The following is a 56,028-nucleotide window of genomic DNA, read 5'->3' on the forward strand; positions in this document are numbered from 1 at the left end:
CCTCGATATCGTCGTCAACAATGCCGGAATACTGCGCGACCGGATGCTGGTGAACATGTCCCCGGACGAATGGGACGCGGTGATCGCCGTTCACCTGCGCGGTACCTTCAACGTCACCCGGCATGCCGCCGAGTACTGGCGCGACCAGCACAAAGCCGGTGCATCGGTCGACGGCCGCATCATCAACACCAGCTCGCCCTCCGGCCTGTACGGCAATATCGGGCAGGCCAACTACGGCGCCGCCAAGGCGGGGATCGCGGCGTTCACCACGATCGTCGCCGAGGAGTTGTACCGCTACAACGTCACCGCCAATGCCATCGCCCCGGCAGCACTGACACGGATGACCGAGAACCTGGTCAGCGTCGACGCGGAAATCGCCGCCCAGCTCGACCCCCGCTGGATCGCGCCCCTGGTCACCTGGCTCGCCTCGCCCGAATCCCGCAACGTCACCGGCCGGGTATTCGACGTATCCGGCCAGGCGCTGTCGATCTCCGAAGGCTGGCATCGGGGGCCGACCACCGGCGCGGTCGGCGAAGCCGAGGATATCGGGCAGGCGGTCGCCGACCTGATGGCCAAGGCTCGGCCGAACGCCGACATGACCGGGACCGACGCCGAAGGACCAGGTCGGCCGACACATTCGCCGTAACCGACGAACGCCGGGCGGAGAATCCGGGGCGTCAGTGGGGCAAACTGTAACCGGCAGTCCGTTCTTCTACACTCGGAAGACGAACCGGACTGCCGACCCAGGGGAGCGCGACCATGACCAACACGACGGAGATCTTCCAGGTTCCGCCCCGGCCACTGGCACGCATCCCGCACTTCTCTACCCGGCAGGAGGAGATCCTCGACGGACTGCAACGCGCCATTCTCGCCGACGGCTTCCGCTCCCTGCGCCTCACCAACGTCACCAAGGACCTGAGCACGTCCTACGCCACCCTGTACCAACTCGCACCGAGCAAGGACGAGCTCGTCGCCTTGGTGATCGAACGCTGGTATCAGCGCGCGATAGACGCCGCCGTTCAGCGCCTGCATTCGGCGCACGACCCGATTGCCCGGATGCAGGTGTGGACCGATTTCGGTGTCGAGGGTGTGGGACGGACCTCGCGCGTGTTCTGGCTCGATGTCAACGCGCACAACGCCATTCGCGGCCTCGTCGCGAGCTACTCGCATTACTACGTCGAGGTTCTGCGCACCATTCTCGATCACGGTATCGAACTCGGAATCTTCCGCCCGATCAACACCGAACTGCTCGCCGCGGTCTGGGAAACAGCGGCCACCAAACTGGCCGACCCCGAACTACAGCGCGACGAATCTCGCGACCTGCGCCAACTCTCGGCCGACTGGGTCGACCTCGTACTCAACGGAATACTCAGGACTTGAATTGCCTCTCAACGCTTCCGCCGTCGGACTGACCCTGAAACCGTGGACCACCACGATCGATGCCCGACGGCTGATGGCCTATGCCGCCGGCCTCGGCCACACCGACGACCTCTACTTCGACACCACCCGCCCCACCGGCATCATCAACCACCCCCTGTTCCCGCTGTCACCGGAATGGGACCTGCTCACCGACCCCGACTCCGGAATGGCAGCCCTCGGGCTCACCCGCGCCGAAACCCACCGCGGCGTGCACGCCGGCCACGACCTGCATCTCCACCGCACCATTCCCGCCGATGCCACGGTGACGGTCTGCGCTGAAGTCACCGGTATCCGGCGCACCTCCGCCGGCGCGCTGATCGCCATGCGATTGGAGGGCGCCGACGGCGACGGCCCCCTGTGGACAACCTGGATGGACTCCCTCTACCGGGATGTCGACGTCGACGGAGCCGATCAAGTGGCCGACGCTGCACCTGAACGTCCCGGACCGCCGCCGCAATCCACGCAATCCCGCAGCGGAGCGGTCCGGATCGAAACCTGGGCCCCGCACGTCTACGGCGAATGTGGCCGCCTCTGGAACCCCATCCACACCGATCTTGCCGTCGCCCGCGCTGCGGGGCTGCCCAGCGTGATCCTGCACGGCTCGGCCACCCTGGCACACGGAGTCGATTGGGTGTTGGCCGCCCTCGGCCGCAGCCCGGAGCAGGTACGCCGGGTCGGGGCCTCCTTCCGCGCGGTCGTTCCAGTTCCATCCACCATCCAGCCCACGCTCCACACCGTGGACACCCAACCCGACGGCACCAGCACAGCGCATTTCAGCGTCTTGAACGGAGCCGGCAACCAGGCAGTCCGCGACGCTTACGTGGTGTTGAACCCATAGGCCGGTCGCAGTCCATGTCGTCCCCGTGCCGAGTTCGGCACGGGGACGGTTCACCGGTGCGACCCTTCACAGTCGTCTACGCACAGAACACGCCGAGCTGACAATTCTCCACCCGACCGCCCGTTCCCGAGTGTTGCTGTTGCACCCCAACAGATTTACGCGCGTCGTCACGGACTCCGTCGACGTCGCACGCGGCCTTGTTCAGCAGCGCTGCATCCCGTTCGGCGTCAAATCGCCCGCGGCTTAGGCCAAGGTCCCACCGTTTTCCCCGCCAACAGCACGAAACCCTATGCTACCCAACAGCATCGCTAAGAAATGCTGGAGTATTACGGGCTACACCTCGGTGGAGTGAACCCCTCAGGCCAATCCGTGACTTGATCGCAGTGGACAATCGCATCGGCGATTGTGTACGGCTTGTCCAGCGCCAAAATGAAATGTTCTAGCGTTAGTCCGTCGATTCTCGAAAGGTCGGCACCTGATATGTCGACGTCCAAGAACTCGGCGCCTGTCACGTCAGTTGACACGAAAACGGCAGAAGTGGCGTTTGCTCCTCCCCAGAAGGTGTAAGACAGGTTGGATCGGTTAAAGTTTCCCAGCTGAAAATTCGCATCCCGAAATAGTGATCCTGAGAGATTGGTTTCCACGAAGTTTGCGCGCGCTAGAACGGAGTCGTTGAACAATGTATTGCTGAAATTGCCGCGTTTCATATCGGCGCCAACCAGGCATGCGTACGACAGGTCGACTACGGTGCCACCGTGTGGCATCCTACCTAGCACTGTTATGGCTGCCTGGATATTCGCAGCGAGTCGTATCCCTGGTCCCGCATTCATGGCGGGAACTGTGCACTTGGATGCCGGAGCTTCGTTGCGCACGTACGCGGACAAAAGCTCCACGGTGGTGCCTCGGTCGGTAGGAGAGTCGTTTGCTAAACGTTCAAGAAGGTAAATGCCTGCCAGTTGCGAATTTATTTTCTCGGAGCTCAGTTGCTCGGTAGCTTTTGCGAGCCGGTCGGTGATGGCAGATTCCCGTGTGGTTGAATTCTGGGCATTCGTTGCGCGCAGAGTTTGTCCAGTGAAATACAGTGCCGCGACTGCGGCGACTGCTGTGGTCAACGTTGTGAGTGTGGACCAACCCGACCAGGTGAAGGCTTGATGGATCAGGCGCGCGATCTGCTGTCGCCGAGTGAGCGGGGGTGGCGCGGGGTCTGTCGCTGGGGGAGGGTTCGGATCCGGTGTGGGAAACGGGTCACCTGTGGTCATGAATCCCCCAGTGCATCGGTGTTGTGAGCGAAAACCACTGTATGGCAGCGGATGTCGAACAGTTCGGGATGAGGGCTATCCATCTCACCGGGCTCGGTGTCGGCGGAATTCTGGACTGCACCAACGTGATCGCCAGCGAGTACTCCTCCACGCGCTGGCGCGGGTTGCCCATCGGTCTCTACACCGCGGGCTACGGGCTCGGCGCGACACTCGGCGGCCTGGCCGCGGTGTTCCTGCGCGACGAATACGGCTGGCGGGCGGTGTTCGTGTGCGGCGCCGTGCTCACCGGTCTGGCGCTGATGTTGCTGGCGCTGTTGCTACCGGAATCGGTGGATTACCTGCTCACCGGCGGACGGCGGGACGTACTCGGCCGGGTCAACCGCATCGCCGCGCGCATCGGCCAGGAACCGCTGCCCGAACTTCCCCCGACGCCGGCTTCGGGCGCCCCGCGCGCGGGCAGGGTCCCCGACCTGTGGGCGAGCGCGTCCGGAATCGTCCACGGACCGAGAAGGTCTCGATGCGGCGCGCTCTACACTGACGGCATGGCGATCCAGGGGTCACTCACGCGGGCTGAGTCCCTGGTGTCGCATATCCAAGATCGGATCGCGGCGGGGGAGTTGCGGGCGGGCGACAAGCTGGGCACCCGCCAGCAGCTGCAGGAAGAGTCGGGGATGGCGCGGGGGACCGTCATCGAGGCAGTTCGGCTGCTGCAGGATCGTGGCGTCATCACCGTGCGCCCCGGTCCCGGCGGCGGGTTGTTCGTCGCGGAGCGGTCCTCGATCGTCCGTCTCGGCCGCACCCTGCTGACCGTCGACAACGACCCAGGTGGGGTGGCGGAGGCGATCGCCGTCCGCGAGGAACTCGAGCCATTGGTCGCCGAATTGGCGGCCAGGCACCGCAGTCCCGCCGATCTCGCGGAGCTGCGCCGACTGCTCGACACCGTCCGCGATGCCGCCGGTGACCCGGAGGGATTCATCCGCGCCGTGTGGGGATTGCATCGCCGGATTGTCGCGATCGTCCCGAATCGTGTGCTGCGCGGCACCTATCTGGGGCTCGAGGAGTACATCGAGCAGCACGCCACCAGGGCCAGTCGAGCCCGTGATGGGGGCAATTCCGAGTACTTCGCCCGCCGCACCGCCGTCCACGAGGAACTGGTAGCCGCCATCGAATCCGGCGATCCGGCCCGTGCTCGTGCGGCTGCCGCCGAGCACGCACGGCACTGAATTTCGGGATCCATGTCCCGCTGACCAGCTCTTTCGCTCTCATATTTGGTGTGATGGGCGTCTAATCGAGCCGAATGGTTGACACCACCCCCCGGTTTGTGGCTACCATCACACATAACGGTTATAACCGTTTCTGGAGGTCTGGCCTCCACCATCCTTTGACCAGAGGTACCGCATGACACTCCCAACGACTTCGACCCGGGTGGGTCGCGGCGCTGTGCTCGTTCCGATTCTGTGCTGGGCCGCGCTACTGAGCGACGGCTATGACCTGTTCGTCTACGGCGCGACGCTGCCCGCTCTGATCGGCCACGAACCGTGGCACATCACCGCCGCGGCGGCGGGCTTCGTCGGCAGCGCGGCACTGGTCGGTGTGCTGATCGGCTCGCTGACCGCCGGTACGCTCACCGACCTGCTCGGCAGGCGACGACTTTTCCTGGCCTGCTTGACCCTGTTCTCGGCGGCGACATTTGTGACGGCCTTCTCGCCCACCTTCGAGGTGTTCGCCGCGACCCGGCTGGCCGCAGGACTCGGCATCGGCGGCTTGCTGCCGACGGCGATCGCCATGGCCGCCGAATTCGCCGCACCCGAATACCGGTCCCGAGTGCTCGGCATGGTGCTGACCGGGCCCGCGTTCGGCGGTGTCCTCGCCTCGACGGCGTCGCTGGTGCTGCTCGAGGACTTCGGGTTCCGTCCGGTGTATGCCCTCGGCGCGATTCCGCTGGTCACCTTGCTGCCCATCGCCTTCGCGAAGCTGCCCGAATCACGGGTTTTCGCCGTGGTGAAAGCCGACGACGGCCGGTCGGTGAAGTCCCCGGTGGCCGAGCTCTTCGGCGCGGGGATGACCAGGGCGACGGTGGGTATCTGGTTCGTCGCCGTGTGCAGCATGCTGACGATGTTCGGGGTGACCACGTGGTTGCCGCAGATCATGCGCAACGCCGGCTATCCCATCGGATCGGCGGTCACCTTCCTGCTGATCTACAGCGCCGGCGCCATCGCGGGCACTCTTATCGCCGCGGCGCTGGCCGAGCAATTCGGCCCGAAACCGTTGGTGCTCACCGGTTTCGCGACCGCCGCGGTGGCGCTGGCGCTGCTCGGCACGCATCCGCCGACGGCCGTGCTGATGCTGCTGGTCGCGGTGGCCGGGTTCGGCGGCCTTGGTACCCAGAACATGCTCAACGACCACATCGCCTGCTTCTACCCGGCCCGGATCCGGGCGACCGGCCTCGGCTGGGCGCTGGGTATCGGGCGGGTGGGCGCGATCGCCGGACCGACCTACGGCGCCGCTTTCGTCGCAGGCGGCGGCGCGGTGATCGTCAGTTCGCTCGCGTTCGCCGCGCCCGCCCTGATCGGCGGCGTGCTGATGGCCACCCTCCCGCGCCGGCCACGCACCAGCGAAACCACAACTCCCGTAGACCACGATGCCGCTTCACTGCCGGCCACACCCTGAGGAAAGTGACTCGATGAAACTCATCGGCTACCGCACCAGCGAACAGGACCCGATCTCGGTCGGTGTGCTCGACGGCGAGACCATCCGCCCGCTCGCCCCACTCGACGAATTCTGGAGCGACGCCTTCACCTGGATCGACCGCGCGCAGCAGATCGAAACACCGGGAATCGACGTGGCCCTGGTCAATGTCGTCGCGCCCGTTCCGGCTTCGGCTCGGGTGATCTGCGTCGGGCTCAACTATCGCGCACACGCCGCGGAGGGTGGCTTCATCCCGCCCGAATATCCGACCCTGTTCGGCCGCTGGCCCGCATCGCTCACCGTCGGCGATGTGTCCGCGCCGGTGCCTGCCAACGAAGCGGGCCTGGATTGGGAGGGCGAGGTCGCCGCGTTCATCGGCACCAGGCTCGAAAGTGTGGATCCGGCAACGGGAGTCGCGGGCGTCGCCGGTTACGCCTGCTTCAACGACCTCACCTCGCGCAAGGCGCAGAAACTCACCGCGCAATGGACACTCGGCAAGAACGGCGACCGGTCGGGGCCGCTGGGGCCGCTGGTTCCGGCGCACGAGGTCGGGGACCTGTCCGAGGGGCTGCGCGTGCGCACCAGGGTCAACGGCACCCTCGTTCAGGACGGCAACACCCGCGACTTCATCTTCCCGCTCGGCGACATCATCGCGCTGATCAGCGAAACCTTCACCCTGCATCCCGGTGACATCATCGCCACCGGCACCCCCGAAGGTGTCGGCTACGTGCGCAATCCGCCGTGGCTGCTGGGGCCCGGTGACATCGTCGAGGTCGAGATCGACAAACTCGGTGTACTGCGCACGCCGATCGTCGATGCGAGCGGAAGGAAAGGGGCATGACCGACACCACGGCGGATCCGGTGCTGATCGTCGGCGGTGGACCCTCCGGGCTGGCCGCCGCCCTGGAGCTGGCGCGGCACCGGGTGCGCAGCATCGTCATCGAACCGCGTGTCGAGGTCGACACCACCCGCCCGAGGGCGAAAACGACCAACGCGCGGACCATGACCCATCTGCGCAGGTGGGGGCTCGCCGACGAATTGCGCGCGGCCGCACCGCTTTCCGTGGAATGGGCCCAGGACATCGTGTTCTGTTCGACGCTGCTCGGCTATGAGATCACCCGATTCGCCAACGGCTTCCAGCTCGAGGTCGACCGGCCGGAATGGGCACCGGAACCGGGGCAGCAGGCGCCGCAACCGGTGGTGGAGCTCGTCCTGCGCGGCGCCGTCGAACGCGACCAGTACGTCCAGCTGCGCCTGGGTGCCCGCGTCACAGCGCTCGACGAGTTGCCCGACGGCACCGTCCGCGCGATCGTCGAAGACGAGGCGGGCGCGAGCACCACCATCGACGCGCAGTACGTGCTCGGCTGTGACGGTGGTGGGAGCATCGTGCGCGAGAGCATCGGCGCGCAGTTCGAAGGTTCCTCGGGCGAACGGCCCAACCTCAGCATTCTGTTCCGCGCACCCGGCCTCGCCGAGCGGGTGCGGTTCGCCAATGCCGTCCACTACTGGGTGATGGCGCCTGGCGCGGCCGGGATCGTGGGGCGGCTCGATCGCGCGGACACCTGGTGGGCCATCGTGCAGGGCGTCGACGTGCGGACGGGGATTGTCGATCCGGAGGCGTTGCTGCATGCGCTGATCGGGGATCGGGCGCCGGTGGAGGTGATCGCGACCGATCCGTGGGTGGCGCGAAAACTGCTGTCCGACAAGTACCGCCGGGATCGGATCTTCCTGGTCGGGGACGCCGCGCACCTCAACCCGCCTTGGGGTGGGCACGGGTACAACACCTGCATCGGCGACGCGGTGAACATCGCCTGGAAGATCGCCGCGACCGTGCACGGCTGGGGCGGCCCGGCGCTGCTCGACAGCTACGCGGCCGAACGCCGTCCGGTCGCCGCGCGCACGATCGCCGACGCGGGCGCTCAGGAAACAGCGCTGGCACACCACTTCTCGACGGTCGAGATCGGGGAAGCGGGCCCGCCGGCCGATCTCGCGCGCAGCAGGACCGCGACCGCGCTCGCGGTGAAGAAGAGCGAATTCCATTCGCTCGGACTGGTATTGGGCTATCACTACGGCAACTCGGCCGTCATTGTTTCCGACGGATCCGCGCCACCGCCGCAGGATCCGATCGAGTATGTGCCTTCCGCCTGCCCCGGCGCACTACTGCCGCACGTGTGGCTGCGCGAGGGCCGGTCACTGTATGACGTGCTCGGCCCGGAATTCACCCTGCTCGTGCTCGTCGACGACGCGCCCGCACCCGATATCGCCCCGATTCTGGCGCGGGCCGAGGAGTTGCGCGTTCGAGTGACGGTGCGGTCGCTCTCGGCCGCCGACACTGAGGACGGGCGATCCCCGCACGAGATCTTCGGTGCTCGCCTGCTCCTGGTTCGTCCCGATCAACACGTGGCGTGGCGGGGTAATGATCCGGCTGTCGCGGAGAAGGCCGTCGATGTCGTCGCCGGCTGGTGAGCGCTCGCCCGCCGGGCGCACCGACCGGCTCGCGATCGTGGCAGACCGGGCGCCGGTACTCGCGCTGCTCGCCGGGCTGGTCGATCCGGGCGGGTTCCGGCCCTGGCCGGACCGGCTCGTCGATGTCGGCCCCGATGCCGGGTACGCACGGCAGTTGGGCGCTGCCCGTGCGCGAACCGGGCTCGACGAAGCCGTCGTCGTGGGTGAGGCTCGGCTGGGTGGGCGCCGGATCGCGGTGCTGGCAGGTGAATTCGGGTTTCTCGGCGGGTCGATCGGTGTCGCCGCCGCGCACCGGCTGGTGACTGCCATCGAGCGCGCCACCAGCAAAGGGTTGCCGCTGCTGGCGCTGCCCTGCTCCGGCGGCACCCGCATGCAGGAGGGCACAGTCGCTTTCGTGCAGATGGTCAAGATCGCCGCGGCCGTCGCCGATCACAAGCGGGCCGGGTTGCCATATCTGGTCTATCTGCGCCACCCCACCACCGGCGGGGTCTTCGCGTCCTGGGCCTCGATGGGACACCTCACCCTCGCCGAGCCGGGCGCGCTGGTCGGATTTCTCGGTCCTCGGGTCTACGCGGCGCTCGGTGCACCCCTGCCCGAGGGCGTGCAGCGCAGCGAGAACCTGCTCGCGCACGGACTCGTCGACGCCGTGGTGTCACCGGAGGCGCTTGGGGGGTGGCTGTCGCGGGCGCTGGCGGTACTCGATCGCGTCGGCGAACCGGGCATCGGACACCAGGCAGGCATACCCGATGTCGCCGAAGCCGGGCCCGGCACCCTGGACCTGGGTGGGCAACCGGACGACGGCGCAGCGCACGCCGGTGCGGATCGGGGCGGCGAAACGACCACCGAAGTGTCCGCGCTGCCGCCGCGGGCCATCCCCGGCGCGGGATCACCCACCGACCCGTGGGAATCGGTGCTCCGCACGCGCCTGCCCGATCGCGTCGCCGCAGCGGACCTGCTCGCCCTCTGGCCCGACCACGTGTCGCTGCACGGCAGCGCCGAGGGCGATGCCGCACCCGGCGTGCTGGCCGCGATCGCGCGGATCGGCGGCGCGCCCTGTGTCTTCCTCGGGCACAGCCGACAGCCGGGCCCCGGCGCCGCCGCGACGCTGACCGATGGCGCCCTGCGCACAGCCCGGCGCGCGATTCGGCTCGCCGCCGAACTGTCGCTGCCGGTGGTGACCGTCATCGATACCGGGGGAGCGGAATTGAGCACGGCCGCCGAGGAACAGGGGATCGCCGGTCAGATCGCGCGCTGCCTCGCGGATCTGATCACCCTCGAGACAACGACCGTGTCGATCCTGCTCGGACAGGGCACCGGTGGGGCGGCACTGGCCTGGCTGCCCGCCGACCGGGTCATCGCCACCCAGCACGCGTGGCTGAGCCCGCTCCCACCCGAGGGTGCCAGCGCCGTCGTCCACCACGACGTCGACCACGCCGCGCAGCTGGCCCGCGAGCAGGGCATCCACGCGAATGCCTTGTCACGCAACGGAATAGTCGACGAGATCATCAGCGAACACGGCGATCCGACCCAGGTGTGCCTGCGCGTCGGCGCCGCCGTCGAACATGCCTTGCGCGCACTCGCGACCACGAATCCGGCCGACCGATACACCCGCAGACGCCACCGCTACCGCGAACTCGGGGTGTCCGCATGACGCCCTCCCTCCCCCCGAGCCGAGAACAGGAGCTCAGCATGTCCGCTCTGTACGAAGCGCCACAGACCGCGACCAAACTGGTGGTCACGGCCATGGGCCTGATCGACACTTTCGACCGAGACCAGCGCGCCGAAGCGGTCGTCGCCGACTTCACCGACCCGCGCAGGCTCGACTGGGACATCATCCCGCGCCCGGACCGCACCGGCCTCCCGCTGCACCGCCTCGACCGGCACCAGAAGGTGCTGATGTGGGACCTGATCCGGCTGGCCGTACCCCTGCGCACCTTCACCAAGGTGCTGGCGATACCCCAACTCGAACATGTGCTGCGCGACTACGAATACGACTTCCTCGGCCCCGCGCTGCCCGCGTGGCGTACCTCGGATTCGTACTTCCTGACCTTCTTCGGCCGCCCCGGATTCGAAGACACCTGGACGATGCGGTTCCTCGGTCACCACGTGTGCCTCAACATCACCGTCGTCGAACAGCGGTGGATCGCCGCGACGCCGGTGGCGCTGGGTCAGCAGCCCACCGAATACGACGGCGTGCTGCATCCACTGGCCGACGACGAGGGCCTCGGTTTCGAACTGCTGGCCGGATTGGACGACGACCAGCGTGCCGAGGCTGTGATCCACGATGTCGCGCCCGCTGATTTCGTCACCAGGCAGGTGCCACGCATCGGCGCCTACGAATATCCGGATCACTATGACCTCGGTATGCCCGACTACACGATCACCGATTCCGACCGGGTGGCACTGAAGTTCGTCCGCGACAATCCCGCGGGCATCGCCGGGGACACACTCGACGCGGCCGGGCAGCACCTGCTGTGGCGCCTTGTCGATTGCTACCTGGACAGGTTGCCCGGCGAAGCCGCCGACGCACACCGAAAGGCATTGCGAGCGGCGGGTATCGGGGAAATCCACTTCGCCTGGGCCGGTGCGCCGACCCGGGGAAAGCCACACTATTTCCGGGTGCAGACTCGCCACCACCTCATCGAAGCGGTCAATGCCGTCGGTGGCGGAAATCATCTGCACACCGTGCTGCGCGACTTCGACAACGACTTCGCACACGGACTGCTCGATGCACAAGCCAACCGTGACAGGTCTTGGGGAACAGCACATCTCGGCAGCCGTTCGGTGTCGAGCGCGGAATCCGATCCCGGTCTCGAATGAGACCCTCCTGCCAACTCCTGTGAGGAAACCACGATGCCAGTACCACTGCTGAGCTCCCTGTATCGCGCGACCGACGGGGCCGACCCCCTGGTAACCGTCGACGGCCGGTCCCTGTCGAGGGAGGAACTGCTGGCCGCGGCCGCCGCTGTCGCCGACAAGGTCGCGGGCGCGAGGGCGGTCGCCGTCGACGCGCGACCCGAACTCGAGACGGTCGTCGCCGTCGTCGGCTGCCTGCTTGCCGGGGTGGCGGCGGTTCCGGTGCCCGCCGACGCCGGTGCGGTCGAGCGGCAGCACATCCTCGCCGACTCGGGTGCGCAACTGTGGCTCGGCGAGCCCCGAGCGGATGTCGGGGTGCCGACGATCACGGTGGATCCGGGCGCGCGGTCGTCGTCGAGCTACCCGCAGGTCGACCCCGCGGTGCCGGCCGTCATCATCTATACCTCCGGCACCACCGGAGCCCCGAAGGGCGTGGTGCTGTCGGGCCGGGCGATCGCGGCGAGCGTCGACGGCCTCGCGCAGGCCTGGCAGTGGAGCTCGGAAGATGTTCTGGTACACGGACTTCCGCTGTTCCACATCCACGGTCTCATCCTCGGCGTGCTCGGTGCGCTGCGCATCGGATCACCGTTGATCCACACCGGCCGCCCGACGCCGCAGCGGTACGCGGCGGCCGGGGGGACCCTTTATTTCGGGGTGCCGACCGTGTGGTCGCGGGTGTGCGCCGACCCCTCCTCGGCGCGGGCACTGTCGGCCGCCCGCCTGCTCGTCTCCGGCAGCGCCCCGCTGCCGGTGCCCGTATTCGACGAGCTCACCGCACTGACCGGAGCGGCCCCCGTCGAGCGCTACGGCATGACCGAAACGGCGATCACCGTGAGCACCCGCGCCGACGGTGAGCGGAGACCGGGTTGGGTGGGCTTACCCTTGGCCGGGGTGCGGACCCGCCTGCGCACCGAGTCCGGCGACCTGGCCGCACACGACGGAGAAACACTGGGGCAGTTGGAGATCCACAGCCCCTCCCTCTTCGACGGGTACCTGAACAATCCGGCCAAGACCGCCGAGGCGCTGACCGGCGACGGTTGGTTCCGCACCGGCGATATCGCCGTCATCGATGCGGGCGGCTTCCACCGCATCGTGGGCCGCGCCTCGGTCGACCTGATCAAGTCCGGCGGCTACCGCATCGGGGCGGGCGAGGTGGAGCAGGCCCTGCTGGCCCACCCCGCGGTCGAGGAGGCCGCGGTCATCGGCGTCCCCGACACCGACCTCGGTCAACGGATCGTCGCCTATGTGGTCGGTGCCGTACCCGAGGAGAAATCGCTCATCGACTTCGTCGCGGGCACCTTGTCGATCCACAAACGGCCACGCGAGATCCGCATCGTGGACGCGCTGCCGCGCAACGCGATGGGCAAGGTGCAGAAGAATGTGCTCCTGGACGAACAGCGCCGTTCGCGGCGATGAAGCGGCGCCGCGCGAGCGCGCGCTGATAGAGTATCTACTCAGGCAGAGACCCACGGTGAGGCCTTACAACCGCTGCGGCGGCGACCCAGGCCCAGTCTCTCCGCTCGAAGGAGTTCCTCCCTTGGACACGGCTTCGCCCGTAGTCCGTTCCACCACCGAGTACGCACCTGGTTTGCTGCTCGATATCGTGCGCCCATGGCATTCGACGCGGCGACCTTTGGCTGCGATCGTATGGCTACATGGTGGTGGATGGCGGCTACAAGACAGAACTGCCTGCCCAGATCTGGTGCGGCATTACGCTTCACATGACTTCGTCATGGTCAGTGTGGACTATCGGTTGGCGCCGACGACGACCCATCCCGGCCAGCTTTTCGATATTCGTCGTGCGGTGCGGTGGTTACGCGTCAACGGTGCCGAATACGGCATCGACCCCGACCGGATCGGGGTGTGGGGCTCGTCGGCGGGTGGCCACCTGGCGGCCCTCACCGGAGTGCATTCCGGCGTGCTCCGATTGCCCGGCGAAGAAGAGGTTTCGGTCAGCAGTGCGGTAGCCGCGGTGATGGATGGCTACGGGGCCGCCGACCTGCCCGCCATGGTCGATCTCACGGGACAGCAGGCGCCCCGGGACCACGATTCTCCCGAGGCCGGTCTGCTCGGCGGCGCGATCCGGGACAAACTGGATTCCGCGGTGTCGGCGAGCCCGGCACGGCAGGTGAACGGCGGCACACCACCGTTTCTCATCATGCACGGACTCGCCGACAACTTGGTGCCGCCCAGCCAAAGCGTGGCCATGTACAACGCTCTCGCGGCACACGGGAACGACGCGACCCTCTACCTCATCGAAGGTTTCGGGCACGGATTCCTCAATCCCGGCGATGTGCTCGAGCTCGGCCCGGACCAGCATCTCGACCAGGGCCGTCTCGAACGCGAGCCCACGGCGCGCGCACAGATCCGCACCACCACCGAGGCGGGCGCCGACCTCGCCGAACGACATCCGTGTGCGTCCTTTTCCGCCATCGCGGATTTCTTCGCCCGAACACTGAAAGCAGGTCAGTGCCGATCATGACGGCCTTCGACATTCCGACTATCGACGAGGTCCATTCCCTCGCTCCAGCCATCGACACCCTGCCCGGGCGCTGCGCCCCCTACTACATGGCCGCCGGCGAGGGTGAACGCCACGAAATCGGTGGACAGCTGATCACCGTGATCGCTCGTGCCGAAGACACCGGCGGGCAATTCGGTGCCGCATATATCTACGGCGGCAAGGGTATCGAGACACCGTTCATCTCCCACGAGCACGAGCACCGCTTTCTGTATGTCACCGACGGAGAATTGCAGGTGTGGTTACCGGGCGAAACGCAGGTCCTCGCGCCCGGCGGATCCGTCGCGATTCCACCCGGCGTTCCCTACGCCTACCGGATGCTCTCGCACCGTACGCGGTTCCTGAGCTGGCTCACGATCGGTGACGGCCACCGGTTCGCGCAGGCGAGCGGCTACGAAACCTCGTCACACGTGTTCGATATCGATGCGGAGCAACCGATTTCGCCGATGCGGCAGTCGGAACTGGCGGCGCGGTTCGGCGTCCGGATCCACGACCTGGACAAGCGTGATCTGTCCCCGCGCACCGGTGCCGAGCTGCCGTTGGATCAGACGCCCTATGTCCTCGAGGCCGGCGAGGGTGACCGATGGGCAAGCATGGGTCAACTCAATTCCTACCTGGCGCGTTCCCGCAATACCGGCGGAACCTACTTCGCCATGCACACCATCGGCGGCAAGAGTTCCTATATCCCGCGGCATTTCCACCGGCAGCACACCGAGAACTTCCTCTGCCTGGAAGGGCGAATCCTGCTGCACGCGAACGGAAAAGAAATCCTGCTGACCAAGGGTGATTTCCTCCACGCCCCGGCAGGCACCATTCACAGTTTCGCGTTCGACAGTCACAACACCCAGATGCTCGGACTGCTGACCACCGACGTGTTCGAGAAATTCTTCGAATACATGAACACACCCACCCAGGCCCACGTGCACATCGAGGGTGGCGATGAGACCTTTCCGGTCGAGGGTTTCGCCCGTGCCCGCGCCGAACTCGACCTCGAGGTCGTCGGCCCGCCGCCGCAACGGGGTGCGGGCGGGTAATGCGGGGCAGGCTTCTTCAGTGGGCGGACTGCGCGGGTTCGCTGCGGTAGCGCGAGCGAGGTCCGTCGATGCGGCAGATCCCAGACGATGTCCCTGGTGGCCGCAGCGCTGATCACGAGTCTCCGGTATTCGGTTCGTCTTATCGGCCGAGAATCAGACGCCTGGGCGCCGACGGCTGGACGCCGTCGGCGCAGGCACCTCCCAGCTCTCAGGACGTCAGGTCGAGCCCTGTCCTGTCGGCCAATGCCTCGAGCGAGATCCCGTAGGTCGAACGCACCCGTACCTGTTCGGTGCCGAGCTCGAAAATCGCGTAGTCGCTGTAGATCCGGCTGACGCAGCGACGACCGGTCAAGGGGTAGGTGCACTCCCGCACCAGCTTGGACACGCCGTCGCGGGTGAACAGCGACATCATGACGAAGACCTGTTTGGCGCCGATGGCCAGGTCCATCGCGCCGCCGACCGCGGGGATGGCGTCGGGGCCGCCGGTGTGCCAGTTGGCGAGGTCGCCGGAGGTGGAGACTTGAAAGGCGCCGAGCACGCACACGTCGAGGTGGCCGCCGCGCATCATGGCGAAGGAATCGGCGTGGTGGAAATAGGAGGCGCCGGGGGTTTCGACGACGGGGATCTTGCCGGCGTTGATCAGGTCCGGGTCGATCTCGTCGTCGATCGCGGCGCGACCCATGCCGAGCATGCCGTTCTCGGTGTGCAAGACGACATTCTGCTCCGGTGTGAGGTGGTCGGCTACCGTTGTCGGCTGGCCGATGCCGAGGTTGAGGTACGCGCCCGCGGGGATGTCGGCGGCGATCAGCGCGGCGATCTCGTGTTTGCCGAGCGGCGCGCGGTCGGGGTATTCGACGGTTGTCGGCGTGCGGTTCATCCCGGCACTCCTTCTCGAGTCGGTTCGGCCACGTGTACCACCCGGTCCACGAAGATGGCGGGCGTGATGATGTTCTCCGGATCCAGCGCACCGGTCTCCACGACCTCGCCGACCTCGACGATGGTGGTGCTCGCGGCGGTGGCCATCACGGGACCGAAGTTGCGAGCTGTTTTGCGGTACAACAGGTTTCCCATGCGATCGGCCTTGGATGCCTTGATGAGCGCGAAGTCGCCGCGGATGGGGTATTCGAGGACGTAGTCGCGGCCGTTGATGGTGCGCTGTTCCTTGCCTTCGGCCAGGGTGGTGCCGACGCCGGTCGGGCTGAAGAACGCGCCGATACCGGCGCCCGCGGCGCGCAGCCGCTCGGCGAGGTTGCCTTGCGGTACCACCTCGAGTTCGATGCGGCCGCTGCGGTAGAGGTTGTCGAAGATCCACGAATCGTGTTGGCGGGGAAAGGAACAGATGATCTTTTGGACATTGCCGGTGGCCAGCAGTGCCGCCAGTCCTTGGTCGCCGTTGCCTGCGTTGTTGTTGACCACGGTGAGGTCTTTCGCGCCGAGTCGGCGCAGGGCATCGATGAGTTCCATCGGTTGTCCGGCGGTGCCGAAACCGCCGATCAATACTGTTGCTCCGTCGGGGATGTCGGCCACAGCGGCGTCCGGGTCAGTGCCGTGGGTGATGCTCACGCTGTCTCCTCGTTCTCCAGTACGGCAGCCAGTCCCTGGCCGACGCCGATGCAGATGGCGGCCACACCCCAGCGGATACCGGCCCGCACCAGGGCCTTCTCGGCGGCCTCGACCGGTGCGTAGCCGAAGCGGTGCGGTTCGACCGCGTGCGCGCCGCGGCTGGCGATGCGCGTCAAAGGGGTGCGGCCGAGACGGTCTGCGGCAGCGGCCGAACCGGGCAGCACTGCGGAAGCGCCGTCGCTCAGTGGTGAGGCGTTGCCCGCGGTGATCGTGCCGGGCTCGCGGAACGATGTCCGCAGTTCGGCCAGGGTGCCTGTCATCGAGCGGTGCTTCCTTCGGGTTGGGTGGTCAGCGTTTCCTGCGCGATGCGGAATGCGGTGTTGGCGTCCGGTACACCGCAATAGATCGCGGACTGCAGGATGACCTCTTTGATCTCGTCGTCGGTGAGGCCGTTGGTGCGGGCCGCGCGCAGGTGCATCGCCAGTTCCTCGTGATGGCCACGGGCGATGAGGGCGGTGAGCACGATCATCGACCGGCTGCGACGGTCCAGGCCCGACCTTGTCCAGATACCGCCCCAGGCGTAGTCGGTGATCAATTCTTGGAACTCGCGGGTCAGGTCGGTGGTGTTGGCGATGGCCCGGTCGACGTGGGAGTCGCCGAGAACGGCGCGGCGTACAGCCATTCCGGCAGCCCGCCGATCGGTCAGCGTCACTTCCCTTGGCGCTGCGTCGTCGGTCGAGAGCGGTGATGCGGTGGCCGGTCCGGATCCGGTCGGTGAACCGGTGCCCCCGGCTGGTGGCGAGCTGTATCCGGCGCTCGCGAGGCCTTCCTTCGTGGCTGGCGGGCCGACCCTGCCCGGGAGGCAGGGATCGGCCTCGGCAGTGAGGGCGTCGGCGAATCCCGCTGCCTGGGTGATGATCTGGGCGACATCGGCGGGTGCTTCGGCGGGGGCGAGGTGTGCGACTCGATCGAGGACGAGGAGCCGACCGTGGCCGACCTCGTGTGCTAACTCGGCCATGGCGGCGACTGTGGTGACCGGATCATAGGCGCCCGCGAGAGCGACGATCGGTGTGTCGATGCGCGAGAGATCGCCACGAACATCGAAGCTCGCCAGTGCGTCGCAGACTGCCGCGTATCCGGCAACGTCGGTGTCGGAAAGTGAATGCAATAGTGCCGCAGTGACTTCGGGCTGTTGGTCGACGAAACCGGGTGCGAACCAGCGTCGGGCTGATCCCTCGACCAAGACCGAGGTTCCACCCGACCGGACCAGCTCGGCCCGGTCCCGCCACAGCTGTTCGTCGCCGATGCGCGCCGCTGTACAAGCGAGGACGGCGGTGGTGATCCGGCCCGGCCAGTCGAGCAGTAGTTGCAAGCCGACCGCGCCGCCGACCGAGACACCCGCGTAGACGAAGTTGCCACCGGTCTCGCCGCGCTCGGTCAGCACGCCGTCGACGAAAGTCTGGACACCGGTAGCGAGTTCGGCGATTGTGAAGCCCTCCGCTACTGCGGCGCGATTGTGCCCGTGGCCGGGCAGATCCCAGGCCACGACGTGGAATCGCTTGCCCAGCAGACCGGCGGCGGCTGACCAGAGCGCGACCGCGGACGTGCCGAGGGATGGGCCGCAGACCAGCAGTGGCAGGGCAGGGGAGCCGCCCAGTTGCACGCCGGTCACGGTTGGGATCGTCATCGTCGACCTCCGGTGGGGGTGGGTTCCTGCGTTCGGGCGCGGTCGAGAACGCTGTCGATCAGCGCGTCGGCACTGCCCAGGTAGTGGCTCGGGTCGAAGTCCGTGTCGGCGGCATCGTCGACGAGATGGGCGAGGTTGTGCTGTTCGGCGAGGAGCCCGGAGCCCGCGGACCGCACGAGCCGAGCCATCCGGCCGGTGTCGACGTGCAGACCCGCGAGCAGTTCCGCGGTTTGATCGGCGGCGGTGAGTGCGTGCCGGGCGAGCTCGACCAGTGGCGTCCACTCGGTGTGCCATGCCCCGTCGGGGCGCTCGTCGACCGTGGTCGCGGCGGCGAGGTGGAGTTGGGCAGCGAGGCCGGGAGCGGTCAGGGCGGCACGGCGAATCAGCACCGACAGAATCGGATTGGCTTTGTGGGGCATGGTCGAGGAGCCGCCACGACCGGGTGCGGCGGGTTCGGCGAGTTCGGCGATCTCGGGGCGGGCACGGACCAGCACGTCGCCCGCGATGTGGCCCCACGCGTCCAGCGCCCGGGTGAGGGCGTCGGCGAGGCGCGTGAGCGGTGCCCGGACGGTGTGCCAGGGCGGTGACCAGGGCAGACCGAGCCGGGTGGCCGCGCTGTGGGCGAGGGTGATCGCGTCGCCCTGCCCGCCGGTCAGCCGCAGAAGTTCAGCCGGCGCGGCGAGAGTGCCTGCCGCACTGCCGATCTGGACCGGGAGTCGGTCGCGCGCGTCGCGCAGGTCGTCACGGGCTTCGAGGACACCGTGGAGCCAGTGGGCCGCGGTGAGCCCGAAGGTGACCGGGACCGCGTGCTGGGTGAGGGTGCGCCCGGCCATCGGGTCGGCGCGGTGCCGGTCGGCGAGGGTGGCCAGCGTGTGGATCTGGGTTTCGATCCGCGCCAGAACGGCGTCGGCAGTGTCGCGTAGGCCGAGGACGAGCGCGGTGTCGAGAATGTCCTGGCTGGTCAGGCCGCGGTGCACCCAGCGCGCGGCCTGCGGGTGGGAATCGGCCAGACGCGCGCGCAGCAGGGTGACGAGCGGGATCACCGGGTTGCCGCCCGCTTCGGCCGCCAGCGCCACGGCGTCCGGATCGATCGTGCCGACCGAATCGGCGAGGTCGATCGCCGCCTCGGCAGGAGCGATGCCCGCCTCGACCAGTGTTGCCAGCCATGCGGTTTCGACCTGGACCATTGCGCGGATCACCGCCGAGTCGGACAGGTGCTCGCCCGCACGATCGTCGCCCGGCCAGAGGAGCGCGGGCATCAGCGCGCTCCGTATTCGATGAAGACGGTCTCGCCGGAACCCTGCAGGGTGATATCGAAAACGAAGCCGTGTTCGTCGGGCCGGGCGATGAGCGTGGCGCGCCGCTCCTCGGGCACCGTCGACAGCAGCGGATCGTTGGCGGCGGCGTCGTGGTCGAGCGGGAGGTAGGCCCGAGTGAACAGGCGGTGCATCAACCCGCGCGCGAAGACGGTGATCGCGAAGAACGGCGCGCGGTGCGGCTCGGCCGGGCCGGGCCGCAGGGTGGTGAAGCTGTAGTGGCCGGTGTCGTCGACGGGAGTGCGACCGAAGCCGGTGAAGGTCCAGCCGTCGCGAGCCAACGAGCCCTCGACCTGCGGCACCGACCCGTTCGCGTCGGCCTGCCACAATTCGATGATGGCGTCGGGGACCGGGATCCCGGCCCCGTCGAATACGGTGCCGTGCAGCCGAATTGCCCCGGGACAGCCGACGGGGACCAGTTCGGCGCCGCCGTCGAACGGCAGGGCATAGCCGAAGAACGGGCCGACGGTCTGGCCCGGAGTGGGCGCGAGAGTGGTCATTTGTCAGTCCTCCGTCGGGGTGCGGTGGCTGCCGGTGAGCACGATGTCCCAGCGGTAGCCGGTGGCCCACTCGTGGCGGGTTACGTCGTGGTCATAGGTGGCGACCAGGCGGGCGCGCGCGGCCGGATCCACGATCGATTGGAAGATCGGGTCGAGCGAGAACAGCGGGTCGCCGGGGAAGTACATCTGGGTGATGAGGCGCTGGGTGAAATCGGTGCCGAACAGCGAGAAATGGATGTGGGCGGGACGCCAGGCGTTGTGGTGGTTCTTCCAGGGGTAGGGGCCGGGCTTGATGGTGGTGAAGGTGTAGTTGCCCTGGTCGTCGGTGAGGGTGCGGCCGACGCCGGTGAAGTTCGGGTCCAGCGGTGCCGGATGCTGGTCGCGTTGGTGGATGTAGCGGCCTGCGGCGTTGGCCTGCCAGATCTCCACGAGCTGGTTGCGCACTGGACGGCCATCGCCGTCGAGCACCCGGCCGGTCACCACGATCCGTTCGCCGAGGGGTTCGCCGCCGTCCTGGATGGTCAGATCCGACTCCAGCCGGGCGACATCGCGGTGGCCGAACACCGGGGCGAACAGCTCGATGAGTTCCGGGTCGACGTGGTGGGGGTCTTTCGTCGGGTGCCGCAGCAGGCTGCTGCGGTAGGGCGAATAGTCCAGTCGTGGCTGGGTTTCGATGGCCCCGGTGTAGTTCGCGCTGATCGAGGCCATCTCGGCACTGATCTCGGCTTGGCTCGCCGACGCCGAATCCGGGCCGGTCAGCGGCGCGAGGGGCGGCTGCTGGGTCTGGGTCACGGCCGAACCATATGTTCGGACCTCGGGTCTTGACTTGCGTCTACTTCCGCTGAGCGGAAGGCTGTTCGGATGGCAGGTAATACCAACCGGCCGGGCCTTTCGGTGACCAGCCGCGCGCTGGCGATCCTGGCCGCGTTCGACGAGCGACATCGGCGCCTCACGCTCACCGAGCTCGCGGCTCGTGCCGAGTTGCCGTTGCCGACCGCGCACCGGCTGGTCGGGGAGCTGGTCACGTGGGGTGCGTTGAGCCGAACCGAGTCCGGGAACTACGTGATCGGGCGCAGGCTGTGGGATATCGGGTTGCTCGCCCCGGTGCAGTCGGGGCTACGCCATATCGCCTCGCCCTATCTGCACGATCTGTACGGTGCGACGCTGGCGACGGTGCACCTCGCGGTACGCGACGGTGTGCAGGTGCTCTATATCGATCGGCTGTCGGGCCATGCCTCGGTCCCGGTGGTCAGCACCATCGGCTCCCGCCTGCCGCTGCATGCGACTGCGGTCGGCAAGGTGCTGTTGGCGCACGCTCCGTCGGAGATCCAGTCTGCGGTGTTCGGTGATCTGTCCAGGATCACCCGGTACACGGTGAATCAGCCGGGGGCACTGCGCCGCCAGCTCGAACGGGTGCGAGAGAACGACTTCGCCACCACCGTCGAAGAGATGAGCCTCGGCGCCTGCTCGGTGGCCGTTCCGATCCGTGCGGGAGGCGAGGTGGTGGCAGCGCTGGGTGTCGTCGTGCCGAGTCTCGAGCGCGACCAGGCACGACTGGTCAGCGCATTACAGGTCGCGGCACGCGGCATCGGTCGGAGTGTGCCGGGGCCGATCATCGACTGACCACGCTTTCACTGAGCGGAAGCCGGGCATAGCTGCGATAGTGGTGCGGACCCAGAATCTCGGCCATGTCCTCACGCACCCAGAGTCGGACCCAGATCGCCATCGTCGGCGCGGGCCCTGCCGGTCTCCTGCTTTCGCACCTGCTCGCCCATGCCGGGATCGACTCGGTCGCAGTGGATGTGCGCGGCCGCCGTGAGATCGAACAGACCCACCGGGCAGGCATTCTCGAACAGGACTCGGTGGACCTGCTCGTCGACAGCGGCGTCTCCGGCCGGGTGCACCGCGACGGTTATCGCCACGACGGGATCGAGCTTGCCTTCGGGGGTGGCAGTCACCGGATCGATTTCCACGGTCTGGTCGGCGCGTCGACCCAGCTCTACCCGCAGACCGACGTCTTCATCGACCTCGCCGACGCCAGGCAGCGCGACGGGGGAGATGTCCGGTTCGGCGTCACCGACGTCGCGGTCGGCGATCTGACCACCGATTCCCCGGTCCTGCGGTTCACCGACGCTGACGGCACCGCTCATGAGGTCCGCGCCGATTTTCTCGTCGGCGCGGACGGCTCCCGCAGCCTGTGCCGCCGTGAGGTGCCCGCCGACCGGCGCAGCCAGTATTTCCGCGAGTATCCCTTCGCGTGGTTCGGGATTCTCGCCGAAGCTCCACCGAGCGCGCCGGAGCTCATCTACAACCACTCCCCGCGCGGTTTCGCGCTGATCAGCCAGCGCACAGAAACGTTGCAGCGCATGTACTTCCAGTGTGACCCGACGGAGAACGTCGAGGACTGGTCCGACGACCGGATCTGGACCGAACTGCAAGCCCGCGTCGGCGCCAACGGCTACACCCTCGCCCAAGGCCCGATCACCGCCAAGTCCGTACTGCCGTTCCGCAGTTTCGTGCAGGAGCCCATGCACTACGGCAGGTTGGTCCTCGCCGGCGACGCCGCGCATACTGTCCCGCCTACGGGCGCGAAAGGACTCAATCTGGCGATGGCCGATGTGCGGGTGCTCGCCGAGGAATTGGAACGCGCGCTCGCGGCGGGCAGCCTCGCACCCTTGGCGACCTACAGCGAGCGGGCGCTGCGCCGAGTCTGGAAGGCTCAGCACTTCTCCTACTGGATGACCACGATGCTGCACACGCTGCCCGACGTCACCCCGTTCGACCTGCGCAGGCAGGAAGGGGAATTGGCGTCGGTGACCGGCTCGACGGCCGGCTCCACCTTCCTCGCCGAGGCCTACACCGGCTGGCCCGAACACCGGTAACGACCACAGCGGCCGCATCCACCGGGGATGCGGCCGCTGCAGTCGGGTGGGTGGGTCAGAGCCTTTGAGCAGAACGCACAGTCCGATCGCCGGCCATTGATAAGAAGACATGGGGCCCGCGTCGATGCGGTCACGCAGTGGAGTATTCATGGGCAGAGCATGGGTGTCCCGGCGCGACGACGACAAGTACGCGCTCATTCAATGAGCAGCGCGACGATTACGGTGTCACGCAGCTGCTTTGTGCCGCTTCCAGGATCAGATGGCGCAGGAAGCGGTGCTCTGGATCGTCGGTGAACACCGGGTGCCACCACATTGCCTGGGTCAGCTCGCCGAGGTCGACCGGGCACGGATAGGCCGTGAGACCCTCGCTCATCCCGGGGACCGCGAGCAAACGGCGCGGGACGAGTGCGATGCGGTCGCTGCCGGTGATCAGGCACGGGACGGTCATGAAGTTCTCGGTGACGATCTGGCGGGTCGGTTCGATGCCTAGCATGCGCAACCGGCGCGCGGCCGGGGTGGACGCGGTCTGCGAGTGATAGACGAGAACCCAGGGACGCCGCTGCAGGTCCTCGGCGGTCAGTTCGCCGCTGGCCGGTTCGTGGTCCCGATCCGTCACGACCATCCAATCATCATGGAAGACCGTCTCATTGGGTAGATCGGTGACGAAACCGTGCGGCACGAGCATGACGTCGTAGGTGGTGAGGGTGTGCTCGGCTCGGGCGACGAGTTCAGGTGAGGAGGGGAGAATACGCAGGCGTGCGTGGGGTGCGGCCGCCGTGAGCAGTTCGGCCAGACGTTGGCCGAGCAATGCTGTGGTGTAGTCGCTGGTCACCACCGAGTATTCGCGGCTGGTGTCGGTGGCGTCGAAGGTGCCGCGCGCGGAGAACACCCGCTCGACGCCCGTCAGCGCGGCCCTGGTGCGCTGACGCAGTCCTACGCCGAAGGGCGTCAACCGGTACCTGTTGCCGACCCGCTCGAGGATGTCGTCGTCGAAATGGCGGCGCAGCCGAGCCAAGGCCGCCGAGACGGCCGGTTGGGTGACGCCGAGATGCTCGGCGGCCCTGGTCACACTCTCGTTCTGCACCACGGCCTCCAGCGTGACGAGCAGATTGAGGTCGAGATTGGCCAACGGGCGAGCAGGCTGCTGCATAACTCCCATTTATACAGAACATCAGAAAACACGCCTTCCCTGATGGTGATGCGGGTCTCAAAGTGGAGTGAGTCACCACAACGTGCTCTGTCCCAGGGAAGTGATTCGATGCACCCTCACACCGCCCGCACCGTCCTCGTACTCGGCGGCGGTCTCGCCGGGTCGGCGGCCGCGGTCTTTCTCGCCCGCGCCGGTCTCGACGTCGAACTGGTCGAGGCGCGCGGCCGCGGCCACGCCGTCGGTTCCGGTATCACCCTGCAGGGCAACGCGTTACGCGTGCTGCGTGATCTCGGCCTGTGGACGGCCATCAGTCGCGAGAGCTGGGGTTTCGACACCCTCGGCATCCGCGCGACCGATGCCGCCGGCACCCTGCTCGCTGAGATCCCCGATGTCAAGACCGGCGGCCCCGACCTCCCGGCCGCGGTCGGGATGGAGCGGCCGGTGCTGGCGGCGATGCTGCACGACGCCGCCGAGAAGGCCGGTGCGCGACTGCGTTTCGGCGTGCGGGCCACCGGATTCGACGCCGACGACACCGGTGTCGATGTCGTGTTCGACGACGGCGGTGGCCGCCGATACGACGTGGTGATCGGGGCCGACGGCGTCCGTTCACCGACGCGTCGCGCGCTCGGCATCGAGTCCGAGCCGCAGCCCACCGGCATGGGCATCTGGCGGTTGGTGTGTTCGCGTCCGGCATCGATCACCCGCACCGACCTCTACTACGGCGGTGCCGCGCACATCGCCGGATACTGCCCGACCGGACCGGACTCGATGTACGCCTACATCGTCGAGGACACCAGGGATCATTCGGCGCTGTCGAAAGCCGAGCAGCTCGAGGTGATGCGCGCACTGGCCGCCGAGTACCACGGCCCGTGGGACGAGGTCCGTGCGCTGCTGACCGATCCCGATGCCGTCAACTACACCAGGTTCGAACAACACGTGATCGACGGGCCGTGGAATCGCGGACGGATCGTGCTGATCGGCGACGCCGCGCACGCGTGCCCGCCCACCCTCGCCCAAGGCGGCGCGCAGGCACTCGAGGACGCGGCGGTGCTGAGTGAACTCCTCATCGCCGAACCGGTCGGACCGCAGCTGTGGCAGAGCTTCACCGAGCGCCGGCTGCCGCGGGCGAAAGCCGTGGTCGAGGCCTCGGTGCAGCTCGGCCGATGGATGCTCGACCACGATCCCGACGCCGACGTCCCCGGCTTGATGCGCCGCATCGCCGAACTCGTCGTGACACCGGCCTGACTACCCGCCGACCTCTACTACTCATTCTCGGAGCCTGCTCATGACCGATCATGTCTTCACCCACTTGCGGCACACGGCACTGGCCGTGCCCGACTTCGACAAGCAGCTCGACTTCTACACCAACCACTGGGGCCTGTCGGTGACCGCGACCGACGGCGATGTCACCTATCTGGCCGCGGAGGGCTCGCCCGAGCAGTACGTGGTGCGCATCCGCCGCGCCGCGGACAAACGTCTCGACCTGATCTCCTTCGGCGTCACCGACAGCGCGGCCGTCGACACCGTCGCCGAAAAGCTCGGTCGCGGCGGTGCGACCCTGGTCACCGAACCGGGCCGATTGCAGACGCCCGGTGGGGGATACGGGTTCCGGTTCTTCGACAACGAAGGACGCACGATCGAGGTGTCCGCCGATGTCGCCGCTCGTGAACATCGCAAAGTGGAAGTGGGCGAGGCGATTCCGGTGCGGCTGTCGCACGTGGTGGTGAATTCCTCGGATCCGGAAGCCACCGTGGCGTTCTACGAGAAGCATTTCGGTTTCCAGGTTTCCGACATTCTCATGCATCCGCGTATGGGCAAGATGATGTGGTTCCTGCGCACCAACCGGTGGCACCATTCGCTGGCCATCGCGCGCGGCCCCCATCCCGCGCTGCACCACGCGTCGTTCGAATTGCGCGGTCTCGACGAGTACATGCGTGGCACGGGACGGATGCTGAGGTCGGGCGTCGAGAAGATCTGGGGCCCCGGCCGGCACCTCGCGGGCAACAACACCTTCTCGTACTTCCTCGACCCCAACGGCAACACGATGGAGTACACGACCGAACTCGAGTCCCTCGATGAGGACACCTGGCACCCGCATCTCTACGACTTCTCCCAGCCCGAGGTCAGCGACCAGTGGGGGACCGCCAACGCGATGGACGAATTCGTCGCCGCGAAGTCGTTCAACGACCCCGACAAGGGTCTGTTCATCGCGCCGCCGGTCTGAAAGGGGTTATCCACCATGCGTTTCGCCATGATTCGCCGTGACGACGCGGCAGCTGTCGCCGCTGTCGTCGACGGCGACACCGTGTACCCGTTCCCGGACGGCACCACCGTGCTCGAACTCGTCGGGGCCGGGCTGACCGCCGCACTGGAGATGGGCAACCAGATCCGCGCGATCACCACGCCGATTCCGGTCGGCGAGGTCGGCTTCGACGCTCCGCTGGCACCGCCGACGATCCGTGACTTCGTGACCTTCGAAGAACACGTCGAAGGGGTCCGCGCGAGTGTCCAAGGGCGCGGCGGTGTTCCGGAGGCCTGGTATGCCGCACCGCATTTCTACTTCACCAACCCGCATACGGTGAACGGTCCGCACAGCGAGATCCGGGCACCGCACCACTGCGCGGAACTGGACTTCGAACTCGAGGTCGCGGCGGTCGTCGGCCGCGCCGGTCACGACCTGACCGTCGAACAGGCCGCCGACCATATTTTCGGCTACACGATCCTCAACGATTGGTCGGCACGTGATCTGCAGCGTCTGGAAATGCAGGTCGGCCTCGGTCCGGCGAAGGGCAAGGACTTCGCCAACACACTCGGCCCGGTGCTGGTGACTGCCGACGAAATGGTGCCGTTCCTCGACACCGACGGATTCCTCGAACTGCACTGCACCGCAAGGGTCAACGGGACCGAAGTGGGCCGCGACGTCCTGTCCAACATGGGCTGGACCTTCCCCGCGCTGCTGGCCTACGCCTCCCGCGACGCCGCGCTCGCCCCGGGCGACGTACTCGGCTCTGGCACCGTCGGCAACGGCGGCTGCCTGGCCGAACTGTGGGGCCGACGCGGCCGCCTCGACCCGCCACCGCTGAACACCGGCGACACGGTCGAACTCACCGTGGAAGGCATCGGCACCCTGGTCAACACGATCGGCGAACGCACCACCGCGCCACACCCCGTGCCTGCACCCCGCCTCCGCGACCGCGCCGACCACCGAGCCGAGGTGATCGCGCGGTGACAACCGACGCCACGGCGACAGTGGTTGTCACCGGCGCTGCCGGGGGCATCGGCCGCGTCGTCGCCGAACGACTCACCGACGACGGCTACCAGGTCGTCGCACTCGATCGCCACGGCAGTGATCGCGTCCGCGCGTTCGATGTCACCGACGAGCGACAATGGCGAGAATTGGCAGCCACCCTCGACGCACCCGTGCACGGACTGGTCAACTGCGCCGGCATCACTCGCCGCGCACGCCTCGGCGAGGTGACAGTGGCCGACATGACCGACACCTACGCGGTCAACGTGCTGGCACCGCTGCTGGCGATCCAGGCGCTGACACCCCTGATGAGCGCCGGCTCGGCAATCGTCAACATCGGGTCGATCGCGGCGCTCACCGGCCACTACCCCGTGGCCTACACCACCAGCAAATGGGCACTGCGCGGTCTGACCCACACCGCCGCACTCGGCTTGGGGGAACGCGGAATTCGGATCAATATCGTTCACCCGGGTTTCATCGATACCCCCATGACGGAATCGGCACCCGGCCCGTTCCGGTCGGCGTCGATCGGTGAGACCGCGCTGGCGCGTGCGGGGACCGCCGCCGAGGTCGCCGGCGCGGTGGCCTTCCTCCTCGGCCCGGATTCCACCTACATGACCGGCGGCGAGATCACCGTCGACGGCGGAGCGAGCTCGCACGGCGGCGTGAAGTCGATCTCGGATGCGCTACGACCCGAACCACAGGAGCACAGATGACCGGAACAGAAACTGCCGCAACGGAACTCGATCGCAGTGACCCGGAGTCCGCGATCGCCGCCGCCGCCCGGCGCTGCTCGAACTGGGCGCGGTGGGGTGATGACGATGTGCACGGCACCCTGAACTTCCTCGATGACGCCAAGCGGGCCGAAGCCGGGGCATTGATTCGGCACGGCCGCAGCTTCAGTCTGTCGCAGAGCTTCGATACGAACGGGCCGCAGCGTGGCTGGCGGCGTCGCTCGAATCCCGTGCACACCATGCTCGACACGGGTACCGACGCCGAAGCCGGGATACAGGGCTTTCCGCACGGTCTCGGCGGTGCCGACGACGTGGTGTCGATGCCGCTGCAGTGTTCGACGCAATGGGACGGCCTCGGCCACATTTTCGACCACGGCCGGGCCTGGAACGGGCGTCGCGCGGGCGAGGTGGTGACCTCGCAGGGCGATCAGGTCACCGGCATCGAAACCGTGGCGGATCGGATCGTGGGTCGCGGCGTGCTGCTCGACGTCGGGCGCGTGTACGGGACGGCTACGGAACTGCCGGACGGATTCGCCATCACCACAGCCCATCTCGAGGAGACGATCCGCACGCAGGGAGCGTCCTCGGCGGTCGGTCGCGGCGACATCGTGACCGTGCGCACCGGCCAGCTCACCCGCGCCCGCCGCGAGGGATGGAACGACTACGCGGGCGGCGCGGCACCCGGCCTGTCATTCACCACCGCGGACTGGTTGCACCGCACCGAGATCGCCGCCATCGCCACCGACACCTGGGGTTTCGAGGTACGGCCCAACGAGTTCGACGACGCCTTCCAACCCCTGCACCAGGTCGCCATCCCGCACATCGGGCTGTTCCTCGGCGAGATGTGGGACCTGGACGCGCTCGCCGAACACTGCGCCCGCGTCGGCAACTACGAGTTCTTCCTCGTCGCCGCGCCGATCCCGGTCACCGGCGCTGTCGGTGCACCGGTCAACCCGATCGCGGTCGTCTGAGCACCGGACGAGATCTGCGCCGAGTGCGGATCGTCGCCACGTTCTGAAACCTGTTGTACGAAAGGAAGATACTGATGTTCGAATACTTTCCCGGAAATTACGTCTGGAACCTCGGGGTGGTCGCGGCGCTGAACAGCGGCGGCTACATCGACGAAGTCGATCGGGCCTGCCGTCCCATCCGAGACGCGGCCACCCGTGGTGAGGACGCGGGCACCGAGGAGTTCCTCGCGTCCTGGACAGCGGTCGTCGACGACCTGGTCGAGGCCGCGGGCAGCGATCGGGCGATCGGGCGCACCCGGTCGGCGGGCCGCGCCTACGCTCGTGCCGCGAACTACCTGATCCACGCCGAGCGTATGCAGAGCCCACAGACGCCGGATCGCAACGCGATCTATCGCCGGGTGCTCGACTTGATGCAGCAGTCCTTCGACCTGGTCGATCCGAATACCGTGCGGGTCTCGATTCCCTTCCGCGACACCACACTTCCGGCCTACTTCACCCGCCCCGACGTAGCGGGTCCGGTGCCCTGCATGATCGTGTGGAACGGCCTGGACAGCACCAAAGAGCATATGTACTTGTCCGGGTTCGCCCACGAGCTCGCCGAGCGCGGGATCGCCACCCTCATGGTCGACTGCCCGGGCAGCGGTGAGGCACTGCGCCTGCAAGGACTCACCGCCCAGATCGAGACCGAGGAATGGGCGGCCGCCTGTGTCGACTACCTCGAAACCGTCGACTACGTCGACCCCGCGCGTATCGGTCTGGTCGGCTGGTCGCTGGGCGGCTACTACGCACCCCGCGCGGCGGCCTTCGAGAAGCGGCTGGCGCTGTGCGTGGCGTGGGGCGCCAACCACGACTGGGGCAAGGTGCAGCGTCGCCGGATCGAGCGCGAAGGTGAACGTCCGGTACCGCACTACTGGAACCACGTGCAGTGGGTCTGGGGCGAGAAGGACCTCGACACTTTCCTGAACAACGCCGACGGCGTCAACCTCGACGGCGTCGTCGAACAGATCACCGTGCCCTTCCTCATCGTGCACGGTGAGAACGACCGCCAGATCCCCCTGGAATACGCGCACCGGTCCTACGAACAGGCCACGGCCAGCCCGAAACGGCAGCTGCGGGTCTTCACCGCCCGCGAGGGCGGCGCCGAACATATCGGACTGGACAACTTCCCCCTGGTCAGCACCTATATCGCCGACTGGGTGACCGAGACCTTCGCCGAACTGGGGGCAGACCAGCCGACGGCGAGCGCCGTCGGCTGAACACCGCGGCGATGTCGGCCGGTGCCGTGCCCGGCCACCCGCCGACATCGCCGTCGGAATGCCCTGCTCACGTCGAATGTCACTGCGATAGGGTGTGATTCGTGACCACTGCGACACAGGCGGACAGACTCTAGCCACCGGTCCCTCGGTGGCTGCCCGGAGTCGGCGACACCGCGCCCTGACGGCGCGGTAGTTTTCGCTGCTCTGAAGTCCACCGGCCGGACCCGCTGTCGTCCGCGCGGCCATCCCCTTTCCTCGGATGCGCCGTCCGCTTCGCACTCAGTGGGAGTACCCCTATGCCCAAGTGGTTGGCGGCGCTGTTCGCCGCCTCGTTCGTGTTCTATACCGACGACTATGTGATCGCCGGTGTCCTGCCCGAGATCGCCCGCGATCTGGGCGTGAGCCAGGCCGCCGCCGGTCAGCTCATCACCGTGTTCGCCGTGACCGTCGCCCTGGTGGCGCCGGTCGCCGCCGTCGTCCTGGCCCGCGCGCCTCGACGCGTGCTGCTGGTGGCGAGCCTGTGCGCGTTCGTCGCTGCCAATGCGGCCGCGGCGGGCGCGTCGTCGTTCACCGTGCTGGTGATCCTGCGCGTCGTTGCTGCCGCGGCTGCCGCGGTCGCGACGCCGGCGCTGTTCGCCACCGCGGTCCAGCGGGCGCCCGCCGCGAAGGTCGGCCGCTATGTCGCGGTGGTAGCGCTGGGCGTCACCGGGTCGATAGCGGTCGGGGTGCCGATCGGCACCTGGATCGGTGGTGCGTTCGGCTGGCGCGCGGTATTCGCCACCATGGCGGTGTGCGGCCTGCTCGCCCTCGCCGGTCTGCTGATCACGGTGCCGCGCGGCATGGTCGGCGGTCCCGCGCCCGACTGGCGGGCCCAGGTGCGCAGCCTGGGGCGGCGGCCGGTGACCTTCGGTCTGCTGGCGAATATGTCGCTGATGACCGGATCGATGATGATGCTCACCTACCTCGCGCTGTTCCTCGCCGATGTCGCCGGGGCGGCCGTCGACGCCCGCGCCCTCTCCTTCGGTCTGGCTGGTATCGCGGGCACCCTCGGCATGTGGGGTGGCGGCGTGATGACCGACCGGCACGGCCCGGACCGTGCCCTGCTGATCGGTATGAGCGCCATCGCCGGGTCCATGGCCGGCCTGTGGCTGCTGTGGGGCATGCGCCCGGTCCCGATGACGGCCGTGCTGCCTGTACTCGCCGTGTGGGGTGCGGCCGCCTTCTGGAACTCACCCGCGATCCAAGCCCGGCTTGCCACACTGTCCGGCCCTCTGGCCCCACAGGCGCTGGCGCTCAACACCTCCGGCACATATCTGGGTGTCTCCCTCGGCGGTCTGCTCGGCGGTCTCACCCTGAACCGGTGGGGTTCGGGCGCACTGCCACCACTCGCGGTCGCCAGCACCGTTCTTGCGCTGGTGCTGCTGTCCAACGCGAGCGAACCCGTCCGTAAAACGGTGCCTCGCAAGTAGAGGGCCCGGCCGTCGGTGCGGGACGCATCCGCACCGGCGGTTCGGCCGCACATGAAGCGGGGGATCAGCGCGGATCGAGCCCGGTCAGTAGCAGGTCGACCGATCGTTCGGCCAAGCCGTCGGGTATGTCGCTGTTGAACTGCGTCGCATACATGTGCACGAGCCCGCCCAGGGTCAGCATGGTCAGCTGAGGGTCCGCGCCGGCGGTGACTTCGCCGCGCTCGATACCGCGACGGACGATTTCCTCGGACGCCGCGAGTCGCACGGCCCAGAATTCGCGGCGGGCCGCGTCGGTGTCGGCATCGACTTCGGTGATGACCGTGGAGCGGATCAGCGCCGCGCCGGAGGGGGTGCGGGCGAAGCGGATGAGCGTCGTCATGAATTCGAGTAGGTCGGCGCGTACCGATCCGGTGTCGGGGATGGGGATCTGTGACTCCATCCGGGAGAGCAGTGCGTCGACCAGCAGCCGAGGCAGCGTTTTCCAGCGTCGGTAGATCGAGGTCTCGTGCACGCCCGCGGCGGCAGCGATATCGGCGATGCGCACCGCCTCGATGCCGACGGTCTCGACGCGGGCGAGGGTCGCGTCCAGGACGGCGCGCCGCAGTCGCGCGCCGCGGATTTGCGGGGTGTGCTCGACAGACGGAGCCATTCGGCCATTATTGCAAGTCCTCTTGCGTTGTGTGGCTCCCGGGCTTAGCGTGGCGGTTATCGCAAGTTGACTTGCGATAGATCGCAGGAGGAGCGACATGAACGACAGTGACGTCGTGGTGGTCCGCGGCATCCGATTCGCCAGGGCGGACCGGTGGGGCAGGCCCGAACCGGTGCCCTACCTCGGCGAACCAGAGCGCGGGCGGCAACCGGTCACTGCGCCGCAGCTGCCAGGCCGGCTGGAACGGGTAATGGGTGCGCCGGTGCCGCTGCCGCAGTCGGAGGACTGTCTCGAGCTGTCGGTCACCGCGCCCGCGGCGACGCCGGATACTGTCGGGCGTCCCGTGCTGGTGTGGATTCACGGCGGGGCGTATCTGGCCGGGGGCGGCGCCTGGAATCTGTACGACCCGACCGAGCTGGTCCGGGAGACCGGCATCGTCGTCGTCTCGATCAACTATCGCCTCGGTGTGCTCGGCTACCTCCGGGCGTCGCACCGGGCAATCTCGGCCTGCTCGACCAGATCGCCGCGCTGACGTGGGTTCGCGAGCACATCGGGGAGTTCAGCGGCGATCCCACCCAGGTCACCGTCGCGGGCCAGTCCGCCGGGGCGCATTCCATCGTCGCGATGCTCGGCATCGAAGCCACCCGAGGGCTGTTCCGGCGCGCCATCGTGCAGAGCGCACCGTTCGGAATCGGATTTCAGAGTGCGGCGCAGGCGAAGCGCGCGGCACAGCGCTTCCTCGCCGCGCTCGGTAGCGATCCTCGAGACGCGTCAACCGCCGAGATACTCGCCGCGCAGGGTGCGGCCGTGCGCGCGCTGGCCGGCCCGGGCGGGCTGAACTCCGCGCCGCCGTTCGCGCCGATTGCCGATGTCGATCCGCTGCCGGACGAATCCCTGTGGCGTCGTGAGGTCGTGCGGCGAGCCGGCGACCTGCAGGTGATCATCGGGACAACGGCCGACGAGATGGGCGCGTTCTACGGTGGCCCGCATCCGGTGTTCTCCCGGATCCGCCGACTGCCGTTCGGTCCACGGATCGCGTCCGAGATCCAGCAACTGGTCGGACGCAAGGCATTCGAGGACGGCGCCGCCGCATTCGCGGATCTGCTCGCCACCCACGACGCCGACGTCTACCGCTATCGGGTTCGTGAACTGCATCCGAGCAACCCGTTCGGTCCCTGTCACTGCCTCGAACTGCCCCTGCTGTTCGGCGACGACAACGCCTGGTGGGACGCGGCGATGGTGCGACCGTTGAGCCGGGCCGACATTCGTGCGCTCGGCGGCCCGACCCGTAGCCGATGGGGAACTTTCGCGCACACCGGAGATCCGGGATGGCCGCGCCATCTGCCCGGTTCATCGACCACCCACCCGATCCCCTGAGGATGCTTGCCCGATGCCACTGCGCGCGCTGACCGAAACGGACGCGTCGTGCAGCGGATGAGCCAGATCGGTTGCCACGCAAAGCATCCACTATCAGCGGATCTCGACCATCACTTTGCCGAGGGCCAGCCCCACGCCGGCGTGGGGCTGGCGCCTGTGCGGGACATCCCAGCAACCCGTCAACATAGGTTAGGCTAACTTGACTTATTGGATGATGGTTTCAGAGTGGGACGGTAAGCGCATGGCGAAGACGCAGCGGGAGCGGAGCCTCCGGCCCCGGCGATGGATGGCCGTCGGCATGATCGGAGCCCTCGCTCTGACCGCTGGGTGCTCGAGCCGAGAAGCTCAGGCAGGCAACTCGGTCGGCGCGGGAGCGCTGACGATCATCGACCAGCGTGGCCGAACCGTCACACTGGATGGACCCGCGGACAAGGTGGCGTTCACCGTGATGCCCGCACCCTCGATCTTCGCCGCGGTGGACCGCAGCTACGACCGCATCGTCGGCCTCAACCAGTCGACGCTGGTCGCTAATCGGGGTGGCATGTTCGCGACCATGTTCCCCGCCTCGGCCAGCTCCGCGGTTGTCGCGGGCAACGATTTCGTGCCGAATGTCGAGACTCTGCTGCAGCTCGATCCCGATGTCGTTGTCCAGTGGGGTGATCGGGGCAACGACGTGATCGCGCCGATCGAGTCGGCGGGCTTCCCGGTGGTCGGACTGAAGTACGGAACCCAGGACGATCTCGAACAGTGGATCACGCTGTTCTCGCAGATCGCGGGTAAGCCGGAACGTGGGCAGCAACTGGTCGACTGGCAGCGTGCCGAGCAATCCGAGATGCGCGCCGCGGTGGCCTCGACGCAGGGCCAACGGCCGCGGGCGATGATCCTGTCGCGCACTGGTGACACCTACAGCACCACCAGCGCCAAGGGCTACGACGGATTCCAGTTCGACCTGGTCGGCGGGGATCTGGTCACCAAGGGCTTCGTCTCCGACTCCGGACAGGTGGGTCCGGAACAGATCCTGGCCTGGAACCCCGAGGTCATCATGCTCAGTGGATTCGACCAGAGCACTCCTGCTGACATCTACGCCGACCCGCGGCTGGCGAATGTGAGCGCTGTGCAGAACAAGCGCGTCTACAAGACCCCACTCGGTGGATATCGGTGGCAGGTACCGGGCGCGGAATCACCACTGATGTGGCTGTGGATGCACCAGATCCTGTACCCGGGCACGCGCGATGGGCAACTGCGCGAGGACATCCGCGCCGGGTTCGACAATCTGTTCGCCTACCAGATCACCGACGACGAGATCGACCAGGTGCTCCGTCTGGATCTCAACAAAGACGCTGCCGGTTATGACCAGTTCCTCCGTTGATGCGGTAGCGGCGCCGATGGATCCGGCGCCGCTCCGGGCGCGGTTCGATCGACGGATGCTGGCCGTTCCGGGGTTCTTCCTGCTGTTGATCGTCGTGGCGGTCGGCGCACTGGCCGTCGGCCGCTACACCGTCCCGCCGAACGAGATCGTTCGAATCCTGTTGGGGCAGTTCTTGCCGATCGAGCAGACCTGGTACCCGCAGGAAGCCACGGTGGTGCTCGATGTGCGACTTCCCCGCGTCCTGTTGTCGATCCTGTTGGGGGCGGGGCTCGCGCTCACCGGTGCGGTGATGCAGGCAGTGTTCCGCAACCCGCTCGCCAGCGCCCAGGTACTCGGTGTGTCATCGGGTGCCTCATTCGGTGGCGTGCTGATCCTGCTCGCCGGATTCAGCGGCGCCGCACTGGTTGGCGGCGCGTTCCTCGGCGGCGTGGCGGCATTGGCGCTGGTCATCGCGATCGCTCGGGCCGTGCCGGGGGCGCCACTGTTGATGATCATCCTCGGCGGGACCGTGGTCGGCGCGATGTTCGGGGCAATGGTCTCGTTCATCACCTATATCGCCGACCCCTACAGCGAACTTCCCTCGATCGTCTTCTGGCTCATGGGTTCACTCGCGACGGCCGGCTACCCCAAGGTGCTGACCGCGGCGATCCCGATCGTCGCGGCGGGACTGGTGGTGCTCGCGCTGCGGTGGCGACTGAATATCCTCGCGATGGGCGACGAGGACGCCACCGCGCTGGGGCTGGCGCCCCAGCGGCTGCGCAACCTTCTGCTGGTGTGCGTCGCGCTGATCACCGCGGGATCGGTGTCGGTCGCCGGGGTGATCGGCTGGGTGGGACTGGTCGTCCCGCACCTGGTGCGGATGATGGTCGGCACCGACAACCGGATGGTGCTGCCGGTCAGCGCATTACTCGGCGCCAGCTACCTGACCCTGATCGACACCCTCTCACGCACGATCAGCACCGCCGAGATCCCGATCGGCATCCTCACCGCGATCATCGGCGCTCCCTTCTTCGTAGCGCTGCTGATCCGCAACCGAACCCGCCTGTGGGGTTCGGATGCTTGAGGCGAGCTTGTTGTCGTTCCGCTATTCGGCCAAGGGGCCGTGGATCTTTCGCGATGTCTCGGTACGCGCCGCGGCGGGTCAGGTATTGGCGGTGCTCGGACCGAACGCACGCGGCAAGACCACGATGCTCAAGTGTCTGGCCGGAATCACGCACCCGGTGGCGGGTTCCGTCGTGGCAACCGGAGGCGTGGGTTACGTCCCACAGAGCCATTCGGTGGTGTTCTCGTTCTCGGTGCTCGATATCGTGCTCATGGGCCGGGCAAGGACGGTGAAGATCTACAGCACTCCTACCGCCACCGACCGCGAGGCCGCGCGGGACGCGCTGCACCGGGTCGGCGTTTCGCATCTCGCGGACCGTGACTACGCCGGACTCAGTGGTGGAGAGCGTCAATTGGTGCTCATCGCCCGGGCGTTGGTCTCCGACTGCGACACCATCGTGCTCGACGAACCCGCCGCCGCCCTCGACCTGCGCAACCAGGCCCAGGTGCTGACTGTGCTCCGCGCGCTCGCCGACGAAGGAATGGCGGTCGTGATGACCACACACCATCCCGATCACGCACTGCACGTGGCCGAACGGTCGATGCTGATGGTGAGCGCCGACGACCAGCGGATCGGCCCGACACGCGAGTTGCTCACCAGCACACTGCTTTCCCAGATGTACGGGGTGCCGATCGTCACCGCCGACGTCGAAACGCCGAGTGCGATAAGGCGACTGACCGTTCCCGATTTCGGCAGGGGAATCTCGTGACGGTTCTGCACGCCCTCATGGCCCCGCGCGACCGGCAAGTGATCGACGGCATGCGAGAAATCGATGTCTACGACCTGCAGGAAGAATGCGACGACTCGGTCACCGGTGTGCATCTGACCGGCGATGTCGATCAAGAGTACTTGCTCCAACAGCGACCGTTTCTGGATTCCTTTGTCACACGCGGCGGACGTGTCGTCATCAACGGGCATGTGCAGCGACTCTTCCTGCACGGCCTGAGTACCTGGCGAAAGCTCGACTTCCGCAACCCGCGTGATCTCGCGTTGACGCGCGTGAACGAGCATCCCGTGTGGGCAGGCACCGATCCGAAGTCCTTCCTGTACAACACCGGAACGCCGGGACCTGTGCCGTTCGAAGAACTGGCCCGGATCGGCGTCGCCGGCTTCTACGGGCGTGGCTGGTATGCGGACCTGCCCGACGACTCCCGCGTGGTGCACACCCTCGGGACGACCAACGCCCCGGTCGACTACGACTACCCGCTCGGCGCGGGCCGGGTCCTGGTGCACGGCGGCAACGATCTGCTGCAGTTCGCCACCGCCGCTCGCGGCACGCAGCGAATGCGCACCCAGCTCGTCCGATGGCTGGAGGGCCGCGATGACTGACCGTGTTCGCGCCACCTGCTCGATCGCCTTGCTACACGGCGGCAGCCACGCGCAACTGGCCACCCTGGCCGACCCCGCGCTGGCGCCGTACCGGCTCCGTCCGATCCATGTGCGGACCGGGGCTCCCGAGGAACTCACCGACATCGACGTGCTCGTGGTGTCCGACCGGCTCCGCCCGGATCTGTTGCGGCACTGGACCTCAGGCATTCTCGCTGCCCTCGACCGGGGCGTCACCGTCTTGGTCTTCGGCGAGAATTCCGTGGAGGGCTGGGTGCCCGGCGTCCGGCAACAGAGCCGTCCCACCGTGTTCTGGTGGTGGCGAACCGGCGAAGACCACAGGCTCCGCACACGCGTCCCAGACCATCCAGCCTGGGACTTCTTCGCCGACCGCGCGGTGATCTGGCACTACCACGGTGTGCTCGAACCCCCGCCCGGCGCGGTGAGCCTGGTCGATCTGCACACCGAGGACGGTGCCCGCGACGGTTCGATCCTCTATCTCGACGAGCAGTCGACGCCCGGTCGTCTACTGGTCACCACCATGGACCCGGTGTACCACCACGGGTCCGGATTCATGCCCGGCGCAACGCAATTGCTCTACTCGGCGTTGTACTGGGCCACCGCTGACCGGAGGAAAACATGCTGACAGTCCTCGAATCGGGTACGCCGATCGATATCTCGTTCACCGATCTGATGAAGTACCACGGGCCACACTTTCCCGGCGGGGTGGCGCACGCGTACTGCGCGATGCGCCACGCCGTCGCGGTGCTCGGTCCCGTCGAGCGCCGTGAGGTCACCGTCCGCACCGCGTTCCCCGGCCCCGGTGGACGCGACGCGATCGAAATGGCCTTGCGCGCGGTCACCGGCGATCGTTTCGCCGTCGTGCCCGAACTCGCTGCGACCGACCGCGGCGTCACTCTGGCCCGCTACGTCTGGGAATTTCGCTATCGCGACCGGACCGTGCTGGTGCGGTTGCGCGACGCGGGATTCGTCACCGACGAATTCATCGAGCTCGGAGCCCGTAGCGACCGCACTCCGGCCGACGACGAACGGCTGACCGTGCTGAAACAGGAGATGACCGACCGACTGCTGGGCGGCGAGGTCGGGGAGGTCTACGAAGAGCTGCCGCAGCCGACGGGCTGCGGCGCGCAACACTGACAGCCCCGGCCGGTCCGGATCACTCGGATGCCTGACCCGGCTTCGTGTCCGGATCGACCTTGTCCGCACGCTCCCATTCCTTGTCCAGGTCGGCTCGCGAATCCGCGGCATCACCGCGATGCACGTGTGCCTGCTGCGCAAGCTGTTCGGCCTGCGCGGACTTGGCCTCGGCTTCGGCCTTGGCGGCGCGGCTGCGGGCGGCGATCTCGTCGGCCCGCGCCTCTCGCTGACCGACCTCGAACTCCTGTTCCGTCGCGCGGGCGCGAATGCCCTCGGCCTCTACCTGCTGGTGCGCACGCCGTTTACGCATCGACACCACAGCGCCGGCCACGAGCGCGATGACAACAACGACCGCGACGACGATGATCACAATCACACTGGTGGTACTCATCGTTCTACTCCTCGCACCCCCCTCGATTCTAACGCCGCAAACAGTCCTGAACCCGGGCCGGTGAGGCGTCGATGATTCCTGCGAGTCCCATGTCAGTGGCCGCGCGGCCGGGGTGGGGGAGTGAGCGGGAAGCGCCCCACGGAAACTCCGAATTCTCAGCCGGAATCAATGCGAATTCATGGATCTCGGCGGACGCCGCTTCGGTGCGAGCCGTCCGTCTCGGTCGACAGCACCACGTCCGCGACCGTCGTCAAACGTGGACGGCCGCCGGCGGTGCTCACCTGCTCCAGCACGAGGCGGCTGGTCCGACCACGCAGATGCAGCGTCGCTATCTGGTTGCCGAAGAAGGGGCCGGTGACCCGGCTCCACTCGACCGACACGGAGGGAACGGTGGACACCCGGTTCAGGAGGAAACGGGTCACCCGTTCGGCGGCCCGACTCCACGAGACCCGGAAAATCATCTTCATGGCGGTCGGAACGCGGTTGTGCATCGGCGAACAGGTCAGCTGGTAGACCCGGGACCGCACGGCGTCGGGGAACTGCGCGTGCGCGGCATAGGCGTGGTGAACGTCGCCGGACAGCACGCAGATCGTGGCGGGCGCCCGTCCTCCCGGGCCGCTGCACTGTCCACGCCCGACGCTGGCGACGAGCCGGGCGAGCCGGTCGAACGAATCTCGGAAGGCGGCCCAATGTTCCAGATCGGCTGAGCGCCGCATTCTTTCGGCCCACCCGGTCACACGTCGGCCGCGCACCCCTGAGGCCATGCGCTCATTCCACGACTCCAGGTCGTGGAGGGCGCGCGGCAGCAGCCACGGGAGCGAGCTCCCCACCAGCAGGTGGTCGTAGTCGCCCTCGGTCTGTCGTTCGATCCACGAGAACTCGGGCTCGGAGACCATCGACCGCGTGCCGCCGCCGAGTATGCGTCCGCACCGTGAATCGATGACGAGCAGCCGGGTGGTGCCGAGATCGCGGCGATACGACCATTGCGCTCCCTTGGCGCCGTCGGCTTCTTCGTCCGCTGCGGAGGCGAACTCGCGGAGCAACTCCGCGCAGTCGCCGCCCTCGGATCGGATCCGCTGGTAGAGCTCGTCGTCGGCCAGGGCTGCGGGCGAGAGGTTGCCCAGGTGCTGGTAGATCCAGTACGACGACAACGCGCCCACGATGCGTTCCTCCCACCAGTCGGTGGCCTCGAGCTCGTCACGCCACGCTTTCGAGGTGTTCCAGTCGTCGATGACGTCGTGGTCGTCGAAGATCATCGACGACGGAACCGTGGACAGCAGCCAGCGCACCTGCGGGTCGGACCATGACTCCGAATAGAGCCACGTGTACTCCTCGAAGTTGCGGATCTGGGCGCCCGGCGGTTGGTCGAGGTCGTGCAACTCGTCGATGCGGTGCAGGATCTCCGGGGACAGCAGCTCATCGGCGTAAACCTGGTCGCCGAGCAGCAACAATGCGTCGGGCAGATCTTCGGGTGGGCGTTCCATGACTCGCCGCGCATAGGTGTCGAGAGCGTCGGCGTCGAAGTGGTCGTCGTCCTGCGTCGCAGTTGGTGTGCTGAATCGGCACGAGCCGAAGGCGAGAGTCAGATCGGCGTCGCCGCTGAGCGTGCGAATGACGGACGGGTACGGGGCGTCGGGCAGCGGCCAGACACGATTCCCATCGAGACCGACCTCGTACCGCGTGACGGAACCGGCTGCCAGTCCCGTGATCAGGACGAGAGCGTAGTGGTGTCCGGCGATGGTCCAGGTGTGTTCGTGGTGGCCGAGAACCTCGACAGTGCACGGTGCGGACGTCTCGACCCAGACGGTGGCGTCGCATTCGCCGACGTGACGCAGCAACGGACCCAGAACCAGTTCGGCCCTACTTTCCGGCAGCCGTGTCATCAGTCCAGACTATGTCGTGGACCGGCTGTCGAGCGGGCATTCTGCCCTTTCAGGACCTTCCCCGCCGAGGAACAACTCGTCATGGCTGTGACCCAGAAGGCGCCGCTCGCCTCGACGTTCGGCGCCGCAATCACCGCGCCGGCAGCCCGGCGCGAGTAGCATCGTTCGCAGGTGCGCCGGGAAGTCTGGTCGGCAATTCGTATCCGCCGATTCGAAAGGGCTCCGATGTCCGCACCTGCCGTGCTGTCCACGCACGCCGCCACATCTGATACCGCCATCGCCATCGATCGTCTGTCGAAACGGTTCGGTCGCACCCTCGCCGTCGAGGACCTCACGCTGTCGGTCGCGGCCGGGGAGGTGTTCGGATTCCTCGGGCCCAACGGTGCGGGCAAGTCGACCACGATCCGGCTACTTCTCGGTCTGATCCGACCGACCACCGGTGCGGTACGGGTGTTCGGCCACGACGCGCGCGATGTCCGTCGGGCTCACCGCCACCTCGCCTACGTCCCCGCCGACGTGGCGTTGTGGCCCATGCTGACCGGTGCCGAGATCCTCGAGCTGGTCGCTCGGGTCGGTCCGGGCATCGACGTGGCCTACCGCGCCGAATTGGTCGAGCGTTTGGCGCTCGACCTCGACAAATCCGCCAAAAACTATTCGACCGGAAATCGACAGAAGGTCGCCCTGGTCGCCGCGTTCGCCACCCGCGCACCGCTGCTCGTCCTCGACGAACCGACCAGCGGACTGGATCCGTTGATGGAACACGAGTTTCGCCGATGCGTCGCCGAAGCACGCCGGCGCGGGCAGACAGTGTTCTTGAGCTCGCACCATCTCGGAGAAGTCGAAGCACTGTGCGATCGGGTCGCGATCCTGCGTGAGGGTCGCCTGGTCGAGATCGCGACCCTGGCCGACCTGCGCCGACTCCACCGCACCATCGTGGAGGTCTCCTACCACGGCGAGCCCCCGAATCTGGACGATGTGCCCGGTGTACTGGCCGTCGAAGCACTCGACGGGCACCGGGTGCGGTTCACCCTCACCGGGCCACCCGCGCCTGCCCTGCGCGCTCTCGCGCAGGCGCAGGTCACGGCGTTGTCGCTGCGAGAGCCCACCCTCGAGGAAATCTTCCTCGACTACTACGGGACGCAGCGATGACCGCCGCCACGGTGCAACCGCACCCAGCGATCCCTTCGGCCATCGGGCCGGCGTTGGCCTGGCTCACCTACCGTCAGGTCTGGCGCGGCGCGGCACTGGTGGCCGCCATCGTGACCGGACTGTCCGCCATGGTCGCTGTGCAATATCAGACGACCTTCGCCGACACACTCGACCCCGGCGCATTGCGTGCGCTCGCCGAGAATCCCGCTGTCCGAGTCCTGTTCGGCGAGCCGCGCGCGCTCGATGATCCCGGCGGGTTCACCGTCTGGCGCACCGGCACCCCTGCGCTGGTGCTGTGCGGGGTGTGGGCGTTGACGAGCGCCACCCGGCTCACCCGCGGCGAGGAGGAAAGCGGGCGCTGGGATTTGGTGCTCGGCGGCCGCGTCCGCATCGTGGACATGGTCGCGTGGTGCACCGCCATACTCACCGTGGCAGCCCTCCTGAGCGCGGTCGGAATCGGCGCTGCCTTGATCGCCACCGGCACCGACGCCAGCGGCGCGGTCATGCACGGCCTGTGTGTACTGGGTTCGACGGTGACGTTCGCGGGTGTGGGTGTGCTCGCCGCACAGCTGCTGGGCTCCCGCTCAGCGGCCACCGGCGCGGCTTGCGCGGTCGTCGGGCTGAGTTTGTTGCTGCGGATGCTCGCCGATGGTGTGTCCGCGTTGGCGTGGACGGCGTGGTTCACCCCGTTCGGCTTGGCCGCCCGCGCTGCGCCCTACGCCGAAAATCGGGTGACACCGGTGCTGGCGCTGGCGGGCCTGGCGATCGCACCCGCCGTCGCCGCGCTGATTGTCGCCCGTCGCCGTGACCTCGGTGGTGCGGTCTTCGTGCGGTCGGATACCCGCGCGCCGCGAACTCGTCTGCTGGGTTCGGTTCCCGCCTTCGCGGTTCGGCGCGCGCTCGCGCCCACAATGGGATGGGCGGTGGGGATCGCCGCGTACTTCGTGCTGATCGGCGCACTGACTTCGACGATCGTGTCATTCCTCGAACAGAACCCGCGCTTCGCAGATCTTGCGGCCACTGCTGGTTTCGGCGGCCTCGGCTCGGTAACCGGGTTCGCGGCCGCGTTATTCGCTCTCCTGGCTATCCCCGTCGGGCTCTATGCCGCCACCCGCATCGCTGCCATGGCCGCGGATGAGAAGGCTCGCCGCTGGACACCATTACACGCGCTCCCGCTGTCGCGATATCAACTCGCGGGAGCCGAAATCGCCGTCATCGCACTGGGCGTGGCGGGTTTGCTGACCACTGCGGCCTCGGCCATGTGGATCGGCGCGGTGAGTACCGGCGCCCCTCTGGGATTGCGCGATGCTTTCGCTGGCGCTTTCAACCTGGTGCCGGTGGTGCTGCTGGCGCTCGGCGCGGCAACGTTGGGCCTGGGCTGGTACCCACACGCGGTGGCCGCGATCGGTGCGGTCCCTGTCGTCGGCGGATTTCTGCTCGACGTCATCGCCGCCAGCACCGACGCGCCCACCTGGTTACGCGAGATCTCCCCGTTCGCACATCTGGCCGCCGTTCCGGACACCGGGCCGAACCTGCTGGCCAGCGTCATCCTGACCGTGATCGCCGCCGCGACAACAGCTCTGGGCCTGCTCGGCTACACCCACCGCGACCTGCACGATTAGACATCGACAGACAGAACCGGAGACTGACTGACGCCGCAAGCTGGAAGAGGCCGAGAGCCGCCCCGAACGGTTTGCCGAATCATCGTGCGCCCGCGACGGGCCGCGATCAGGGCCTTCGGGGGCGACCGGGTCCGGTCGCACCCCGAAAGAGCGCTAGGCCGGGACGTATTCGGCTGCGACGTCGAGGATCCAGGTGACACCGAAGCGATCACTGAGCATCCCGAAAGCGGGCGCCCATTGAGCTGGGCCGAAGGCCTCGATCACCGTCGCGCCGTCGGCGAGGCGTTCCCACAGTGCGCCGACCTCCTCGACGGTCTCGCCGCGCACCGAAAGGAAGAACCGCTCCTCGGTGATGGTGGTGCCGTTTTCCCGGCGGGTGGTCGGCGCGGCCGGGGTGGTCGGCGTTTCCTGGCCGGGCACGTCGTAAGCCATGACCCGGAACCCGTTGTCGGCGACGATCTGACCGAACACCACATTGCCCGCGCCGGGCAGTTCGGCGGGCATCCCGAAGTCCGCGTAGGTGGCCAGGGTGAGCTGACCCCCGAACACCGACTGATAGAACTCCAGGGCCGCGCGGGCCTGACCGTGGAAATTCAGGTGAGCAACAGCGTTGACCGACATAGTGGTTCCTTCCGGTGATTATTCGCCGCCGGAGGGCGACGAATTCCACCCTGTCATCGGTAGAGGACAGGGATTGTCCGCTACTCGTGGCAATCTGAAAGCCATGCCGATATCGACCTCCACTGCGACCTCGCGCCGCTTGCTCGCACTGCTGTCTCTGCTGCAGGTTCGCCGGGACTGGCCAGGGGGTCTGCTCGCTGAGCGGCTCGATGTCAGCGGCCGCACGGTGCGCCGCGACGTCGATCGCCTGCGCGAACTCGGCTATCCCATCCAGGCGATCAAGGGCCCCGAGGGCGGTTACCGACTGGAGGCAGGCAGTGAACTTCCGCCGCTGTTGTTCGACGACGAGCAGGCTGTCGCGCTCGCCGTGGCATTGCGGATCGCGGTAGCGAGCGGGGCGGGTATCGAAGAGAGCGCCGCGCGCGCCCTCGCGACCGTTCGACAGGTCCTGCCTTCCCGATTGCGGCAGCGAGTCGACGCACTCGAGATCGACGTGGCCGGGGCAGGCGGGCAAACCGATACCCGGATCCTGGTGGACCTGAGCACCGCGATTCGTTCCACGGAGGAAATACGGTTCGACTATCAGGGGCCGACCGACTCGGACAGCACACCACCACCTCGCCGGGTCCAACCCCATCACCTGGTCGTTCGCAACGGACGTTAGTATCTGATCGGTTGGGACCCCGAGCGTGTGGACTGGCGAACCTACCGCGCCGACAGAATGACTCTCCGCATCCCCAACGGCCCACGTTTCGTACCCAGGGAAGTGCCGGGTGGCGATGTCGCGGCCTTCCTCGCCGCCCGCTTCAAAGGTTCCGACAGCGTTGACGTCTGGCCGTGCAGAGGCGAGGTGATTCTGTCTCTGCCCGCCACCCGGGTCGCTGCGTTCGCCGGCGACGGAGTCGTCGAGGCCATCGACCGAGAACGCACCCGACTGCTGATCGGTTCGTGGTCATGGGCGGCGCTGGCCGCGGCGCTGGCACGCTTCGACACCGAGATCGAGGTCGTGGCCCCGCAAGCGCTGCGCGACGCCTTCGCCGAGCTGTCTCGTCGCGCGGACCGGGCCGCGCAGGCAGGCCCGTAACGCAGCGGATTCAGGACCAGGCGATCCCGTCATGGCGGGAGAGGATCGCCGATCAGGGTTGAACGTCAGCTGTGCTGCCGCCGAGTGGCATGGCGGGCAGGCCCAGTTTGCGGTGGTCCCAAGAGCGGATGCGCGTCGGCTCGACCCGAACGACGATGCGTTTGTGCATCATGGACTCGACCAGCGGTCGCGCCTGCTCGGTGTAGGGACCGACGTAGCGGCGGAAGACGTCGATTCCGGCAGCCCAGTATTCCTCGTCCGCGGGGTCCTCGATCAGATGGGCTGTTCCTTCGATCGAAACGCCGCGCAACTGGTCGTAGGTGTCGCCCGCCTCGGCCATGCAGGTGAGGGTCGGGTTGCGGCGCAGGTTGGCCGCCTTCTGCGACTTCATCTTGGTCTCGAAGTAGATCTTGCCGTCGAGGTAGCCGAACCACATCGCTGTCAGATGCGGTTTTCCCTCGGCATCGAGGGTTGCCAAGGTGAGTACCCGGCTGCGGTCGAGGAACTGCGCGATCTCGTCCGCGCTCATCTGCACCGTGGCCCGTTGTTTGATTCCCACGCTCACCTCCCGCTCGATCTTTGCACCGACCCTATCGAGTAAGCGCGCTCGGCGATCCCGAACGCGATCATTGCGCTGGTCACGACCTGCATCGCCGAAGCGGGCATCCGCACAGTGCCGCGACCGGTGACGCCGCAGCCGCGCGGGTCCACTCCCGGGACAGCACGATACGACGCGTCCCGGGAGTGGGGTGCTGGGAGATCAGCTACCGATCAGATCGCCCAGCACGTCGGAGATGATGTCGCTCAGCGAGCCGGTGGAGCTCAGCTGGCCATCATCGGAACCGAGCCCGTTGTCGCCGAGGCTGCCGATCACGGTCTCGCCCGCGTTGGCGTTACGCGCGGTGAAACAGGCCGTGAGGCCGGGCATTTCGTTGCTGACGCCCACGGTGCCCGCGACGCCGACGCCACCGCTGGTGACCATCTGGCCCACCTTAGTGCGCGCGGTGATCTGTCACCTGACTTCGTCCCACATCCGCAGGTAGATTTCTGCGCCGTGGAAAACGTCGGTCATGACATCCGGGCCACCGAGAACCCGGACCGCCTCGAGCCAGTCGGCGTAGGAACCGTAGGTGGCGGTACCGTCGGTGTTGAAGTCGAATGTGCGCTCGCCCCATCGTTCCCGGTCGAAACTCACCCGACCGTCATGCGAGGTGAACGGATACCGGATCGTGCCCGGCCCGGGAGCAGCGCCCTGACCTGCGATGCCGTTCATATCGGAGCCGAATCCGAATCCGAACTCACCCCCTGGGCGGGGCATGGCGCCGGCATCGCGCCATGCCCGAACGAAGGTCGCGGGTTCGCTGGCGTAGGGCACGGCGAATCCGCCCGCGGCATAGACTCGCGCCGTGGTCTTTTCCGAGTCCCAGCCGTGGGAGGACACGACGCCGGAATAGCCGCGCTTTTCGATGATGGACATGACTTCGTCGGCGGTCGCTTCGCTCAGGTGATCCACCTCGATGAGGAATCCGTGGTCGATCATCTTGTTGATCAGATAGCCACCGAGTTCGGTCAATCCGCGCGCGTTGCAATGCGGCCCAGCCGGATACAGCGGTAGCGGGGCACCGCCGATCAGCGGTCCGGTGAGGTTTGCGAGGAACTGATTGATATGCCCGGCGATCGGTATCGAGGGCTGGGTGCTGTCGTGTTCAGGTCCCGGACACGCCTGCACGTTCCAGAATGTTCCGGTTTGCATGAAATTTCCCGCGTTGACCAGCAGTCCGGTCACGTCGTGATCCATTTTCGTGCCGCCGAACGCGTTGTCGAACTTGTGAACCGGGAAGAAGCTGCTGACACCGATGTTTCGGAGTTCGGCCAACCAGCGATCGACGTCGGCCCGCGTGCATTCCGGCTGCCCGAGAAAAACTCCACACCCCATCGGGTCGGATAGTTCCATGCCGAGGACCACGGCGAGTTTGCCGGACTCGGCGATCCGGCGCGCTTCGGCCGGGTCGGTTGCGATGCGGAAGAAGCCCTGGCCCGGCCCACCGGCTTGAGCGTCGATGTAGTCCTGCAGCGCGCGCAGGCCTGCCGCCTGGAGACGCACCGAGGCCATGTCGTCGCACGGGTTTCGCCGGTCGGTCATCATGGTGCACAACGATTCGTTGTCCACGAGGTCTACGGTCATCACGCGCAGTCCCGCCTTCCATGACCGTTCGATACTGGTCCAGTAGGCACCTTCGGTGGTGAGCATCGACGGCTTGGGCCAGTCACGGAAGGTGGGCCAGCCGCCGGTGTCGGAAGGGTGGAACGGCTCGCCGTGGTCGAGGAAGCTCGCGATCAGGCCGTTGGTGCCGGTCCGGTACGAAGCACAGTCGGGCAGCGCGTATTTCACCCCGTAGGGATGCCACGGACGTCCGCAATGGAAGTTTCCGCCCATGAATTCGTAGGCGGTGATGTGCGCGTGCGCGTCGATGGTGCCCTGGATCGATCCATCCGCGGTAACGCCGGGGCCGGGTGTGCCGACGGCGCCTGACTGTGCCTCGGGGAATTCCGCGCAGCCGGTGTCCGGGGTGAAGGTGGCGGGCACCGCTGTTCCGGTGGCGGCATTGGTGATCGTGAATCCGCTGGTGCCGGAACCGTCCACGCGCCATACGGCGGCATCGGAGGGATTCTCGGCCGGTCGGATCGACTGAGCCGAGGCTTCCAGAACCTCGTGATTGCGCCCGTAGAGCAGGTACTCACCGAGGGCGGTTGCGCGCAGCCGGTACGGGCCCGCGGCCGGAACAAGCGGGCCCGTCGGCATGTCGATCCGGAAGCAGCCGTTGACCAGGGAATAGCGGGTCTGTCCAGGGTCTGCGGCGACGGGCATCGCGCTGGACGCGGCGAGCCCGGCGGCGACCAGAGCGGCGGCGGTGAGGACCGATAGCGGGAGCCGCCACCTCTGGTGCATCGTGCGGATGATGGTGGAACGCAAGACTTCTCGTTTCTGAAATAATGACACTTCACTTTTGGCGCAGCCGATGCTCGTGGCGCTGACGGTTACCGCCGACGCGCGCCCGTCGCCAAAATACTATGGCGCATAGTTTTTTGTGGCGGTTTCAGATCATGGCCAACGACGCTGCCACGGAGCCGAGCCCGACCGCGAGCACCGCGGTGACCGCTACCAGAATCATCATCCCCGTCAGCGCCCATGCCGCCCTGCGCCGAGACACCGAACGGAACTTCGGTGCGGCACCAAGGCAGGCCAAGCGCACAGCCAGCGAATCCTGTGTCGGCTCGATCGCCGACATCGACACCAGGGCACCGTGTACTGCCACCGCGCGCAACGCCGAACCCAGCGACTGCGGATCGGTGCGGGTCGCGGCAGCTCGATCGGCGGCCAGTTCGACCAGGGTGGTCAGTGCCGACGGGGCGGCGGCGAACAACGGAATACGAGGAAAGGCACCGGCGAGCACTTGGCAGACGCCGAGGATGTGATGGTGTCTGCCCCGCAGATGCGCGTGCTCATGGGCGAGCACCGCATGCCACTGAGCCTGGGTCAGGCAGCGTGCGAGCCCGTCGGTGACCACGACGTACCCGCCGTGCCCAGCGACGCTGTAGGCCAGCGGCACCGGATGGTCGAGCCACACCAATCCCGCGCTGCTGGGATCGGTGCGACCGAGCACCCCGATCAGCTCGGAGTGCCGTCGGCGCAGCGCCGACGCGCGCCGCCGGTGGACGACGGCGACTCGAGCCACCAGTCCGGCCGGCACGATCATGCCGGCTATCGCGACCGGCATGATCAGGTCCGCCGTCCAAGTGATGATCATCGGCTCGACCTCGGCCAGGCTTTGCGCCACCGCGGCCACCCGCGAATTACCGGGTGGGTCACCTGGCCATGCCAACGCGACCACCCCCAGCACGCCGACCCCGATCGTCGCGGACACCGCACCCATCCAGGCCGCGATCCCGACAACCGGCGCGCCGCCGAAATCGATGCGAATCAGGACCGCGGGCGCGACCAGGGCAAGCACTGCTCCAGCTGCCACCAGCGCGATGAGCAGGATCATGGTCCGTCCTCGTCGGCGGATAGTCCCTGCCGTAATGCCTGGATCTCTCGCGCACTGGCGGTGCGCGCCAGGTGCAACAGTGCGCCGGGCGCATCCGGGCTGGCGTCGAGGATTTCACGCAGCAGGTCGGTGGTCGCTTCTGCTCGGGAACGACTGGGGCGATACCGATAGCGCCGACCGATCTTCTCCCGGCGAACCCAGCCCTTTTCCCAAAGGTGTGTCACCACCGTCAGTACCGTGGTGTACGCCGGAGTCCGTTGCTCCCGCCCGATCCGATCGACCAGATCGTGCACCGACAGCGCGTCGGGAACCTCCCACAGCACTGCCATCACCTGGTTCTCGAGCGCTCCCAGGCCTTTCACCATCGCCCCATTCCATCTCACCGCTTCGGCATCGCCATGACCACCGATTCCGCAGGCACAACATACTGGCCTCGACCGTCTCCGGTGACCGACTCCGCCGAATCACCGTGCACGGCCTACGAGCGCGCACCCCGGGCTCTGCTTCGTCCAACGGCTGCTTCGAACAGGTCGACCAGGCCCCGCCAGGTGACGTTTCCGGCCGGATCTGGCGGATTGCAGAGTGGAATTGCCACCGATGGTTTCATCCGAGCATCCCTGCGATGGGGATCGTGGTGACTCTTCGGCCCTCGGTATCGAGGACGTGGCCGTATTGCTTGATGGTGTGGTAGACGATCGCGCGGTCGTTGATGACCAGTTCCGGGATCGTCTGACTCAGTTCGGCTTCCAGGCGTGGGGAGTCGGCGATGGAGTGCAGGTAGCTGACCAGCCAGACGTTGCGCGGGCCCGCCAGTGCCAGGCATGTGCGGGTCTCCGGCCGCCGCCGTAGTTGCGCGCCGATGCCGGCAAGGTCGGCCGCGGGAGCGGTGCCCCAGTAGATCGCGGTCGCCGGCCATCCCACCTGGGAGCGGGCGAATTCGCAGCGCAGGGCCAGGTATCCGGCGACGGTGAGCGTATCGATACGGCGGCGTACGGTGGCCGGGCTGATCGATAATTGTTCGGCCAGCTCTGCGGTGGTCGCCCGGCCGGTGGTGTTCAGCGCCCGAAGCAAGCTGTAGTCGGTCGAGGTCAGCGGTTTGACCCGTGGCTCCGGGTTACGCATTTCTCGCAGAAGCCGACTCTGTTGGGCGGGGGCGAGGACGTCGAGGTGCCAGCCGCCGCCTTCGGCGAGTAGGTGGGTGACGATATTGCTGCGGACACCGGTGACTCCGCGCATTCGGCCGAGGCGACCGTGAATGTATTCCGACATCTGCGCGAGGTCCGTGGTCACTACGACGACCAGCAGATCGCAACCGCCGGCGATGTGTTCGATGGTCAGCGCTTCGCTGTCCCGGCTGATCATCTCTGCCGATTCCCGGATACCGCCAGGTGCGCAGTCGAGCTCCACCAGCGCGACACACATCGGACCGGCCAGCAGCGGAGTAGGCGAGGTACTCACCCATGCCCATCCGTGCTCGACGAGGCGAGCCCACCGGCGGCCCGCGGTCGCGGGATCCATCCCGAGCACCGACCCGACGAGTTGCCAGGACGCCCGTGGATTGATCTGCAAAGCATGGACGAGTTCCAGGTCTCGTTGATCCAGAGCGCTGGATTCCTGCATCATGCCGTGAAATATAGCCTCTTTCATGCACCTCTACGAGATCCTCTGATCGGCATCGGAAGGCCCGTGTGATGGGTGATGTGTTGGCGGTCGACCCCACCGTTGTCGCCATGACGTCTGTGTAGGCGGCCCCCGCGCGGTCGACTCGCGCTCAATCGACTCTGATCGATTCCTGCGTCAGGAGGGTTGGATCCAGCTGAAACCTGCAAAATGCTGGTGCTTGGTGGATCGCAGTCGACTATTGGTCGTTGGCCGATGGCTCCCGACTGTGCGCCCGGCTCGACATGTATCGAGCGCCCGGGTCGCCCTACTGGGTGCCGGACAAACTTAGGAATCCATGTTCAGATCACCCAATCCGATTGCCGCGGCCGCCGCCGCGTTCACCGCGGTGGCAATCGCTGTCGCCCCGATGACGTTCCCGCCCGCGATGGCGCAGGCCGGCGGGGCAGACTCGGCCGCACGCTGGACCGAAACGCAGGACAGCGCACCGGCCCATCCGCGAGTTCATACCGACTCCGATGTACCGATCACCATGAGCGACGGCACCGTCCTCAAGGCGAACGTCTACCGTCCCGCGGATTCGAGCGGACAACCGATCGCCGAGACAACGCCGGTGATCGTGAACCTGACTCCCTATTCGAAGACCGCGACGCCGGTGCTCGACGCCATGCTCAACGTTCCGGTGCTCTCCGACGCGGTGATCGACTTCTTCCGCACCTTCGACCTGTCCGATATCGGTCTCGGGGGTGTCACCGACCTCACGAAGGCACTGCCCGCGGGCGTCTTGCGGGCATTCGCGGTGGATCGCCGCCTTGTCCAGAGCGGCTACACCCAGGTCGTGGTGGACGTTCGTGGCACCGGCTACTCGCAGGGCACCTGGCAGGTCTTCGGTGAGCGTGAGCAGCAAGACGGGGTGGAGGTCATCGATTGGGCCGCAGCGCAGCCCTGGTCGGACGGCAAGGTCGGCATGAACGGGATCTCCTACTCGGCGATCAACCAGATGCAGACCGCGGAACGACGCCCCGACGCGCTGAAGGCGATCTTCCCGATCGTTCCTGGCAGTGACTTGATTCGCGATGTCGCCGCCCCCGGTGGCGGACTGGGGGTCGGCTTCATCCTGCCCTGGGTGACCGGGATCAACAGCTCGAAACTCGCCCCGAGCCCGGACGCGCTGTTCCGCGGCATCGACCCGCAGTGGCTGGCCGACCGGCTCGCGGACCCGTTCACCTTCTTCAACGTGCTCTTGAACGCGCTCGCCACACCTGACCTGACCAACCCCGAACTCGCCACCGTGCTCGACGGTGACGGGACGCTGCGGCAGGCTTGGCTGGGACATCCTGAGCGAGTGAATATTCCGACGTTCGTCTACGGCGGCTGGCACGACATATTCGCCTACTCCTCGCCGCGGATCTACGACGCGATCGATGTCCCGGCAGCCAAGAAGAAGCTGATCATGGGCGATACCTATCACTTCACGACCGGCAGCGGTCTCGGCTTGCCGGGCGGGCCGCCCCGCCTGGATGTGTTGCAGCGGGCCTGGTTCGACAAGTGGCTCAAAGGCATCGACAACGGGATCGATCGGTTCGATCAGGTCACCTCGTGGCAGCAAGGCAACGGCTGGGTCAGCACCGCGCAGCTCCCGGGAGCGGGGATGGGCCACCGCCGCATGTACTTGAACGCGGCACCGTCGGGAACCACGGCGACCAGCGTGCACGACGGCAGCTTGACCGCAGACCCCGGGGCGTCGGCTCGTCTCACTGTCGCGCCCGGACTCGCGACCCTGTGCTCGCGCGACGGGGCCACCGGCACCGGTGGTGCTCTCGCGCTCCTGGATGTGTGCGGCAAGGATTCCCGGATCAGCGAAACCACCGCGCTGACTTTCACCAGCGCACCGGTCACCGGCCCGACCCAGATATCCGGACCGATCAATCTGCACCTGAACACCGTGCTCGACGCCACCGACGGGTTCTGGGCGGCGACGGTCAACGACGTCGCGCCCGACGGCACATCGACCGTGCTGACCAGCGGCCAGTTGCAGGCATCGCTGCGGGCAGTGGATGAAGCCAAGGCCACTCGGTCTGCCAATGGGGACTACACCGATCCCTATCCGGCGCTTTCCCTGGACTCACGCCAACCGATCGTGCCGGGGGAACCCACCACAGTCGACATCGGTCTCACCGCTACCGACGCACTACTGCAACCCGGGCACCGGCTTCGAGTCGACGTCTACTCGTTCAATTTTCCCCGAGGCCTCCCGCTGGGACCGTTCCGGATCGAGAGCGAGTTGCGGCCGCAGCACCTGAATCTCGACCCGGCGCAACCCAGCTGGATCAACATTCCCACCGACGGCCGAGCGAACTGGTAGCCGTGGACAAGCTCAGGAGAGTGCACATGAGTTTCGAGGAAGTATCAGTCGACGGCAGCACCGTCGTGATCACCGGCGCCACCAACGGCATCGGCAAAGAAATGGCTCGCGAACTTGCCCGCCGTGGCGCCGTACTGACCATTCTGGCCCGCGACGCGACCAAGGCACGAAAGGTCGCGAACGAACTCGGCGCCGAGCCGGGCGCGACGTCGACGCCACGGATCGTGCTGTGCGACATGGCCGACCTCGCGTCGGTGCGCCGCGCGGCCGATGAGATCCGAACCGAGCTCGGCGGCATCGACCTGCTGGTCGCCAACGCCGGGGTGAATTTGACCGCACCCGCGGTCACCGCCGAGGGGCTGGACATGATGATGGCCACCAATCATCTCGGTCCGTTCCTGTTGACCAACCTGCTGCTGGATCGGCTCACCGACGCGGCACGCGTGGTCGTCACCGCGTCCGAAGGGCATCGTCTGGCCGGGCGGGTCGACTTCGATCGGCTCGGTGCACCCCACGATTACGGGCTGCTGACATCGCAGAAGTGGTACGGGCAAACCAAGCTGCTCAACATTCTGTTCACCCAGCAGTTGGCGCACTACTTCGCCGAGCGCGGCCTCGGCCAGACCGCCAACTGCTTCTGCCCCGGTGTCAGCGATACCGGTGTGCTGGGCGGGGGACGAGCCATCGCGAAGGTGATGCGCGCCGGCGCAGCACTCGGTGTGGTCGGATCAGCGCACCGTGGAGCAACCCTCGGGGTGCGGCTAGCGCTGGATGCCTCGCTCGCCACGACCAATGGCGCCTTCTTCACCAACACGCCCCTGCTGCGGCGCCTGCCCAGCCGCGCGCTGCGTGACACCGAACTGCGCGAACACGCGTGGCAGCGCTCCCGTGCGCTGGTCGACTCGATCTGATTATCCGAATTCGTTCCGGTGCGTAACCGTTCGGTTCCGAAAGAAGGTGCTCTATGTCGAGAATGAATGAATCCGTTCGTGATTGGCGCGCCAGTGGTCGTCATCTGACGGTCGGGTCCCATCAGGTGTTCGTCGTGGAACTGGGTTCCGCCGCGGGGCCGCCGCTGGTGATCATCCACGGATTTCCTGGGTCGTCGCACGATTTCGCCGCGGTGGCGCACCACCTGTCGCCGGATCGACGGGTACTGCTGATCGATCTGCTCGGATTCGGATTCTCCGACAAGCCACGCACGGCACGGTATTCGCTGTTCGAACAGGCAGACCTGATCGAATCGGTGTTGTCACAGCGAGGTATTCACCGGTGTGCGTTACTGGCACACGACATGGGCGACACGGTAGTGGCAGAGCTATTGCATCGCCACAATACCGGCGTGCTCGGATTCGTTCCGGAACAGGTGATTCTGACCAACGGATCGATATTCATCGACCTCGCGCAGCTGACCCTCGGCCAGCGCGCCATGTTGCGGTTGCCCGCCACAGCGCTGCCGTTCCCGTTGCCCGCACGGCTGCTGTCGCGGGCGCTGGAGCAGAGCTTCGCCCCGGCCGCTCCAGCACCGCCCGGAGCGATCGAATCGCTGGTAGGACTGATCCAGCGGGGCGGCGGCGCCTGTCTGTTGCCACGGCAGAACCGATATCTGCTCGAACGACGCGAATTCCAAGACCGGTGGACGGGTGGGCTCGTCGAATTCGCGGGTCCGCTGACACTGGTCTGGGGCGCGCACGATCCCATCGCGACCATCGCGATGCCCGAACGGTTGCGCGAGTTGCGCCCGCAGACGCGGGTGGTCATTTTGCCTGATGTCGGCCACTGGCCATCGCTGGAAGCGCCGGAATTGCTGGCATCGCGGATTACGCAGGAGCTGTGCGAACCTCCCGGCTCGGCAGGGTGATCTCCGGATTCCGGAATCCATTCGAAAGTGAATCCACAACGGTCGCGGGTCGGGACCTGCCACGTCCCGGAAACGGTAACATCGTGCGGGTTCGTCGTCGCTGTCGGCACGACGAACCCGACACACGAGTAGATGCCGATCGCGAACGACCCACAACCGCGCTGTGCGCGCTCAGGAGGTCAGTGATGCCGAAGATTGATGTGCTCGACTCGTTCATGACATATACCGATACCGGCGAGGGGACTCCGGTGGTTTTCCTGCACGGAAATCCGACCTCGTCGTATATGTGGCGCAATGTCATTCCTCATGTCGCCGATCAGGTCCGCGCGCTGGCTCCCGATCTGATCGGGATGGGTGACTCCGGTAAGCCGGATATCGGATACCGCTTCGACGATCACGCCCGCTATCTCGACGCCTGGTTCGACGCGATGGAGCTGGACGAGATCGTCATCGTCGGGCACGACTGGGGCGGCCCGCTGGGCGCGGACTGGGCGCGCAGGCATCCGGGCAGGGTCCGCGGGATCGCGTTCCTGCAGGCGTTTCTGCATC

Annotated in this window: 53 protein-coding genes and 4 pseudogenes (2 of these 57 cut by a window edge); 37 read left to right on the forward strand and 20 right to left on the reverse strand. The window is 67.1% G+C overall.

Translation table 11 applies throughout. The features are described from left to right. The 3 genes from ACWZHB_RS07290 to ACWZHB_RS07300 all read left to right on the forward strand — a co-directional run. Positions 1-646 carry the 3' portion of an SDR family oxidoreductase gene (locus ACWZHB_RS07290; RefSeq protein WP_427907157.1) on the forward strand. Its footprint begins 278 nt before the window's first position, so only the last 646 of its 924 coding nucleotides appear in the window; its start codon lies beyond the left edge, outside the window; the stop codon is at positions 644-646. 113 nt (positions 647-759) lie between these two features. Further along, on the forward strand, positions 760-1,380 hold the full coding sequence (locus ACWZHB_RS07295; RefSeq protein ID WP_427907158.1) for a TetR/AcrR family transcriptional regulator: 621 nt from the start codon (positions 760-762) through the stop codon (positions 1,378-1,380). A gap of 1 nt (position 1,381) precedes the next feature. Beyond that, positions 1,382-2,257 carry a MaoC/PaaZ C-terminal domain-containing protein gene (locus ACWZHB_RS07300; protein WP_427907159.1) on the forward strand — a complete coding sequence of 292 codons (876 nt, stop codon included), beginning with the start codon at positions 1,382-1,384 and terminating at the stop codon, positions 2,255-2,257. Between the two features lie 79 nt (positions 2,258-2,336). Here the strand turns inward: ACWZHB_RS07300 and ACWZHB_RS07305 are convergent. After that, positions 2,337-2,533: pseudogene (locus tag ACWZHB_RS07305) on the reverse strand (IS701 family transposase); the annotation flags it as partial. Positions 2,534-2,583: 50 nt separating this feature from the next. After that, positions 2,584-3,369 carry a pentapeptide repeat-containing protein gene (locus ACWZHB_RS07310; RefSeq protein ID WP_427907160.1) on the reverse strand — a complete coding sequence of 262 codons (786 nt, stop codon included), beginning with the start codon at positions 3,367-3,369 and terminating at the stop codon, positions 2,584-2,586. A 188-nt stretch (positions 3,370-3,557) separates the two neighbouring features. On the opposite strand from ACWZHB_RS07310, the gene ACWZHB_RS07315 reads away from it, so the two are divergent. From ACWZHB_RS07315 to ACWZHB_RS07355, 9 genes are all read left to right on the forward strand, one after another. Next, positions 3,558-4,739, forward strand: a complete 1,182-nt coding sequence (locus ACWZHB_RS07315; RefSeq protein ID WP_427907161.1) for an MFS transporter — start codon at positions 3,558-3,560, stop codon at positions 4,737-4,739. Positions 4,740-4,914: 175 nt separating this feature from the next. After that, positions 4,915-6,186 carry an MFS transporter gene (locus ACWZHB_RS07320; protein WP_427907162.1) on the forward strand — a complete coding sequence of 424 codons (1,272 nt, stop codon included), beginning with the start codon at positions 4,915-4,917 and terminating at the stop codon, positions 6,184-6,186. 13 nt (positions 6,187-6,199) lie between these two features. Continuing rightward, on the forward strand, positions 6,200-7,045 hold the full coding sequence (locus ACWZHB_RS07325) for a fumarylacetoacetate hydrolase family protein (protein ID WP_427907163.1): 846 nt from the start codon (positions 6,200-6,202) through the stop codon (positions 7,043-7,045). Continuing rightward, positions 7,042-8,670 (forward strand): FAD-dependent monooxygenase, encoded by a 1,629-nt coding sequence (locus ACWZHB_RS07330; RefSeq protein WP_427907164.1) that lies wholly within the window; start codon positions 7,042-7,044, stop codon positions 8,668-8,670. The genes ACWZHB_RS07325 and ACWZHB_RS07330 overlap by 4 nt, the downstream gene beginning before the upstream one ends. Further along, positions 8,651-10,321 carry a carboxyl transferase domain-containing protein gene (locus ACWZHB_RS07335; protein ID WP_427907165.1) on the forward strand — a complete coding sequence of 557 codons (1,671 nt, stop codon included), beginning with the start codon at positions 8,651-8,653 and terminating at the stop codon, positions 10,319-10,321. The genes ACWZHB_RS07330 and ACWZHB_RS07335 overlap by 20 nt, the downstream gene beginning before the upstream one ends. Before the next feature lie 38 nt (positions 10,322-10,359). Beyond that, positions 10,360-11,490: a DUF3500 domain-containing protein gene (locus ACWZHB_RS07340; RefSeq protein WP_427907166.1), complete on the forward strand. Its 1,131-nt coding sequence runs from the start codon at positions 10,360-10,362 to the stop codon at positions 11,488-11,490. Between the two features lie 33 nt (positions 11,491-11,523). After that, a complete protein-coding gene (locus tag ACWZHB_RS07345; protein ID WP_427907167.1) occupies positions 11,524-12,942 on the forward strand; it encodes an acyl-CoA synthetase in 1,419 nt (472 codons plus the stop codon). Beyond that, positions 12,905-14,008: an alpha/beta hydrolase fold domain-containing protein gene (locus ACWZHB_RS07350; protein WP_427907168.1), complete on the forward strand. Its 1,104-nt coding sequence runs from the start codon at positions 12,905-12,907 to the stop codon at positions 14,006-14,008. The genes ACWZHB_RS07345 and ACWZHB_RS07350 overlap by 38 nt, the downstream gene beginning before the upstream one ends. After that, a complete protein-coding gene (locus tag ACWZHB_RS07355) occupies positions 14,005-15,078 on the forward strand; it encodes a quercetin 2,3-dioxygenase (protein ID WP_427907169.1) in 1,074 nt (357 codons plus the stop codon). Before ACWZHB_RS07350 ends, ACWZHB_RS07355 begins: the two co-directional genes overlap by 4 nt. A gap of 208 nt (positions 15,079-15,286) precedes the next feature. On the opposite strand, the gene ACWZHB_RS07360 is transcribed toward ACWZHB_RS07355, so the two are convergent. Genes ACWZHB_RS07360 through pcaH form a run of 7 tightly spaced genes read right to left on the reverse strand, consistent with a single transcriptional unit; the run spans position 15,287 to position 20,852 of the window. After that, positions 15,287-15,955: a 3-oxoacid CoA-transferase subunit B gene (locus ACWZHB_RS07360; RefSeq protein WP_427907170.1), complete on the reverse strand. Its 669-nt coding sequence runs from the start codon at positions 15,953-15,955 to the stop codon at positions 15,287-15,289. Then, entirely contained in the window at positions 15,952-16,641 is a 690-nt protein-coding gene (locus ACWZHB_RS07365) for a 3-oxoacid CoA-transferase subunit A (protein WP_427907171.1), read from the reverse strand. The genes ACWZHB_RS07360 and ACWZHB_RS07365 overlap by 4 nt, the downstream gene beginning before the upstream one ends. Then, positions 16,638-16,961 (reverse strand): thiolase family protein, encoded by a 324-nt coding sequence (locus tag ACWZHB_RS07370; protein ID WP_427907172.1) that lies wholly within the window; start codon positions 16,959-16,961, stop codon positions 16,638-16,640. Before ACWZHB_RS07370 ends, ACWZHB_RS07365 begins: the two co-directional genes overlap by 4 nt. After that, positions 16,958-18,328 carry a bifunctional 3-oxoadipate enol-lactonase/4-carboxymuconolactone decarboxylase PcaDC gene (pcaDC, locus tag ACWZHB_RS07375; protein ID WP_427907173.1) on the reverse strand — a complete coding sequence of 457 codons (1,371 nt, stop codon included), beginning with the start codon at positions 18,326-18,328 and terminating at the stop codon, positions 16,958-16,960. Before pcaDC ends, ACWZHB_RS07370 begins: the two co-directional genes overlap by 4 nt. After that, a complete protein-coding gene (locus ACWZHB_RS07380; protein WP_427907174.1) occupies positions 18,325-19,587 on the reverse strand; it encodes a lyase family protein in 1,263 nt (420 codons plus the stop codon). The genes pcaDC and ACWZHB_RS07380 overlap by 4 nt, the downstream gene beginning before the upstream one ends. Then, positions 19,587-20,144 carry a protocatechuate 3,4-dioxygenase subunit alpha gene (gene pcaG, locus ACWZHB_RS07385; protein ID WP_427907175.1) on the reverse strand — a complete coding sequence of 186 codons (558 nt, stop codon included), beginning with the start codon at positions 20,142-20,144 and terminating at the stop codon, positions 19,587-19,589. The genes ACWZHB_RS07380 and pcaG overlap by 1 nt, the downstream gene beginning before the upstream one ends. Positions 20,145-20,147: 3 nt before the next feature. Next, on the reverse strand, positions 20,148-20,852 hold the full coding sequence (pcaH, locus tag ACWZHB_RS07390) for a protocatechuate 3,4-dioxygenase subunit beta (protein WP_427909105.1): 705 nt from the start codon (positions 20,850-20,852) through the stop codon (positions 20,148-20,150). A 153-nt stretch (positions 20,853-21,005) separates the two neighbouring features. Between pcaH and ACWZHB_RS07395 the strand changes: the two genes are divergently transcribed. Then, positions 21,006-21,767 (forward strand): IclR family transcriptional regulator, encoded by a 762-nt coding sequence (locus ACWZHB_RS07395; RefSeq protein ID WP_427907176.1) that lies wholly within the window; start codon positions 21,006-21,008, stop codon positions 21,765-21,767. A 65-nt stretch (positions 21,768-21,832) separates the two neighbouring features. Next, a complete protein-coding gene (locus tag ACWZHB_RS07400; protein ID WP_427907177.1) occupies positions 21,833-23,026 on the forward strand; it encodes a 4-hydroxybenzoate 3-monooxygenase in 1,194 nt (397 codons plus the stop codon). A 217-nt stretch (positions 23,027-23,243) separates the two neighbouring features. Here ACWZHB_RS07400 and ACWZHB_RS07405 read toward each other — a convergent pair whose 3' ends face one another. Next, the gene (locus ACWZHB_RS07405) at positions 23,244-24,176 is read right to left on the reverse strand and encodes a LysR family transcriptional regulator (protein WP_427907178.1); all 933 of its coding nucleotides are present in this window, start codon (positions 24,174-24,176) and stop codon (positions 23,244-23,246) included. A 108-nt stretch (positions 24,177-24,284) separates the two neighbouring features. Between ACWZHB_RS07405 and ACWZHB_RS07410 the strand changes: the two genes are divergently transcribed. The 7 genes from ACWZHB_RS07410 (at position 24,285) to ACWZHB_RS07440 (ending at position 31,853) form a co-directional block, all read left to right on the forward strand. Continuing rightward, positions 24,285-25,421 carry an FAD-dependent monooxygenase gene (locus ACWZHB_RS07410; RefSeq protein WP_427907179.1) on the forward strand — a complete coding sequence of 379 codons (1,137 nt, stop codon included), beginning with the start codon at positions 24,285-24,287 and terminating at the stop codon, positions 25,419-25,421. 40 nt (positions 25,422-25,461) lie between these two features. Continuing rightward, positions 25,462-26,400 (forward strand): VOC family protein, encoded by a 939-nt coding sequence (locus ACWZHB_RS07415; protein ID WP_427907180.1) that lies wholly within the window; start codon positions 25,462-25,464, stop codon positions 26,398-26,400. A 15-nt stretch (positions 26,401-26,415) separates the two neighbouring features. Then, on the forward strand, positions 26,416-27,405 hold the full coding sequence (locus ACWZHB_RS07420; RefSeq protein ID WP_427907181.1) for a fumarylacetoacetate hydrolase family protein: 990 nt from the start codon (positions 26,416-26,418) through the stop codon (positions 27,403-27,405). Beyond that, positions 27,402-28,139 (forward strand): SDR family NAD(P)-dependent oxidoreductase, encoded by a 738-nt coding sequence (locus ACWZHB_RS07425; RefSeq protein ID WP_427907182.1) that lies wholly within the window; start codon positions 27,402-27,404, stop codon positions 28,137-28,139. The genes ACWZHB_RS07420 and ACWZHB_RS07425 overlap by 4 nt, the downstream gene beginning before the upstream one ends. Next, positions 28,136-29,128, forward strand: a complete 993-nt coding sequence (locus ACWZHB_RS07430) for a cyclase family protein (RefSeq protein ID WP_427907183.1) — start codon at positions 28,136-28,138, stop codon at positions 29,126-29,128. The genes ACWZHB_RS07425 and ACWZHB_RS07430 overlap by 4 nt, the downstream gene beginning before the upstream one ends. A gap of 74 nt (positions 29,129-29,202) precedes the next feature. Then, complete coding sequence (locus ACWZHB_RS07435) at positions 29,203-30,384, forward strand: alpha/beta hydrolase family protein (RefSeq protein ID WP_427907184.1); 1,182 nt, start codon at positions 29,203-29,205, stop codon at positions 30,382-30,384. A gap of 296 nt (positions 30,385-30,680) precedes the next feature. Next, on the forward strand, positions 30,681-31,853 hold the full coding sequence (locus ACWZHB_RS07440; RefSeq protein WP_427907185.1) for an MFS transporter: 1,173 nt from the start codon (positions 30,681-30,683) through the stop codon (positions 31,851-31,853). A gap of 64 nt (positions 31,854-31,917) precedes the next feature. On the opposite strand, the gene ACWZHB_RS07445 is transcribed toward ACWZHB_RS07440, so the two are convergent. Next, positions 31,918-32,502, reverse strand: coding sequence for a TetR/AcrR family transcriptional regulator (locus ACWZHB_RS07445; protein ID WP_427907186.1), 585 nt, complete (start codon positions 32,500-32,502; stop codon positions 31,918-31,920). Positions 32,503-32,599: 97 nt separating this feature from the next. Between ACWZHB_RS07445 and ACWZHB_RS07450 the strand changes: the two are divergent. From ACWZHB_RS07450 to ACWZHB_RS07480, 7 genes and pseudogenes are all read left to right on the forward strand, one after another. Then, positions 32,600-33,879: pseudogene (locus ACWZHB_RS07450) on the forward strand (carboxylesterase family protein). A 211-nt stretch (positions 33,880-34,090) separates the two neighbouring features. After that, a complete protein-coding gene (locus ACWZHB_RS07455; protein WP_427907187.1) occupies positions 34,091-35,248 on the forward strand; it encodes an ABC transporter substrate-binding protein in 1,158 nt (385 codons plus the stop codon). Beyond that, positions 35,229-36,311 carry a FecCD family ABC transporter permease gene (locus tag ACWZHB_RS07460; protein ID WP_427907188.1) on the forward strand — a complete coding sequence of 361 codons (1,083 nt, stop codon included), beginning with the start codon at positions 35,229-35,231 and terminating at the stop codon, positions 36,309-36,311. The genes ACWZHB_RS07455 and ACWZHB_RS07460 overlap by 20 nt, the downstream gene beginning before the upstream one ends. Further along, the gene (locus tag ACWZHB_RS07465) at positions 36,304-37,059 is read left to right on the forward strand and encodes an ABC transporter ATP-binding protein (protein WP_427907189.1); all 756 of its coding nucleotides are present in this window, start codon (positions 36,304-36,306) and stop codon (positions 37,057-37,059) included. Before ACWZHB_RS07460 ends, ACWZHB_RS07465 begins: the two co-directional genes overlap by 8 nt. Further along, complete coding sequence (locus ACWZHB_RS07470; protein ID WP_427907190.1) at positions 37,056-37,679, forward strand: hypothetical protein; 624 nt, start codon at positions 37,056-37,058, stop codon at positions 37,677-37,679. Before ACWZHB_RS07465 ends, ACWZHB_RS07470 begins: the two co-directional genes overlap by 4 nt. Then, a complete protein-coding gene (locus ACWZHB_RS07475; RefSeq protein WP_427907191.1) occupies positions 37,672-38,322 on the forward strand; it encodes a hypothetical protein in 651 nt (216 codons plus the stop codon). Before ACWZHB_RS07470 ends, ACWZHB_RS07475 begins: the two co-directional genes overlap by 8 nt. Further along, on the forward strand, positions 38,316-38,834 hold the full coding sequence (locus ACWZHB_RS07480) for a hypothetical protein (RefSeq protein ID WP_427907192.1): 519 nt from the start codon (positions 38,316-38,318) through the stop codon (positions 38,832-38,834). Before ACWZHB_RS07475 ends, ACWZHB_RS07480 begins: the two co-directional genes overlap by 7 nt. Positions 38,835-38,853: 19 nt before the next feature. On the opposite strand, the gene ACWZHB_RS07485 is transcribed toward ACWZHB_RS07480, so the two are convergent. Both ACWZHB_RS07485 and ACWZHB_RS07490 read right to left on the reverse strand, forming a co-directional pair. After that, the gene (locus ACWZHB_RS07485; RefSeq protein WP_427907193.1) at positions 38,854-39,225 is read right to left on the reverse strand and encodes a hypothetical protein; all 372 of its coding nucleotides are present in this window, start codon (positions 39,223-39,225) and stop codon (positions 38,854-38,856) included. A gap of 176 nt (positions 39,226-39,401) precedes the next feature. Further along, the gene (locus ACWZHB_RS07490; RefSeq protein ID WP_427907194.1) at positions 39,402-41,108 is read right to left on the reverse strand and encodes an alkaline phosphatase D family protein; all 1,707 of its coding nucleotides are present in this window, start codon (positions 41,106-41,108) and stop codon (positions 39,402-39,404) included. A 60-nt stretch (positions 41,109-41,168) separates the two neighbouring features. Between ACWZHB_RS07490 and ACWZHB_RS07495 the strand changes: the two are divergent. The 3 genes and pseudogenes from ACWZHB_RS07495 to ACWZHB_RS07505 form a co-directional block, all read left to right on the forward strand. Further along, a pseudogene (locus ACWZHB_RS07495) lies at positions 41,169-41,264 on the forward strand (alpha/beta hydrolase); the annotation flags it as partial. A gap of 69 nt (positions 41,265-41,333) precedes the next feature. Continuing rightward, the gene (locus tag ACWZHB_RS07500; protein WP_427907195.1) at positions 41,334-42,257 is read left to right on the forward strand and encodes an ABC transporter ATP-binding protein; all 924 of its coding nucleotides are present in this window, start codon (positions 41,334-41,336) and stop codon (positions 42,255-42,257) included. Further along, entirely contained in the window at positions 42,254-43,879 is a 1,626-nt protein-coding gene (locus ACWZHB_RS07505) for an ABC transporter permease (RefSeq protein ID WP_427907196.1), read from the forward strand. The genes ACWZHB_RS07500 and ACWZHB_RS07505 overlap by 4 nt, the downstream gene beginning before the upstream one ends. A 153-nt stretch (positions 43,880-44,032) precedes the next feature. Here ACWZHB_RS07505 and ACWZHB_RS07510 read toward each other — a convergent pair whose 3' ends face one another. Next, positions 44,033-44,500 (reverse strand): VOC family protein, encoded by a 468-nt coding sequence (locus ACWZHB_RS07510; RefSeq protein WP_427907197.1) that lies wholly within the window; start codon positions 44,498-44,500, stop codon positions 44,033-44,035. A gap of 103 nt (positions 44,501-44,603) precedes the next feature. Here ACWZHB_RS07510 and ACWZHB_RS07515 point away from each other — a divergent pair. Together ACWZHB_RS07515 and ACWZHB_RS07520 are read left to right on the forward strand one after the other, a co-directional pair. Beyond that, positions 44,604-45,215: pseudogene (locus tag ACWZHB_RS07515) on the forward strand (helix-turn-helix transcriptional regulator); the annotation flags it as partial. Positions 45,216-45,221: 6 nt separating this feature from the next. Further along, positions 45,222-45,584, forward strand: coding sequence for a hypothetical protein (locus ACWZHB_RS07520; protein ID WP_457204123.1), 363 nt, complete (start codon positions 45,222-45,224; stop codon positions 45,582-45,584). Between the two features lie 52 nt (positions 45,585-45,636). Here the strand turns inward: ACWZHB_RS07520 and ACWZHB_RS07525 are convergent, their stop codons facing one another. From ACWZHB_RS07525 to ACWZHB_RS07550, 6 genes are all read right to left on the reverse strand, one after another. Continuing rightward, the gene (locus ACWZHB_RS07525) at positions 45,637-46,143 is read right to left on the reverse strand and encodes a pyridoxamine 5'-phosphate oxidase family protein (RefSeq protein ID WP_427907199.1); all 507 of its coding nucleotides are present in this window, start codon (positions 46,141-46,143) and stop codon (positions 45,637-45,639) included. A 201-nt stretch (positions 46,144-46,344) separates the two neighbouring features. Beyond that, entirely contained in the window at positions 46,345-46,566 is a 222-nt protein-coding gene (locus tag ACWZHB_RS07530) for a hypothetical protein (RefSeq protein WP_427907200.1), read from the reverse strand. A 30-nt stretch (positions 46,567-46,596) separates the two neighbouring features. Next, complete coding sequence (locus ACWZHB_RS07535; RefSeq protein WP_427907201.1) at positions 46,597-48,558, reverse strand: peptidase; 1,962 nt, start codon at positions 48,556-48,558, stop codon at positions 46,597-46,599. 124 nt (positions 48,559-48,682) lie between these two features. Next, the gene (locus ACWZHB_RS07540) at positions 48,683-49,633 is read right to left on the reverse strand and encodes a M56 family metallopeptidase (protein WP_427907202.1); all 951 of its coding nucleotides are present in this window, start codon (positions 49,631-49,633) and stop codon (positions 48,683-48,685) included. Further along, a complete protein-coding gene (locus ACWZHB_RS07545; RefSeq protein WP_427909107.1) occupies positions 49,630-49,995 on the reverse strand; it encodes a BlaI/MecI/CopY family transcriptional regulator in 366 nt (121 codons plus the stop codon). The genes ACWZHB_RS07540 and ACWZHB_RS07545 overlap by 4 nt, the downstream gene beginning before the upstream one ends. A 241-nt stretch (positions 49,996-50,236) precedes the next feature. After that, the gene (locus ACWZHB_RS07550; RefSeq protein ID WP_427907203.1) at positions 50,237-51,256 is read right to left on the reverse strand and encodes an Lrp/AsnC family transcriptional regulator; all 1,020 of its coding nucleotides are present in this window, start codon (positions 51,254-51,256) and stop codon (positions 50,237-50,239) included. Between the two features lie 334 nt (positions 51,257-51,590). Between ACWZHB_RS07550 and ACWZHB_RS07555 the strand changes: the two genes are divergently transcribed. The 4 genes from ACWZHB_RS07555 to ACWZHB_RS07570 form a co-directional block, all read left to right on the forward strand. After that, positions 51,591-53,618 (forward strand): CocE/NonD family hydrolase, encoded by a 2,028-nt coding sequence (locus ACWZHB_RS07555; protein WP_427907204.1) that lies wholly within the window; start codon positions 51,591-51,593, stop codon positions 53,616-53,618. Between the two features lie 26 nt (positions 53,619-53,644). Continuing rightward, positions 53,645-54,529 carry an SDR family NAD(P)-dependent oxidoreductase gene (locus ACWZHB_RS07560; protein ID WP_427907205.1) on the forward strand — a complete coding sequence of 295 codons (885 nt, stop codon included), beginning with the start codon at positions 53,645-53,647 and terminating at the stop codon, positions 54,527-54,529. A 53-nt stretch (positions 54,530-54,582) separates the two neighbouring features. Then, positions 54,583-55,479, forward strand: a complete 897-nt coding sequence (locus ACWZHB_RS07565) for an alpha/beta fold hydrolase (protein WP_427907206.1) — start codon at positions 54,583-54,585, stop codon at positions 55,477-55,479. A 185-nt stretch (positions 55,480-55,664) separates the two neighbouring features. Next, positions 55,665-56,028, forward strand: the beginning of a protein-coding gene (locus ACWZHB_RS07570) for a haloalkane dehalogenase (RefSeq protein ID WP_427907207.1). 494 nt of this gene lie beyond the right edge of the window; only the first 364 of its 858 coding nucleotides appear in the window; its start codon is at positions 55,665-55,667; its stop codon lies beyond the right edge, outside the window.

This window comes from Nocardia sp. FBN12 (assembly GCF_054031145.1).

Coding starts and splice junctions, on each gene's coding strand:
- ACWZHB_RS07490 (WP_427907194.1), bottom strand. CDS start 41,108: ATGACACGGCTGCCGGAAAGTAGGGCCGAACTGGTTCTGGGTCCGTTG.
- ACWZHB_RS07360 (WP_427907170.1), bottom strand. CDS start 15,955: ATGAACCGCACGCCGACAACCGTCGAATACCCCGACCGCGCGCCGCTC.
- ACWZHB_RS07465 (WP_427907189.1), top strand. CDS start 36,304: ATGCTTGAGGCGAGCTTGTTGTCGTTCCGCTATTCGGCCAAGGGGCCG.
- ACWZHB_RS07565 (WP_427907206.1), top strand. CDS start 54,583: ATGTCGAGAATGAATGAATCCGTTCGTGATTGGCGCGCCAGTGGTCGT.
- pcaH (WP_427909105.1), bottom strand. CDS start 20,852: ATGGCCTCGATCAGCGCGAACTACACCGGGGCCATCGAAACCCAGCCA.
- ACWZHB_RS07415 (WP_427907180.1), top strand. CDS start 25,462: ATGACCGATCATGTCTTCACCCACTTGCGGCACACGGCACTGGCCGTG.
- ACWZHB_RS07485 (WP_427907193.1), bottom strand. CDS start 39,225: ATGAGTACCACCAGTGTGATTGTGATCATCGTCGTCGCGGTCGTTGTT.
- ACWZHB_RS07345 (WP_427907167.1), top strand. CDS start 11,524: ATGCCAGTACCACTGCTGAGCTCCCTGTATCGCGCGACCGACGGGGCC.
- ACWZHB_RS07530 (WP_427907200.1), bottom strand. CDS start 46,566: ATGGTCACCAGCGGTGGCGTCGGCGTCGCGGGCACCGTGGGCGTCAGC.
- ACWZHB_RS07410 (WP_427907179.1), top strand. CDS start 24,285: ATGCACCCTCACACCGCCCGCACCGTCCTCGTACTCGGCGGCGGTCTC.
- ACWZHB_RS07320 (WP_427907162.1), top strand. CDS start 4,915: ATGACACTCCCAACGACTTCGACCCGGGTGGGTCGCGGCGCTGTGCTC.
- ACWZHB_RS07330 (WP_427907164.1), top strand. CDS start 7,042: ATGACCGACACCACGGCGGATCCGGTGCTGATCGTCGGCGGTGGACCC.
- ACWZHB_RS07510 (WP_427907197.1), bottom strand. CDS start 44,500: ATGTCGGTCAACGCTGTTGCTCACCTGAATTTCCACGGTCAGGCCCGC.
- ACWZHB_RS07500 (WP_427907195.1), top strand. CDS start 41,334: ATGTCCGCACCTGCCGTGCTGTCCACGCACGCCGCCACATCTGATACC.
- ACWZHB_RS07480 (WP_427907192.1), top strand. CDS start 38,316: ATGCTGACAGTCCTCGAATCGGGTACGCCGATCGATATCTCGTTCACC.
- ACWZHB_RS07325 (WP_427907163.1), top strand. CDS start 6,200: ATGAAACTCATCGGCTACCGCACCAGCGAACAGGACCCGATCTCGGTC.
- ACWZHB_RS07550 (WP_427907203.1), bottom strand. CDS start 51,256: ATGATGCAGGAATCCAGCGCTCTGGATCAACGAGACCTGGAACTCGTC.
- ACWZHB_RS07380 (WP_427907174.1), bottom strand. CDS start 19,587: ATGCCCGCGCTCCTCTGGCCGGGCGACGATCGTGCGGGCGAGCACCTG.
- ACWZHB_RS07440 (WP_427907185.1), top strand. CDS start 30,681: ATGCCCAAGTGGTTGGCGGCGCTGTTCGCCGCCTCGTTCGTGTTCTAT.
- ACWZHB_RS07520 (WP_457204123.1), top strand. CDS start 45,222: ATGACTCTCCGCATCCCCAACGGCCCACGTTTCGTACCCAGGGAAGTG.
- ACWZHB_RS07505 (WP_427907196.1), top strand. CDS start 42,254: ATGACCGCCGCCACGGTGCAACCGCACCCAGCGATCCCTTCGGCCATC.
- ACWZHB_RS07445 (WP_427907186.1), bottom strand. CDS start 32,502: ATGGCTCCGTCTGTCGAGCACACCCCGCAAATCCGCGGCGCGCGACTG.
- ACWZHB_RS07435 (WP_427907184.1), top strand. CDS start 29,203: ATGTTCGAATACTTTCCCGGAAATTACGTCTGGAACCTCGGGGTGGTC.
- ACWZHB_RS07560 (WP_427907205.1), top strand. CDS start 53,645: ATGAGTTTCGAGGAAGTATCAGTCGACGGCAGCACCGTCGTGATCACC.
- ACWZHB_RS07460 (WP_427907188.1), top strand. CDS start 35,229: ATGACCAGTTCCTCCGTTGATGCGGTAGCGGCGCCGATGGATCCGGCG.
- ACWZHB_RS07315 (WP_427907161.1), top strand. CDS start 3,558: ATGGCAGCGGATGTCGAACAGTTCGGGATGAGGGCTATCCATCTCACC.
- ACWZHB_RS07295 (WP_427907158.1), top strand. CDS start 760: ATGACCAACACGACGGAGATCTTCCAGGTTCCGCCCCGGCCACTGGCA.
- ACWZHB_RS07335 (WP_427907165.1), top strand. CDS start 8,651: ATGTCGTCGCCGGCTGGTGAGCGCTCGCCCGCCGGGCGCACCGACCGG.
- ACWZHB_RS07555 (WP_427907204.1), top strand. CDS start 51,591: ATGTTCAGATCACCCAATCCGATTGCCGCGGCCGCCGCCGCGTTCACC.
- ACWZHB_RS07370 (WP_427907172.1), bottom strand. CDS start 16,961: ATGACAGGCACCCTGGCCGAACTGCGGACATCGTTCCGCGAGCCCGGC.
- ACWZHB_RS07340 (WP_427907166.1), top strand. CDS start 10,360: ATGTCCGCTCTGTACGAAGCGCCACAGACCGCGACCAAACTGGTGGTC.
- ACWZHB_RS07400 (WP_427907177.1), top strand. CDS start 21,833: ATGTCCTCACGCACCCAGAGTCGGACCCAGATCGCCATCGTCGGCGCG.
- ACWZHB_RS07355 (WP_427907169.1), top strand. CDS start 14,005: ATGACGGCCTTCGACATTCCGACTATCGACGAGGTCCATTCCCTCGCT.
- ACWZHB_RS07350 (WP_427907168.1), top strand. CDS start 12,905: ATGTGCTCCTGGACGAACAGCGCCGTTCGCGGCGATGAAGCGGCGCCG.
- ACWZHB_RS07395 (WP_427907176.1), top strand. CDS start 21,006: ATGGCAGGTAATACCAACCGGCCGGGCCTTTCGGTGACCAGCCGCGCG.
- ACWZHB_RS07455 (WP_427907187.1), top strand. CDS start 34,091: ATGATGGTTTCAGAGTGGGACGGTAAGCGCATGGCGAAGACGCAGCGG.
- ACWZHB_RS07475 (WP_427907191.1), top strand. CDS start 37,672: ATGACTGACCGTGTTCGCGCCACCTGCTCGATCGCCTTGCTACACGGC.
- pcaG (WP_427907175.1), bottom strand. CDS start 20,144: ATGACCACTCTCGCGCCCACTCCGGGCCAGACCGTCGGCCCGTTCTTC.
- ACWZHB_RS07420 (WP_427907181.1), top strand. CDS start 26,416: ATGCGTTTCGCCATGATTCGCCGTGACGACGCGGCAGCTGTCGCCGCT.
- ACWZHB_RS07430 (WP_427907183.1), top strand. CDS start 28,136: ATGACCGGAACAGAAACTGCCGCAACGGAACTCGATCGCAGTGACCCG.
- ACWZHB_RS07540 (WP_427907202.1), bottom strand. CDS start 49,633: ATGATCCTGCTCATCGCGCTGGTGGCAGCTGGAGCAGTGCTTGCCCTG.
- pcaDC (WP_427907173.1), bottom strand. CDS start 18,328: ATGACGATCCCAACCGTGACCGGCGTGCAACTGGGCGGCTCCCCTGCC.
- ACWZHB_RS07405 (WP_427907178.1), bottom strand. CDS start 24,176: ATGCAGCAGCCTGCTCGCCCGTTGGCCAATCTCGACCTCAATCTGCTC.